This window comes from Hymenobacter sp. HD11105 (assembly GCF_054051685.1).
The window spans coordinates 57,332-113,333 of record NZ_JBSWBR010000012.1 but is presented as its reverse complement, the minus strand read 5'-3'; the positions used below and the strand labels follow the sequence as shown (position 1 = coordinate 113,333).

General features: G+C 54.0%; 55 protein-coding genes (1 of these 55 only partly in view). 22 read left to right on the top strand and 33 right to left on the bottom strand.

Annotated features, from left to right (window positions below; all coding sequences use genetic code 11):
* Position 1 precedes the first annotated feature (1 nt).
* The 5 genes from ACW9KT_RS21575 to ACW9KT_RS21555 all read right to left on the bottom strand — a co-directional run bounded on the left by ACW9KT_RS21575 (position 2) and on the right by ACW9KT_RS21555 (position 4,997).
* The gene (locus ACW9KT_RS21575; protein ID WP_457084324.1) at positions 2–1,039 is read right to left on the bottom strand and encodes a methyltransferase domain-containing protein; all 1,038 of its coding nucleotides are present in this window, start codon (positions 1,037–1,039) and stop codon (positions 2–4) included.
* Positions 1,040–1,093: 54 nt separating this feature from the next.
* A complete protein-coding gene (locus tag ACW9KT_RS21570) occupies positions 1,094–1,498 on the bottom strand; it encodes a hypothetical protein (protein WP_457084322.1) in 405 nt (134 codons plus the stop codon).
* Positions 1,499–1,746: 248 nt separating this feature from the next.
* Positions 1,747–2,166: a pyridoxamine 5'-phosphate oxidase family protein gene (locus ACW9KT_RS21565; RefSeq protein ID WP_457084320.1), complete on the bottom strand. Its 420-nt coding sequence runs from the start codon at positions 2,164–2,166 to the stop codon at positions 1,747–1,749.
* Between the two features lie 128 nt (positions 2,167–2,294).
* Positions 2,295–3,071, bottom strand: coding sequence for a DUF1349 domain-containing protein (locus ACW9KT_RS21560; protein WP_457084318.1), 777 nt, complete (start codon positions 3,069–3,071; stop codon positions 2,295–2,297).
* Positions 3,072–3,197: 126 nt separating this feature from the next.
* A complete protein-coding gene (locus ACW9KT_RS21555) occupies positions 3,198–4,997 on the bottom strand; it encodes a peptidoglycan D,D-transpeptidase FtsI family protein (protein WP_457084316.1) in 1,800 nt (599 codons plus the stop codon).
* A gap of 404 nt (positions 4,998–5,401) precedes the next feature.
* On the opposite strand from ACW9KT_RS21555, the gene ACW9KT_RS21550 reads away from it, so the two are divergent.
* The gene (locus ACW9KT_RS21550; protein WP_457084314.1) at positions 5,402–6,268 is read left to right on the top strand and encodes a helix-turn-helix transcriptional regulator; all 867 of its coding nucleotides are present in this window, start codon (positions 5,402–5,404) and stop codon (positions 6,266–6,268) included.
* 133 nt (positions 6,269–6,401) lie between these two features.
* On the top strand, positions 6,402–7,373 hold the full coding sequence (locus ACW9KT_RS21545) for an alpha/beta fold hydrolase (protein WP_457084312.1): 972 nt from the start codon (positions 6,402–6,404) through the stop codon (positions 7,371–7,373).
* A gap of 191 nt (positions 7,374–7,564) precedes the next feature.
* Here the strand turns inward: ACW9KT_RS21545 and ACW9KT_RS21540 are convergent, their stop codons facing one another.
* On the bottom strand, positions 7,565–8,758 hold the full coding sequence (locus tag ACW9KT_RS21540) for an MFS transporter (RefSeq protein ID WP_457084310.1): 1,194 nt from the start codon (positions 8,756–8,758) through the stop codon (positions 7,565–7,567).
* A gap of 113 nt (positions 8,759–8,871) precedes the next feature.
* On the opposite strand from ACW9KT_RS21540, the gene ACW9KT_RS21535 reads away from it, so the two are divergent.
* Complete coding sequence (locus ACW9KT_RS21535) at positions 8,872–9,378, top strand: hypothetical protein (protein WP_457084308.1); 507 nt, start codon at positions 8,872–8,874, stop codon at positions 9,376–9,378.
* 221 nt (positions 9,379–9,599) lie between these two features.
* On the opposite strand, the gene ACW9KT_RS21530 is transcribed toward ACW9KT_RS21535, so the two are convergent.
* The 5 genes from ACW9KT_RS21530 to ACW9KT_RS21510 all read right to left on the bottom strand — a co-directional run bounded on the left by ACW9KT_RS21530 (position 9,600) and on the right by ACW9KT_RS21510 (position 15,517).
* Positions 9,600–10,184 carry a hypothetical protein gene (locus tag ACW9KT_RS21530; protein WP_457084306.1) on the bottom strand — a complete coding sequence of 195 codons (585 nt, stop codon included), beginning with the start codon at positions 10,182–10,184 and terminating at the stop codon, positions 9,600–9,602.
* A gap of 83 nt (positions 10,185–10,267) precedes the next feature.
* A complete protein-coding gene (locus ACW9KT_RS21525; protein WP_457084304.1) occupies positions 10,268–13,765 on the bottom strand; it encodes a methylmalonyl-CoA mutase family protein in 3,498 nt (1,165 codons plus the stop codon).
* 156 nt (positions 13,766–13,921) lie between these two features.
* On the bottom strand, positions 13,922–14,779 hold the full coding sequence (locus ACW9KT_RS21520) for a carboxypeptidase-like regulatory domain-containing protein (RefSeq protein ID WP_457084302.1): 858 nt from the start codon (positions 14,777–14,779) through the stop codon (positions 13,922–13,924).
* 112 nt (positions 14,780–14,891) lie between these two features.
* Positions 14,892–15,197, bottom strand: coding sequence for a hypothetical protein (locus ACW9KT_RS21515; protein WP_457084300.1), 306 nt, complete (start codon positions 15,195–15,197; stop codon positions 14,892–14,894).
* A 110-nt stretch (positions 15,198–15,307) separates the two neighbouring features.
* Positions 15,308–15,517: a hypothetical protein gene (locus ACW9KT_RS21510; RefSeq protein ID WP_457084298.1), complete on the bottom strand. Its 210-nt coding sequence runs from the start codon at positions 15,515–15,517 to the stop codon at positions 15,308–15,310.
* Positions 15,518–15,813: 296 nt separating this feature from the next.
* On the opposite strand from ACW9KT_RS21510, the gene ACW9KT_RS21505 reads away from it, so the two are divergent.
* Positions 15,814–16,701: a DUF2279 domain-containing protein gene (locus ACW9KT_RS21505; RefSeq protein WP_457084296.1), complete on the top strand. Its 888-nt coding sequence runs from the start codon at positions 15,814–15,816 to the stop codon at positions 16,699–16,701.
* A 41-nt stretch (positions 16,702–16,742) separates the two neighbouring features.
* Here the strand turns inward: ACW9KT_RS21505 and ACW9KT_RS21500 are convergent, their stop codons facing one another.
* From ACW9KT_RS21500 to ACW9KT_RS21485, 4 genes are all read right to left on the bottom strand, one after another.
* Positions 16,743–17,096 (bottom strand): hypothetical protein, encoded by a 354-nt coding sequence (locus ACW9KT_RS21500; protein WP_457084294.1) that lies wholly within the window; start codon positions 17,094–17,096, stop codon positions 16,743–16,745.
* 92 nt (positions 17,097–17,188) lie between these two features.
* Positions 17,189–18,070, bottom strand: a complete 882-nt coding sequence (locus ACW9KT_RS21495) for a carboxypeptidase-like regulatory domain-containing protein (protein ID WP_457084292.1) — start codon at positions 18,068–18,070, stop codon at positions 17,189–17,191.
* 274 nt (positions 18,071–18,344) lie between these two features.
* Positions 18,345–19,538 (bottom strand): formaldehyde dehydrogenase, glutathione-independent, encoded by a 1,194-nt coding sequence (gene fdhA, locus ACW9KT_RS21490; RefSeq protein ID WP_457084290.1) that lies wholly within the window; start codon positions 19,536–19,538, stop codon positions 18,345–18,347.
* Between the two features lie 161 nt (positions 19,539–19,699).
* Positions 19,700–20,113 carry a GlcG/HbpS family heme-binding protein gene (locus ACW9KT_RS21485; protein ID WP_457084288.1) on the bottom strand — a complete coding sequence of 138 codons (414 nt, stop codon included), beginning with the start codon at positions 20,111–20,113 and terminating at the stop codon, positions 19,700–19,702.
* Between the two features lie 309 nt (positions 20,114–20,422).
* Here ACW9KT_RS21485 and lepA point away from each other — a divergent pair, with 309 nt between their 5' ends.
* From lepA to ACW9KT_RS21450, 7 genes are all read left to right on the top strand, one after another.
* Complete coding sequence (gene lepA, locus ACW9KT_RS21480; RefSeq protein ID WP_457084286.1) at positions 20,423–22,210, top strand: translation elongation factor 4; 1,788 nt, start codon at positions 20,423–20,425, stop codon at positions 22,208–22,210.
* A 104-nt stretch (positions 22,211–22,314) separates the two neighbouring features.
* A complete protein-coding gene (locus ACW9KT_RS21475; protein ID WP_457084284.1) occupies positions 22,315–22,503 on the top strand; it encodes a hypothetical protein in 189 nt (62 codons plus the stop codon).
* A gap of 16 nt (positions 22,504–22,519) precedes the next feature.
* Complete coding sequence (locus ACW9KT_RS21470; RefSeq protein WP_457084282.1) at positions 22,520–23,431, top strand: bifunctional 5,10-methylenetetrahydrofolate dehydrogenase/5,10-methenyltetrahydrofolate cyclohydrolase; 912 nt, start codon at positions 22,520–22,522, stop codon at positions 23,429–23,431.
* 172 nt (positions 23,432–23,603) lie between these two features.
* Positions 23,604–24,233 carry a 7-carboxy-7-deazaguanine synthase QueE gene (locus tag ACW9KT_RS21465; RefSeq protein ID WP_457084381.1) on the top strand — a complete coding sequence of 210 codons (630 nt, stop codon included), beginning with the start codon at positions 23,604–23,606 and terminating at the stop codon, positions 24,231–24,233.
* A 16-nt stretch (positions 24,234–24,249) separates the two neighbouring features.
* A complete protein-coding gene (locus ACW9KT_RS21460; protein WP_457084280.1) occupies positions 24,250–26,205 on the top strand; it encodes an OmpA family protein in 1,956 nt (651 codons plus the stop codon).
* Positions 26,206–26,499: 294 nt separating this feature from the next.
* Positions 26,500–26,868: a hypothetical protein gene (locus tag ACW9KT_RS21455; protein ID WP_457084278.1), complete on the top strand. Its 369-nt coding sequence runs from the start codon at positions 26,500–26,502 to the stop codon at positions 26,866–26,868.
* A 327-nt stretch (positions 26,869–27,195) separates the two neighbouring features.
* Complete coding sequence (locus tag ACW9KT_RS21450) at positions 27,196–27,558, top strand: hypothetical protein (RefSeq protein WP_457084276.1); 363 nt, start codon at positions 27,196–27,198, stop codon at positions 27,556–27,558.
* A gap of 92 nt (positions 27,559–27,650) precedes the next feature.
* Here ACW9KT_RS21450 and ACW9KT_RS21445 read toward each other — a convergent pair whose 3' ends face one another.
* The 6 genes from ACW9KT_RS21445 to ACW9KT_RS21420 form a co-directional block, all read right to left on the bottom strand.
* Complete coding sequence (locus tag ACW9KT_RS21445; protein ID WP_457084274.1) at positions 27,651–28,937, bottom strand: citrate synthase; 1,287 nt, start codon at positions 28,935–28,937, stop codon at positions 27,651–27,653.
* A gap of 192 nt (positions 28,938–29,129) precedes the next feature.
* A complete protein-coding gene (mnmE, locus tag ACW9KT_RS21440; RefSeq protein ID WP_457084272.1) occupies positions 29,130–30,518 on the bottom strand; it encodes a tRNA uridine-5-carboxymethylaminomethyl(34) synthesis GTPase MnmE in 1,389 nt (462 codons plus the stop codon).
* Positions 30,519–30,651: 133 nt separating this feature from the next.
* Positions 30,652–31,311, bottom strand: coding sequence for a metal-dependent transcriptional regulator (locus tag ACW9KT_RS21435; protein WP_457084270.1), 660 nt, complete (start codon positions 31,309–31,311; stop codon positions 30,652–30,654).
* A gap of 188 nt (positions 31,312–31,499) precedes the next feature.
* A complete protein-coding gene (locus ACW9KT_RS21430; protein ID WP_457084268.1) occupies positions 31,500–32,510 on the bottom strand; it encodes a 3-oxoacyl-ACP synthase III family protein in 1,011 nt (336 codons plus the stop codon).
* A 93-nt stretch (positions 32,511–32,603) separates the two neighbouring features.
* On the bottom strand, positions 32,604–33,767 hold the full coding sequence (locus ACW9KT_RS21425) for a glycosyltransferase (protein WP_457084266.1): 1,164 nt from the start codon (positions 33,765–33,767) through the stop codon (positions 32,604–32,606).
* Entirely contained in the window at positions 33,767–34,639 is an 873-nt protein-coding gene (locus tag ACW9KT_RS21420) for a glycerophosphodiester phosphodiesterase family protein (protein WP_457084264.1), read from the bottom strand. The genes ACW9KT_RS21425 and ACW9KT_RS21420 overlap by 1 nt, the downstream gene beginning before the upstream one ends.
* Positions 34,640–34,910: 271 nt before the next feature.
* Here ACW9KT_RS21420 and ACW9KT_RS21415 point away from each other — a divergent pair, with 271 nt between their 5' ends.
* Complete coding sequence (locus tag ACW9KT_RS21415) at positions 34,911–37,112, top strand: ATP-binding protein (protein ID WP_457084262.1); 2,202 nt, start codon at positions 34,911–34,913, stop codon at positions 37,110–37,112.
* 65 nt (positions 37,113–37,177) lie between these two features.
* Positions 37,178–37,996: a 2,3,4,5-tetrahydropyridine-2,6-dicarboxylate N-succinyltransferase gene (locus ACW9KT_RS21410; RefSeq protein ID WP_457084260.1), complete on the top strand. Its 819-nt coding sequence runs from the start codon at positions 37,178–37,180 to the stop codon at positions 37,994–37,996.
* Positions 37,997–38,116: 120 nt separating this feature from the next.
* Here the strand turns inward: ACW9KT_RS21410 and ACW9KT_RS21405 are convergent, their stop codons facing one another.
* A complete protein-coding gene (locus ACW9KT_RS21405) occupies positions 38,117–38,746 on the bottom strand; it encodes a DinB family protein (RefSeq protein WP_457084258.1) in 630 nt (209 codons plus the stop codon).
* 63 nt (positions 38,747–38,809) lie between these two features.
* On the bottom strand, positions 38,810–39,400 hold the full coding sequence (locus ACW9KT_RS21400; RefSeq protein ID WP_457084256.1) for a Crp/Fnr family transcriptional regulator: 591 nt from the start codon (positions 39,398–39,400) through the stop codon (positions 38,810–38,812).
* A gap of 261 nt (positions 39,401–39,661) precedes the next feature.
* On the opposite strand from ACW9KT_RS21400, the gene ACW9KT_RS21395 reads away from it, so the two are divergent.
* On the top strand, positions 39,662–40,246 hold the full coding sequence (locus ACW9KT_RS21395) for a nitroreductase family protein (protein WP_457084254.1): 585 nt from the start codon (positions 39,662–39,664) through the stop codon (positions 40,244–40,246).
* Complete coding sequence (locus tag ACW9KT_RS21390) at positions 40,243–40,953, top strand: pirin family protein (RefSeq protein ID WP_457084252.1); 711 nt, start codon at positions 40,243–40,245, stop codon at positions 40,951–40,953. Before ACW9KT_RS21395 ends, ACW9KT_RS21390 begins: the two co-directional genes overlap by 4 nt.
* A gap of 73 nt (positions 40,954–41,026) precedes the next feature.
* On the opposite strand, the gene ACW9KT_RS21385 is transcribed toward ACW9KT_RS21390, so the two are convergent.
* Positions 41,027–42,751 carry a tetratricopeptide repeat protein gene (locus ACW9KT_RS21385; RefSeq protein ID WP_457084250.1) on the bottom strand — a complete coding sequence of 575 codons (1,725 nt, stop codon included), beginning with the start codon at positions 42,749–42,751 and terminating at the stop codon, positions 41,027–41,029.
* A gap of 264 nt (positions 42,752–43,015) precedes the next feature.
* Here ACW9KT_RS21385 and ACW9KT_RS21380 point away from each other — a divergent pair, with 264 nt between their 5' ends.
* Positions 43,016–43,309, top strand: coding sequence for a hypothetical protein (locus ACW9KT_RS21380; protein WP_457084248.1), 294 nt, complete (start codon positions 43,016–43,018; stop codon positions 43,307–43,309).
* Positions 43,310–43,401: 92 nt separating this feature from the next.
* On the top strand, positions 43,402–44,421 hold the full coding sequence (locus ACW9KT_RS21375) for an alpha/beta hydrolase fold domain-containing protein (protein ID WP_457084246.1): 1,020 nt from the start codon (positions 43,402–43,404) through the stop codon (positions 44,419–44,421).
* Between the two features lie 12 nt (positions 44,422–44,433).
* On the opposite strand, the gene ACW9KT_RS21370 is transcribed toward ACW9KT_RS21375, so the two are convergent.
* The 4 genes from ACW9KT_RS21370 to ACW9KT_RS21355 all read right to left on the bottom strand — a co-directional run bounded on the left by ACW9KT_RS21370 (position 44,434) and on the right by ACW9KT_RS21355 (position 47,272).
* Entirely contained in the window at positions 44,434–44,886 is a 453-nt protein-coding gene (locus ACW9KT_RS21370) for a GNAT family N-acetyltransferase (protein ID WP_457084244.1), read from the bottom strand.
* 77 nt (positions 44,887–44,963) lie between these two features.
* A complete protein-coding gene (locus ACW9KT_RS21365; RefSeq protein ID WP_457084242.1) occupies positions 44,964–45,365 on the bottom strand; it encodes a DUF983 domain-containing protein in 402 nt (133 codons plus the stop codon).
* Positions 45,366–45,554: 189 nt separating this feature from the next.
* On the bottom strand, positions 45,555–46,091 hold the full coding sequence (gene msrA / locus ACW9KT_RS21360; RefSeq protein WP_457084240.1) for a peptide-methionine (S)-S-oxide reductase MsrA: 537 nt from the start codon (positions 46,089–46,091) through the stop codon (positions 45,555–45,557).
* A gap of 290 nt (positions 46,092–46,381) precedes the next feature.
* Positions 46,382–47,272 carry a 3-hydroxyacyl-CoA dehydrogenase family protein gene (locus ACW9KT_RS21355; RefSeq protein WP_457084238.1) on the bottom strand — a complete coding sequence of 297 codons (891 nt, stop codon included), beginning with the start codon at positions 47,270–47,272 and terminating at the stop codon, positions 46,382–46,384.
* Between the two features lie 376 nt (positions 47,273–47,648).
* Here ACW9KT_RS21355 and ACW9KT_RS21350 point away from each other — a divergent pair, with 376 nt between their 5' ends.
* Positions 47,649–47,810, top strand: coding sequence for a lmo0937 family membrane protein (locus tag ACW9KT_RS21350; protein ID WP_457084236.1), 162 nt, complete (start codon positions 47,649–47,651; stop codon positions 47,808–47,810).
* A 134-nt stretch (positions 47,811–47,944) separates the two neighbouring features.
* Here the strand turns inward: ACW9KT_RS21350 and ACW9KT_RS21345 are convergent, their stop codons facing one another.
* Together ACW9KT_RS21345 and ACW9KT_RS21340 are read right to left on the bottom strand one after the other, a co-directional pair.
* Entirely contained in the window at positions 47,945–48,739 is a 795-nt protein-coding gene (locus tag ACW9KT_RS21345; RefSeq protein ID WP_457084234.1) for a hypothetical protein, read from the bottom strand.
* Positions 48,740–48,756: 17 nt separating this feature from the next.
* Positions 48,757–50,379 carry an ABC-F family ATP-binding cassette domain-containing protein gene (locus ACW9KT_RS21340; RefSeq protein WP_457084232.1) on the bottom strand — a complete coding sequence of 541 codons (1,623 nt, stop codon included), beginning with the start codon at positions 50,377–50,379 and terminating at the stop codon, positions 48,757–48,759.
* Positions 50,380–50,734: 355 nt separating this feature from the next.
* Between ACW9KT_RS21340 and ACW9KT_RS21335 the strand changes: the two genes are divergently transcribed.
* Positions 50,735–51,202 (top strand): DUF4199 domain-containing protein, encoded by a 468-nt coding sequence (locus ACW9KT_RS21335; RefSeq protein WP_457084230.1) that lies wholly within the window; start codon positions 50,735–50,737, stop codon positions 51,200–51,202.
* 291 nt (positions 51,203–51,493) lie between these two features.
* Positions 51,494–51,895, top strand: coding sequence for a hypothetical protein (locus ACW9KT_RS21330; RefSeq protein ID WP_457084228.1), 402 nt, complete (start codon positions 51,494–51,496; stop codon positions 51,893–51,895).
* A gap of 129 nt (positions 51,896–52,024) precedes the next feature.
* On the opposite strand, the gene ACW9KT_RS21325 is transcribed toward ACW9KT_RS21330, so the two are convergent.
* The gene (locus tag ACW9KT_RS21325) at positions 52,025–52,432 is read right to left on the bottom strand and encodes a hypothetical protein (protein WP_457084226.1); all 408 of its coding nucleotides are present in this window, start codon (positions 52,430–52,432) and stop codon (positions 52,025–52,027) included.
* A gap of 107 nt (positions 52,433–52,539) precedes the next feature.
* Positions 52,540–52,857 (bottom strand): hypothetical protein, encoded by a 318-nt coding sequence (locus ACW9KT_RS21320; RefSeq protein WP_457084224.1) that lies wholly within the window; start codon positions 52,855–52,857, stop codon positions 52,540–52,542.
* Between the two features lie 1,289 nt (positions 52,858–54,146).
* Between ACW9KT_RS21320 and ACW9KT_RS21315 the strand changes: the two genes are divergently transcribed.
* Entirely contained in the window at positions 54,147–54,959 is an 813-nt protein-coding gene (locus ACW9KT_RS21315) for a murein L,D-transpeptidase catalytic domain family protein (protein WP_457084222.1), read from the top strand.
* Between the two features lie 84 nt (positions 54,960–55,043).
* Here the strand turns inward: ACW9KT_RS21315 and ACW9KT_RS21310 are convergent, their stop codons facing one another.
* A complete protein-coding gene (locus ACW9KT_RS21310; protein ID WP_457084220.1) occupies positions 55,044–55,238 on the bottom strand; it encodes a hypothetical protein in 195 nt (64 codons plus the stop codon).
* 184 nt (positions 55,239–55,422) lie between these two features.
* Between ACW9KT_RS21310 and ACW9KT_RS21305 the strand changes: the two genes are divergently transcribed.
* Positions 55,423–56,002: the 5' portion of a M48 family metalloprotease gene (locus ACW9KT_RS21305; RefSeq protein ID WP_457084218.1), read on the top strand. Its footprint extends 236 nt past the window's final position; only the first 580 of its 816 coding nucleotides appear in the window; the start codon lies at positions 55,423–55,425; its stop codon lies off the right edge, out of view.

The window sequence follows — 56,002 nt, the reverse complement described above, 5'->3', positions numbered from 1 at the left end:
TTCAGCAGCAGCTAGTGGCCGCAGCACCGACCGCAGCCGCTGGCGCGGGGCCACACGGGAACAAGCCAAAGTGCTGGTCTTTCGTGCCATCGATGCGGAAATGAGTGCCGTAGCGGGTGCGACTGAGCATATCGGCTGTGTTGCCACACACCAGCTGCGGACGACCAGTTTCGAACACATGGTGGTCATCGAGTACGAAGCGGTGCGGGTTGTCAGCGGTGCCCAAGTAGGTAGCTACTTGGCCATAATCTTCGCACTGATCTTCCATGTCGAGCTTGAAGGCCCGAATAGTAAGCGAATAGAAGACGATATTGCCCGTTTTCTGCTGTATTTCGGCGTTGTCAATAGTCAAGATGCGCTTTGCCGTGAGGCGGTAGTCGCGGATACCAAGCTGCACGAGCAGGCGGCGGAAGTCTTCGATATACATAGCTCCACTCAGGCATTCGCCGTACAGCATTGGGTCTTGACGCAAAGCCTCCGGAATGCGTCGGTCGGCAAACACATCGGCGATGTACAGTTCCCCGCCCGGCTTCAGCACCCGGAATATCTCACGGTAGGTGGCAGCCTTATCGGTGCTCAGGTTCAACACGCAGTTAGATACCACCAAATCGATGCTATTATCGGCGAGGCCAGCGCTAGTCAAGTCCTCGATATAGCCGTGGCGAAACTCCACGTTGGGCTGAGCATAGCCGAAACGGGCAGTTTGGGCTGCCACGTGCCGCCGGGCCACCGCCAGCTGCTCCTCCGTCATATCCACGCCAATAACGTGGCCTTGCTCGCCCACTAGGTACGAGAGCAAGAAGGCGTCGCGGCCACTACCCGAACCTAAATCGAGCACAGTACAGCCCTGTACAAACTCGGGCACGCACACCCCGCAACCATAATACTTCTCCAATACCTCCGACTCTAGGGTCGCCAGAATCTTTTTGTGGGCTACTGGTATATCGTTGGTGCAGCAGGCGTTAGTTTTTAAATCCTGATTTGTGCGTAACTGGGCGCCGTAATAGTCTTGAACCTGCTGCTGAATTTGTTGCTCCATGAGTAGCAATAAAATAAAATGTAAGTGGGCGACCAGCGCTCTGGGGGGCAAATACTACTGCGCGCGCAACCAATTCTGAGCCGCGTCCAGGTCATTAAACAAGTAAATGTCGAGTTGGTCGCCGATGCGGTGCTGAAGGTCTTCGATAGATAATTGGCCGAACACATCGGGCGACACGACCTGCCCGATAGAGCGCAGCCCGGCGGCCATGATGAGCGGTGTCCAGACCTGCTGAATCCAGTCGTTGGCTTCCGTGAAGGTGCCCACTAAGTCGCGGTGGTCGTTGAGCAGCTTGGGGCAGGGTTGTTGGCGCATCATGTCCAGGTATGTCAAGCCACCGTCCATCACAGTTCCGAGCGTCTGACGGCCAAACCATTGCGCATGAATCCAGTCTTCGGCCGGGTCATACCGAAACGTGAGGTAGGTGCTGCCGTCGCCACGGCGCAACGTAGTGCTCATAAATAGAAATAGGGTGGGGCGCTCCCAACTTGCGGAGCGGTGTGGGCTGCAAATAACGTAGGAATGAGTGAATTGTTCTGGGGGCTTTTTCGATGCTTAAAATACGTGTAGAGCCGCCGAAACATAAGTCCCTTCTGATACAGCTGAGCCAGCTATTCTGTCTTACACTTACCCATCAGGACCTCAACAAACGAAACTGCCCCGTTCAATAGGTTGAGCGGGGCGGTTTGCACAAGCGGTTCGAGGGGCTATTTTACGTGTAGCTCGCCTTCGTCTTCCTGCTGCCAGTATTTGATGCGTTTGGCCTCCACGCGTACCAGTACGATGCCGGGCGTATCAACTCCTTCCGGAAACCACTGTTTCAGGCTGGGTAGCCAGTGTTGTTGCAGAGTAGGTTTGTGCCGAATAAGATGCGCTTTGCCCACGATAGAAACATACAATCCCTTCGGGCCGCTAAAGCCAAGGTTTACGTGCGGATTCTCAGAGATGTCGCTTACCGTGCGCGACTGCTCGAAGGTAAAGTAGTACGAGTTGCCATCGTACTCCACGTCGCCGTTATTGCTCATGGGACGACTGCTGAGCTGGCCCCGACTAGTCTCGGTCGTGAGCATGGCAATATCGAGCTTCGCCATTTTGATGGCAATCTCCTTCAGAGTTCTATCGGCCATGAAAGTAGATGAATAGTTGAGCTTGTAGTACGCGCGGTGAGGGGGGTAGTTGTTAAAATGCCCCCCAACCGTGGCCTAATACTTCCCCCCGCAAGTCTGCCTAACCAACCGACAAGGGACTTCTAGTACTAAATGCCCAAGCGAAAATCCTTCACACTGTTTTCGGTGAGGCTGATTTCCTCAAAATGGCTCACCGTACCCGTATCCACTGGGCACTGCGCGCTCACGCCCATCCAGATTTCAGTGGGATAATTATTCTTGTAAAGCCGGACCAGTTGCCAATTTTTCTTGTCAAGCGAGTAGTAGCTGGCCACTGTGCGCGTGTCCGACGAGATTTTCATGTACGCCGAAGGGCCGCGCACCACGTCGTGATTGTTATCGTCGGAGGTGCCGATGGTGCGCACCGACACGATGCGATGGTTGCCGCGCTCATCCTGCTCGAAGCAGTGTTTTTGCCAAAAATTGTCGTTGACGTAGATATACAGCACTCCGGCATTATACAACCCCTTCTCCGTGAAGCCCGGAATGACTTTCGATACCAACGTGAAGGGTTTGGTATTATCCACCTTGGCCAGCAGAATGGGAGCCGTATTATTCGATAGCTTATTATCGTTGGGGTCGCTGAAAAAGTCTTTTTTCGCCCCGACCCGAAAAGCCATTATACCATTTGCGTCCACTCTCGCCAACGTATCGGCCCCGTTGACGGCTTTGGTAAAATGGATATTGGCCAGCTTAATATCGCAAGGCTCGCCACTCACCCGAGCAGAATCTCCCGCTGCAGCACTCGATGAAGCCGAGGCCAACTCAGTATTCGTGGCCGAAACAGCCGGCGTTTTATTTTCGGAGCAGCACACCAGCATAAGCATGCTTAGCATGGCTGGGAAAACGGAGAGGTTGTGTTTCATGTGCCCTAGTTAGCAAAAAGCTAGGTTGCTGAGCGCATTACTAACTCGCTATTGACATGGTGGTGCAGGCCCACAACTACTTACGAAGCAGGGGCTACTGCTATGTGCCCCATGCTGGAAGGGGACTTAATATCCGTTGCGCGCCCGTTGTTGGATGCGTGCTTCCCACTTTTTGCGCTTAGCGGCAATGCTGCCGCGCAGATATTTCTCCATCACCAGAACAGAGTAGGGGGCAGCAGCCGTGGCCCCAAAGCCCGCATTTTCGAGGTAAACAGCCACGACTATCTCAGGATTCTCAGCCGGCGCAAAGCCAACGAAGGCAGCATGGTCGTCGTCGCCGTCATTTTCTATGGTACCGGTTTTGCCGGCTACCGTAATGCCTACATCGGCCAGGCTGGAGGTTTCGGCAGTGCCGCCGCGCTCCATAACGGCAATCATACCCGGTATCAGTGCGGCGAAGTGTGCGCTGTCGATGAGGGTATAGCGCTTTTCGGTGAAGCGGGGTAGAGGCCCATTCTCGCCTATGCTACGCACCAAGTGGGGCGGGTAGTACCAGCCGTGGTTGGCAACAATGGCACCCATGTTAGCCATTTGCAGGCCCGTGAGGTTGATTTCACCCTGGCCGATGCTGAGTGAGTAGATAGAGCGGTACGTCCACTTGGTTGTGCTGCGGGCCTTATCATAGTAAGCAGGAGTAGGGAGGAAGCCAGGGGCCTCACGCGGCAAGTCAACGCCCAGCAAGGTGTCTAGCCCAAACGAGCGGACATAGCGGCGCCACACGGCCAGGTTTGCACGCGGGGCGGCCGCCGAGTCCTGCGCAAGACTATCGGGCACGTTGTTGATCAGGTTCCGCATTACCTGGTAGAAATAGGGGTTGCAGCTATATTTTAGGCCCATCGTCAGGTCTTTGGGCTGAGGGTGTTTGTGCACGCAGCTGAGCAGCGTCTGGTCGCATCGGAAGGCGGTAGCGGGGGTGATGGCGCCCAACTGCAACGCCACCGCGGCATTTACCAGCTTAAATACCGAGCCGGGCGGGTTAGCTAGCATCGCCGGTCGGTTGATCAGCGGCATTTTTTCGTGTTCCAGCAGCTTGGCGCGAATCAAGGCCTGATCGGGTGCGGTGATAGTCGCTGGCTTGTACACGGGCCCCGATACGTAGGATAGGATTTCACCGGTGCGCGGATCCAAGGCCACTAAGTAGCCTTTGCGGCGGCCCATCAATTGTTCGGCGTAGGCCTGCAGTTTTACGTCGATGGTCAGGTGCAGATCCTGGCCTTGCTGGAAAGCCGTATCGGGGGCCCAGCTGCCGTGCGTCTGGCCCAGCGAATCTACCAGGGGGTGCAGGTAGCCCCGGGTACCGTTGAGTAGGCCATTATAATAAGTTTCAATACCGCCGTTGCGCAGCTCGTAGAAGCGGCCGCGCCGGTAGCGCTTCGCTTGCTTGAAAAAGGCCTGCGCTTCGTCACTTTTATACCCCAAGAAGTGAGCACCCACGCTAGTTGTGTAAGCACGCTGGGGGCGCTCAGTCAGGGTTAGCTGGGGCCAGTCCTTGCTCTGACGGCGTACTCGCTTAGCTTCGCCTGCGGTGAGGCTGAGCTCGACTGGGTAGCCTGCCGGCATATCCTCATAGGGCAGGGCATCGGCAATGCGCTTGCGGGTAGCAACCGGCCCCCAGCCAAGCAGTTGGCCCAGCGCCAAGGTGTCGAGTGGGGGCTTGCGCGGCAGCTTTAACACGTATTGGGTACGGGTAGCTACCAGCACCGAGTCGTTGCGGTCGAGCACGCGGCCTCGTTGCGGCACCTCGGGTAATACCACCCGCTGCCGAATGTAGCGCACACTCGTGTCTGGCTCCTGGGTTAACACATTAGTTTGCTGTTCCGGTGATGAACAGGTGGCCAGCGCTAAAAGCACTATTAGTAAACTCATTTCCCAAATACAACTATTTAAAGCCTTGCGCATGTACGTATATCTACGCAGTGAGCTAGCGCATGGATGTGCTCTTCTATAAAGTAGACTGCTCGCCGCTCACCTTTCTCTTAATATAGCATTTTAGCCTGTTTCCACCTTAACACTCTATCCTCCAGTGCTTACTTTTACTTTTTACTACCAATTGCCGAGCTAGTCGCCAAGGGCCTCACCTCATTCACAACGTAAGCAGCTTACCCTGCTCCTCCAGTAGCAACAGGTGCGCGGAGTTTTGCTAAGCAGCACTAACGGACCCGCAAAACGTCGAGTAAAGCAAGGCAGTCGCATACTGATACCCACGCACAAAGCCCCCCAGAGCCGAACATGTAGCTACGGCACGGGTTATTTGACGCATATTTGCTCCAATGCGCTACTCCACCTACACCTCCGAACTCTACGACCGGCCGGCCGTGCAAACCAGCGCGGCGCAGGCGTGGCCGGGGCTGCGGGTGGAGCGCTTTCAGTTGTCGGCGGGCGGGGTGCCGGCCCACTTTCACGCCCAGCACCTGTTGCTTATTCACCAGGCCGAGCCAGGCGTGCGGGCCAGTCGTCCCAAGGGCAATCGGGTGGAGGAAGAGCTGTTCCGGAGTGGCGACGCGGGCCTGTACCCCGCCGGCGAGTATGGCCCCTCCGCCTGGGACGGCCCCGCTGATGTTATTCACCTGCACCTGGATCCGCAGTGGCTGGAAACCTGCGCTCGTCAAAGCTTGGACTTAGTGCATTTCAACCTGCGGGAGCGGTTTCGGTTCGAGGATGCGCTGCTGCCTCATTTGGGGCGGCAGCTGCTGGTGGCCGCCGGCAGTGAGCACGCGCTGGGACAGCTGTACGTGGAGGCGCTGGGGCACGCGCTGGGCTACCACCTTATCGAGTATCACGCCACCTACGAGCGGCGCATTGTGGGCACTGGGGCGCGGCTGTCGGGGGGCATTTTGGCGCGCATCGACTCATATCTGGAAGCCTCAGCGGAGCAGCCGATTACGCTGGCGGCGCTAGCCGACCTGGCCAATCTGAGCGTCTTTCACTTCGCCCGCCGCTTCAAGCTGACCACCGGCCGGTCGCCCTACCAGTACGTAATCGACTGGAAAATCAGGCGGGCCCGCCAGCTGCTGCGCGCCGGGGAGCTGCCCGTCGCTGCCATCAGCGATGCGCTGGGTTTCGCCTCGCCGGCCCACTTTTCGGCGGCCTTCAAGCGAGCAGTGGGCCAAAGCCCGCGGGAGTTTCAGCGCCGCTAGCTCGGCGGGGCAGGTAGCAAGAATCTGTAAGAAGTGAGCAACAATCGGGCACCCCGCCGGCGGGGCCGACGAGACCTTTGCAGCACGCAAATCGGCTGTCGCCCGTTGCGCTCACACTTCACTTACTATTCTTATGAACACCGCACCTCTAATAGATGCCAGCAGCCAACATGTCCAGGTCGCCTACGCCTCGCCTGAAGATTTAGGTATGTACTCGGATCAGGAATTGATTAAAAAGCTGCCCGGCTTCACCAATCATTACGTCACCGTCAATGGCATCCGGCTGCACTACGTGGAAGGCGGGAGCGGCCAACCGCTGATTTGCCTGCCGGGCTGGCCGCAAACCTGGTACTCTTTCCACCCCGTAGCAACTCAGCTGGCCCAGCACTACCGTGTGCTTATCCTGGATATCCGCGGGATGGGCACCTCCGACAAGCCCGCGGCCGGTTACAACAAAAAAACCATGGCCCAGGACGTGTACGCGCTGACTCAGCTGCTCGACCTGCCGAAGGTAACGCTGATGGGCCACGACATCGGGGGGATGGTAGCCATGAGCTTTGCCTTTAACTACCCCGAGGCCACCGCCAAGCTGATATTGCTGGACGGCAGCCACCCCAGCGAAGGTATGCGCCATATGACCATGTTGCCCGCTCCCGGCACCTTCGAGGCCAAGATGGACGGCAACAACCCGTACATGTGGTGGATGGCCTTCAACCAAATCAAGGAGCTGCCCGAACAGTTGCTGGCCGGCCGTTTCCGCTACCTGCTCGACTGGCTTTTCGGGTACGTGATGCTGGATGAGCGCCACATGACGGAGTTTGACCGCCAGGTATACGCCGCCGCCTACAACCATCCTGAAAGCATCCGGGCGGCCACGGCCTGGTACCAAACCTTTAACCAGGATATGGAAGATGCCGCCACTTATTCCCGCCTGACGATGCCCGTACTGGGCATTGCGAGCTACGTAGCTTACAACCACATGCGTATGGGCCTGCCCTACGTGGCCGACAACGTGGAGGTAATCGGGCTATCCGAGAGCGGCCATTATATGTTCGAGGAAAAGCCTGACCTGGTGCTTGAGGCCGTCCTGAACTTTCTGTCGTAGCCTGTGCTAAGCTGTTGTTTCTGATGCTGGTCTAGTATCCCGGGCAGTCAAGCAACGGCGTGATTCGTAACCAGCCTTGGCGGAGAAGCCTTGCCTCCCGCGCCAAAACAACCGCGCCGCCCGGATTTATCCAGGCGGCGCGGTTGTCGTTTAGGACTGTTGCGGCAACGTAAGCGGGAGAGCTTTACGAACTACAAACTCGCGCCATTTGGGGCCGGAGCTAGCTTCGGCCGGCCGCCTAGCTGGGCCAGCAAACCCAGCGCCGGGCCTACCGTCAGAATCAGATAAAGGTCATAAGCATTTACGAAGCCACTAAGCCAGCTCGTAAATTGAATGCTGGCAACGGTGATGGCGAAGCCTATGCAGTTCACGATAGTCAGGGCGGTGCCGCGTGAAGCGTCGGGCGCGCTTTGCGCCACTAGGCTGGAGAACATGGGCGAATCGGCGGCGACCACCATTCCCCAACCAAATAAAAAGCTCAGAAAAAAGCCCCCCGAATGGCTGCGCAACACCAGCGGCGACACCAGGCAGCACAGCCCCGACAAGGCCAGCGCCGAGCTGGCTACCGTGCGGGGGGCAATTATCCGCGAGAGCAGGCCGCTGCCCATGCAAGCCAGACCGCCGGCCCCAATCAGCAGAAACGACAAAAAGGATACCGGCAAATTGGCGTCGGGGTGCGTGCGGTTGTAGGTCGTCAGCATTAGGGGTAAAAAGGCCCAGAAGGTGTACAGCTCCCACATATGGCCGAAATACCCGAAGGCGGCGGCGCGGAAGCGCGGCAACCGAAAGCCGCTCAGAAAAGCGGTGAGTTGCAGGCGTTGCCCGGTGCGGCGGTATGGGCCGTCGGGGACTAGCAGGAGCATGGCCAGACCGCCCAGTACTGCCAGGCCCGAGGTAGCCAGCGCCACGTATTGCCACGGCAGCTGCGCCGTAACGCTCTTTAGCAGATGCGGAAATGCAGTGCCCAGCACCAGTGCCCCCACCAGGAAACCCAACCATTTGCCCAAGCCCGTCTGCGCGTAATCGGCGGCTATCTTCATGCCCACCGGGTAAATGCCAGCCAGGAAAAAGCCAGTCAAAAACCGGAAGGCGAGCAAACTGCTCGCTTCCACGCCGGGGAGGTTAATGCCTAGATTGCAGAGCGCGGCCGCCAAGGCGCTGAAGAAGAACACCCGCGACGGAGAAAAGCGGTCGGCAATGGCTAGCAAGGCAAATACCAGCGTGCCGGAAATAAACCCTAGCTGGACGGCGCTAGTAAGGTGGGCTACAAAGGTGGGTGGCTGCTGCAAGGTGGCCGCCAAATCCGCCGCTATGGCATTGCCCGCAAACCAGAGTGAGGTGCATAAGAACTGAGCCAGCACAATGACGGGTAGAATTCTGGGCATAGGGAAGTAGGAGAGATCTGGGGGGCTTTTTCAGTCAATTATAAGCTTTATTTGGCTTGACTTTAGTGCAGCCCTCTCTGCACCACCCTAATCTTTACTGCATAGTATTGAAAATGAAATACGCCTTGATTATTACAATATTTTTCTTCTCTATTTCCTGTTACGCGCAAGATGACTTCTCCTCTTGGGATGAAAAATATGCATCTAAGGGTTACAAAAATTTGATCGCAGAAGAGAAGGCTTACCTAGATAAAGTAAAGAGGGAGGAAAAGGAACCGCACGATTACTCGCGATTTGATACCTACAAGCTGCGCGGAAACTTTACTGGTAAATCAAGAATAATTGATCCTAAAGTGATGCAGTCAATGAAGGTTGTCTGCTGGGCATGGCCTAAGTATTTGCCTAAACCAGAATCATTAGAAAAGTTAATTAGTAAAGAATATTTGTTTATTATAGAAGGGATAGAAGTATGGATGCCAATTCAGAAAGTGTTAGAAAATCCGTTAAAAGCAGAAGTGAAGATAGGTGAAACGGCTACTCTTTATTGTGTGTTTTTCAATGAATTTCGATTAAATAGTAGACTGTATAATACTTTAATGATTTCCGAATTCAGGAAATAGCTTTTATTAACCTCCACTGGCGCGAGTTTAGCGGAGCGTAACTTGTGACCAGCCATGCCGGGAGGCTGCGCCTCCCCCGCCAGAACAACAACGCCGCCCAGATTACCCAGGCGGCGCGGTCAGAGTTTGCCGCTGCTGCGGCAGTGGAGGTTCAACCTCCCTTCAAAGCAAGTCACGAGCTACAAGCTCGCGCCAGTTGGAGATATAATTTAGCTCTTAAACTAAGACATAAGCTGCCCTAAATTAAGTAGGAGAGAACCTACACCAGCAACATTTGAAGCTAGCTCAACGAGGTGTTTGAAAGCAAACTTTGACTTTCTGCCAGCTTCAATATTTGCTTCAACTTCTTCTAGGCAATCAATAATATCTTGCTTTTCTACGCTGCTAATATTGCCGTCATTGTTAATAACTATTTTAAACTCCTTAATCTTATTCTCAATATCAACTTGGTTATTAGAAGCTATGCTGACATTATTAGATGATGAAATAATATTAGCATGAGAACTATTAATTATATTAAGATTATAGTTGTTGCTTATTAGTGGTTGTCCTTTATAGGCATATGAGTCCTCTTCGCAATACTCAATACCTGCACTTGTGAGTGAAGCATAAATTCCCGCTGATATACGGACGCATCTAATAAAGCCATCGTCTTCAAGCCTTTTTGCAATTAGATATAACTCATCATCTGATGTTAGAGGTATATGGTTTGAATCACATACTTCGCGTAGTAGCTGGTCTTTTTTATCTATTCCAAGAGTATAAAGAGTACGAAGAACAAGGTCTAATTTTTCTTTGTGTTTCATTTAGTTTAGCTATTGAGCATTATAATAAAAGCGCGCTACCTCAGCAAGGTAGCGCGCTTTTTTAATTAGGTTAATCAACAGACCTACATATTCCGCCGATATTGCCCCCCAACCTCAAACAGGGCATTTGTAATCTGCCCAAGGGAGCAGAATTTCACCGTTTCCATTAGCTCCTCGAACAGGTTGCCATTCTGCACGGCTACTTGTTGTAGCTGCTTCAGGCGCTGCTCCGTGGTGCCTTCGTTGCGGGCGTGGAGGTTGTTGAGCATAGCTATTTGGTACTGCTTTTCCTCTTCCGTGGCGCGGATTACCTCGGCGGGCAGCACCGTGGGCGAGCCTTTGGAGGAAAGGAAAGTGTTTACGCCGATGATGGGGTACTCGCCCGTGTGCTTGAGCATCTCGTAGTGCAGGCTTTCCTCCTGAATCTTGCCGCGCTGGTACATGGTTTCCATGGCGCCCAGCACGCCGCCGCGCTCCGTGATGCGGTCAAACTCCAGCAGCACCGCTTCTTCCACCAGGTCGGTTAGCTCCTCAATGATGAAGGAGCCTTGGAGCGGGTTCTCATTTTTGGCCAAGCCCAACTCCCGGTTAATGATGAGCTGAATAGCCATGGCCCGGCGCACCGATTCCTCGGTGGGCGTGGTGATGGCCTCATCGTAGGCGTTGGTGTGCAGGGAGTTGCAGTTGTCGTAGATGGCGTAGAGGGCCTGCAACGTAGTGCGGATATCGTTGAAGTCGATTTCCTGGGCGTGCAGGCTGCGGCCCGACGTCTGGATGTGATACTTCAACATCTGGCTTCGAGCGTTGGCGTTGTACTTCAGCTTCATCGCCTTGGCCCAGATGCGGCGCGCCACACGGCCAATAACCGCGTACTCGGGGTCGATGCCGTTGGAGAAGAAGAAGCTCAGGTTGGGCGCGAAGTCGTTCACGTCCATGCCGCGGCTCACGTAGTACTCCACGAAAGTGAAGCCGTTGCTCAGGGTGAGGGCCAGCTGGGTGATGGGGTTGGCACCGGCCTCGGCAATGTGGTAGCCCGAAATACTGACCGAGTAGAAGTTGCGAACCTTCTCCTTGATAAAGTACTCCTGCACGTCGCCCATGAGGCGCAGGGCAAACTCGGTGCTGAAGATGCAGGTGTTCTGGGCCTGATCTTCCTTCAGAATATCGGCCTGCACGGTGCCGCGCACCTGGCTCAGCGTGCGCGCTTTGATGGTAGCGTACACATCGGGGGGCAAAACCTGGTCGCCGGTCACACCGAGCAGCATCAGGCCGAGGCCGTCGTTGCCGGCGGGCAACTCGCCCTGGTAGCTAGGGCGCACTACGCCTTTTTCCTGATAAATCTGGTTGATCTTGGCTTCGATTTCCTGCTCCAGTCCGTGCTCCTTTATATAGAGTTCGCACTGCTGATCGATGGCGGCATTCATGAAGAAGGCAGCCAAGTGCGCGGCCGGACCATTGATGGTCATGGATACCGACGTGCTGGGGTTGGCCAGGTTGAAGCCGGAGTACAGCTTTTTGGCGTCGTCGAGGCAGCAGATGCTGACGCCGGCATTGCCAATTTTGCCGTAGATGTCGGGCCGGTGGTCGGGGTCTTCGCCGTAGAGCGTCACCGAGTCGAAGGCCGTGCTTAGGCGCTTAGCGGGCAGGCCCATGCTCACGTAGTGGAAGCGACGATTGGTGCGCTCGGGGCCGCCTTCGCCCGCAAACATACGGGTGGGGTCTTCGCCCTCGCGCTTAAATGGAAACACACCAGCCGTGTAAGGAAACTCGCCGGGCACGTTTTCCTGGAGCTGCCAGCGCAGCAAGTCGCCCCAGGCCGTGAAGCGGGGCATGCTCACTTTCGGAATCTGCTGACCCGATAGGCTTTGGGTATGTGTCTGGATGCGGATTTCCTTGTCGCGCACCTTAAAGACGAACTCAGGGGCCTTATAGGCGGCTACCTTCTGCGGCCAGGTCTCCAGGATTTTCCAGTTCTGACCATCGAGCCGGAGCTTGATTTCCTGGAATGTGCTCTCCAAGCCGGCCACGAGTGATCCGGGGTCGGTTCCATTGCTGCTGCTCCCGCTGCCGGCACCAGATCCGCCGGACTGGAGGCTTCTAACGGCGTTGAGGCTTTGGTCGAGGCCGTAAAGCTGCTGGGCCACTTCGGCTTGCTTCTGTACCCAAATATCATAGTTGCGGTTGGTTTCAGCGATTTCAGATAAGTAACGCGTGCGGTGGGGCGGAATGATGTAAATCTTCTCTGAGTCCTCCGTAGTGGTTTGAAGCTGGGAGGCAAATGTGGCCCCCGTCTTTTTCTCCAACATGCTCAGCACGGCCCGGTACAGGCGATTCATGCCAGGGTCGTTGAACTGCGAAGCGATGGTGCCAAACACGGGCAGCGAGTCCAGGGGTTGGTCCCAAAGGCCGTGGTTGCGCTGATACTGCTTGCGCACGTCGCGCAGGGCGTCGAGGGCACCGCGCTTGTCGAACTTGTTCAGGGCAATAACGTCGGCGAAGTCCAGCATGTCGATTTTCTCGAGCTGGGTGGCCGCGCCGTACTCCGGCGTCATCACGTAGAGGCTGGCGTCGGAGTGCTCGATGATTTCGGTATCGGACTGGCCAATGCCGCTGGTTTCGAGGATGATGAGGTCGTAGTTGGCAGCGCGCACCACGTCCACGGCGTCCTGCACGTACTTGCTCAGGGCGAGGTTGCTCTGGCGCGTGGCCAGGCTGCGCATGTACACCCGCGGCGAATTGATGGAGTTCATCCGAATCCGGTCGCCGAGCAGGGCGCCGCCGGTTTTTCTCTTGCTGGGGTCTACGGAAATAATAGCAATGGTCTTCTCGGGGAAGTCCATCAGAAAGCGCCGCACCAGCTCATCTACCAGGCTCGATTTGCCCGCGCCGCCCGTACCCGTGATGCCGAGAATGGGAGCGGTGCGTGTTGCTACTGCTGTGTCGCCGGTGGCAGCTTGCTGGGTGGCGCCGTTGCCGCTGTGGGGGGCTTTTTCCTGCTGCTGAAACTCTGCTACGAGCTGGCTTTTCACGCGCTCAAACTCCTCGGGGAAGTTCTCAGCGGCCGAAATCAGGCGACCAATGCTGCGGGCGTCTTTCTCTTTTACGTGGCTCACCTCGCCATTCAGATTCTGGCCGGTGGGGAAGTCGCAGCGCTGCAAGAGGTCATTGATCATGCCCTGCAAACCCATAGCGCGGCCGTCGTCGGGGGAGTAGAGACGCTCGATGCCGTAGGCTTGCAACTCAGCAATTTCGCTGGGCAGAATCACGCCGCCGCCGCCACCGAAGATGCGCACGTGGCCCGCGCCGCGCTCCTTCAGCAAGTCGTGCATGTACTTGAAGTACTCGTTGTGCCCGCCTTGGTAGGAGGTAATGGCAATAGCCTGCGCATCTTCCTGAATGGCGCAGTCCACGATTTCCTGCACGGAGCGGTTGTGGCCCAGGTGGATAACTTCGGCGCCGCTGCTCTGAATGATGCGGCGCATCACGTTGATGGCCGCGTCGTGGCCGTCGAACAGGGCCGCCGCCGTCACAATGCGGATATGATGCTGGGGTTTATAGGGAGCTACGGGAGCAACTTGCATAGCGGGTGGAATGGGGTGGGGTAAGAGGGGCTAAGGTACGAAAAAAGCCCCGGCGCGGTAGCGGGGGGCTTTTTACTACGTGTGCCTGTCAAACAAAGGTCGGAAGCTTGCCAAAGGTTTCACAGCCTGTACCTGCTCTAAGCGCACCGTCCAGCTTTAATCGTACTGCTGCACATTGAGGTGCATGCTGACATTGATGGGAAGAACCCGCCATTCCGCTTCGCTTTTGTCGCGCACTGCCACTCGGTGCCCGGCAGAAGGAAAAGCTCCCGGTCCGCCAAATAGCACAGCTTCCGCACTCGATTTTTCGCCTTGCAGCCACTGAATACCCGCCGCTACGGTTTGGCCTTTCCGCAGGTGAATATTGTAGCTGCTCAAATCGACTTTCACCCAACCAGTTTGCTGACTCGGGATGGTGAATTGAATGTCATCGGTGAGCAGCTGCCGCTGAGGCTTACCATCTTCCACGGAGTAGAGTATGAACCGCATGCGGATCGAGCTGAACTCGTTTTTTTTGATGTATACGTTAAAGTCATCTAAGTAACAGCTCTTGCGCATCGGCAGAATGGTGGCTATTTCCCAGCCGCGCTCATCACTGGCCACTGCGGCTACATCACGGAGGCTGGTGCTCCAGTGGGCGGAACCACCACTGGCCTCGCGGCCGAGAACGGCCGGCGTTAGCTTGCCATGCCGCACTTGCACCTCGTCGAGGGAGTGCACAGCAGGCTGCAAGGTCCACACGGCATCGGCCTTGCGCAAGTCGCCTAGCGTGAGACGCAATGAACGGAACCCGATACAAGAAATAATCACAGAATCTGTGGGCAACGTAGCGGGCGCGGCAAAAGAAAAGTGGCCCGCCTCATCGGTTGTGGTACCCATAGCTTTTCCCTTGACGCCGATAGTGGCAAATGCAATGGGTATACTGGAAGAAGCGGCTACTACGCGACCTATCAACTGTTGCGCTTGTATGGATAGCGCACTACATAAGCACAGTAAAAATAAAGGGAGGCGCATGGGCTGCTTTGTAATAATTGTTTTCCGATATAGAGCCCAACTATGTATAAACGGTTGCTTTGACCACTTATTAGTAAAAAGCCCCCCAGCTAATTAGCTGGGGGGCTTTTTACTAATATGGAATCTGTAAGTATTCTATCAGATCATTAAGCGTCTTTCCCACATAGATAGCATCATCAGGAAGATTGCCGATATAAGGAATTATATAAACGCTTCCGGTTTGCTTTTCAATCGCACAAGCTTCGCTACCTCCATCATTTCCTATTAGGAAAAAGCCAGGATAGCATTCATGAGCTTTATAGGCTAGATTTATTTCAAGCAGCTCAACGAGCGGCCACAGTTTTAAATACTTCCCTTCCTCATAATCGAAGACAAGCTCATAAGCCTTTGAAAGCTCGTTTATGTACCAATCTGGCAATCTAAAGTCTAGAGATTCTAATACGCGAGTAACAACCTCAGGCCTGGGAGCCGAATTTGGTTCATCTATCTATTTTATATTCTCCTTGAGAATTATGTGTTGATGGCTAACTAACGCAACTCCGCCAGCCGCAGCTGAAACCCCGGTAGCACTGCTTCACCGGAAAGCTCGTTGTCAAAGCCCTGCACAACGTTCGGCTCCGACTGATCGGGACGATAGATATAGGCAATTTCGGTTTGGGTACTATAAGACACGCTAGTTGCGCACCATTGCGTACGCAGTCGAGCATTTTCATGGAGAGTAGTTTCGTGGAGACGCATTATATCCTGAGTTAAAAAGAAGTACAACAAGCTATCAGGTATTTGCTAAGACACGAAACAATGGCGATTAACTATGATAAAGTAATGTCGGGCTAAAGCCGCTGAAGCTAATTAAATTCAAGATTCTGATTCTGAAAAGAAACGAATAGTTTTGATTAAGAGAAGGTTAAAAATAAATCAAGATTATCTGTTAGAAACTTATCCCCGTATAAAAGAGAACACCAATATTGAATGATTTGCATTTTTTTAATTATACATTAGGAGTTGATTTTTATAAGAGAGCAGTTATTAGTTGTTTGCTTTTACTTATTGGTGCCACGCTCCCGGCACATGCCCAACGGCTGCCGAGCGTAGTTGATACTTTATCGGCCGAGCAGAAGCGCCACCGGCAACTTGCGCTGGGTGCAGGCTTTGTGGTCGGCTACGGCATTTCACTCAAGCTATTAAACGACGCCTGGTATAAGGAGCATCCGCCCGCTAGGTTTCGCTTCTACGACGATAGAAACCACTGGCTTCAAATGGATAAGGCCGGCCATTTCTGGACCACTTTCCATGAAAGCCGCCTAGGTGTTGACGCGCTGCGCTGGGCTGGCGCATCCGAGAAGAAAGCCATCTGGCTGGGAAGTATGGTGGGTATGGTATTGCAAACGCCCATCGAAATAATGGACGGCGGCAGCGAGGAGTATGGCTTCTCAACCAGCGACATGCTAGCCAACGCAGCTGGTGCGGGGGCTGTGCTAAGTCAGCAGCTGATGTGGGGTGAAATTCGGCTTATGCCCAAGTTCTCGTTTCATCGTTCCGGATACGCTACCACTCGTCTTGAAAGCCTGGGTAACAACTACCTCAGCCAGATGCTCAAGGATTATAATGGCCAAACCTATTGGCTATCAACCGATGTTGCGCGCTTTCTACCTAGACGTTCGCGCTATCCAAAGTGGCTAAATGTGGCAGTGGGCTACGGGGCCGAAGGCATGGTGGTGGGTGACCCCGTGCTAAATCGGGAGCTGGGCTACCGGCCCTACCGCAAGTTCTACATCTCCCCCGACCTGAACCTGGCCGGCATTCCGACGCGGAGTAAAGTGCTCAAAAAGCTATTTTACGTGGTCAGTATTATTCGGCTGCCTGCCCCGGCCCTGGAGTACAACGCCAAGCAGGGTGTCGTTTTTCACCCGCTTTATTATTAGTGCTAGACTTCCTGGCAAAGAGTCAATGCCACGGGTTTACTTTAGCTCCCCGCTTTCTCCTCAAGTGTTTGTAGCAACTCGTCGGCAGCTTGTTCTATATCGGTGTAGCCTTGCTGGGCGGCGCGCTCCTTCGCGGCAATGAGCCCGTCGCGATGCACGGTTTTAAAGTCGCCGTAGGGAAAGTGGTAGCGGCCTTTAGTGTCTTCGGCCTTGCTCATATCGAGACCTAAGTGCCACTGGCCGTATTCCTCGATTTCGTGTTTACTGAGGTAGCTATTTTGGGCTGCTGTCTTAGGGTTATGCTCACTCCAATGGCCTTGGTCGTTCTTATACTGGCCATCCTCAATGAGGCGCTTGGCAAATTGAACTGCAGCTGGGTTTAAACTAAGACTCATAGCGAGAGGGAAGTTGAAGTAATAGGAGTGACCGGCCAGCAGGCCGCCTTATACCTGTATACCTACGCACCCAACTCTTTCAGGTTAGCCCATTAGCCCCTGGGGCTCAAGGCCGTTACATATAAACTCAAGTTGGCAGGCAGCGTAGTCCACCGGTCCTCCGACTTATCCCGGTACATGGCGCGATGCAAAGGCGACATCGGACCTGGAATAGTAAGCAAATACCAATCGCGCTGGGCATCTGGGGTGCCTTGGAGCCACTCCAGCGTTACGGCTACGCGCTCATGATTGCCTATTTGCACGTCGAAGGGTTTCAGGTCGATGTGTTGCCAGCCGGTGGCGCCATTGGCTACACTCACCAATACATCGCGAGTGAGCAGAGAGTGGGAGGGATGCCCTTTCGCATCAAGGGCACGCACATTGAGTCGAAAGAGCAGGTCGCGAAAATGATTATGCTGAATGTAGAAATGAGCATCTTCCAACTGGCTGTTTTCTTTGACCCGAAGCACTGTGCCCACTTCCCGCCCTAGCTTGTGGACTGGCTCTTTATCAGTGCGCAGATGGAAGTTATAGGAAGTAAGGCTAGCGCTGCCGTTGTTGCCGATGCGGCGGCGTTTCCAGTCGTTGGCGAGCACCTTTACCTCACCCAACTTGTGCGCTTGCGGCTCTAGCTTCACCTCAGCCGATTTGCCCAATTGAGCCATTGTTAATTTTTGGGCCCGAAACCCCACACAGGAAATAACAACGGTATCGTAAGGAGCAGCAGTGGCCAATGGTGCCAAGGAAAAAGTGCCCTCCTCATTAGCTACAGTACCGATTGGTTTGCCCAGCACACCTACTGAGGCATACGGCAAGGGCTCACCCGCAGAAGTAGTCACGCGGCCAGGCGTAGCGCTTTGAGCTGCTGCAATAGAAGTTGCTAGAAGCACTAACAATAGGGATGCAGCTAGCCGGAAGAAGGAGGGAAGTGACATACGCTTGGAGTATATAGGATTAACGTCAATACTCTAGATGCAAGCGGAGGATGATAGAGTTGCTTTACCTACTTCGTTAAGTAATAAAAAGCCCCCCAGATTATTCTGGAGGGCTTTTCTAATCCTTAGTTTATAATGTGCTTGTGTTTATAAAAAAGGCGGTCATGCCCAGTGGGAGCGAAGCATCTCGCGTGCAGTCGTGAGGTTAGTACTCCCGTTAAACACGCGAGATGCTTCGCTCCCGCTCGGCATGACCGCCTTAGTATCAGTTAACTTAGGCAGAAATCATATTGTGCGGGTTGATGACGAATTTCTTAGCTACGCCACTGTCAAACTCCGCGTAGCCTTCAGGGGCTTGGTCGAGGGTGATAATTTCAACGTTCACCGCTTTGGCAATCTGCACTTTGTCGTAGAGAATAGCCTGCATCAACTGCCGGTTGTAGCTCATTACGGGCGTCTGGCCGGTGTGAAAGGAGTGGCTTTTGGCCCAGCCTAAGCCAAAGCGAATAGAGAGGCTGCCTTTTTGAGCCGCTTGATCTGCTGCGCCGGGGTCCTCGGTTACATACAGACCCGGAATGCCAATGGAGCCGCCCGCACGGGTTATTTCCATGAGGGAGTTAAGCACGGCAGCTGGAACTTCCTTTTTAGAATCAGAGCCGTGGCCGCTGGCTTCGAAACCAACACAGTCGACGGCGCAGTCAATCTCGGGTACACCTAGAATTTGGGTGATTTGCTCGGTGAGTGTAGCGTCGAGCGTTAAGTCCACCGTTTCGCAGCCGAAGGAGCGGGCGTGAGCCAGACGGGCCTTGTTCATGTCACCTACAATAACCACGGCCGCGCCCAGCAACTGGGCCGAAGCGGCGGCGGCTAGGCCTACCGGGCCGGCGCCTGCTATGTATACTGTGGCACCTGGACCAACTCCAGCCTTTACCGCCCCGTGAAAACCTGTTGGGAAAATGTCGCTTAGCATGGTCAGGTCGCGGATTTTCTCCATAGCCTGATCCTTATTCGGAAACTTGAGCAGATTGAAATCGGCGTAGGGCACCATCACATACTCCGCCTGCCCGCCGACCCAGCCGCCCATATCCACGTAGCCATAGGCACCACCGGCGCGGCCTTCATTCACAGTTAGGCAGATGCCGGTTTTCATCTCTTTACAGGTACGGCACCGGCCGCAAGCCACATTAAAAGGTACCGATACTAAGTCGCCTTTCTTCAGAAATTCCACGTCGGCGCCGGCTTCAATTACCTCACCGGTGATTTCATGGCCCAGCACTAGGCCGGCGGGCGCTGTAGTCCGTCCGCGCACCATATGCTGGTCGGAGCCGCAAATATTGGTGGATACTACTTTGAGAATCACCCCGTGAGTGATGTTTCGTCCCTTAGGATTTTTCAGCTCGGGAAAGTCAATGCTTTGCACTTCGACTTTGCCCGGCCCTAGGTACACGACGCCGCGATTGTCTGCCATAGTAAAGATTGTTTGGTTTGGGAGGTAGGGTTTTGATACTGAGCGCCAAAAGCTCCGCGCCAGCTTGGAGTCACTAAACAATTAGTAAAAAAGCCCCCCAGAGTATGTATTTCTTACACTGGGGGGCTTTTTTACTGGTTTGTTAGGTCAAGTGCTGAGTGTTATTCCTTCACTGCCTGCACGGCGTCCGCGCCGGCCTGGGCTACGGTGTGGTCGTTTTCCACGGTGTCGCCGGATACGCCAATGGCACCAATGACCGCCCCTTTATTATTGCGAATCGGGATGCCACCTGGGAAGGTGATGAGGCCGTTGTTAGAATGCTCGATATTAAAAAGCGGCCCGCCAGGCTGGGAGAGTTTGCCGATTTCGCCGGTGTTCATATCGAAGAAACGAGCTGTTTTAGCTTTCTTAATCGAGATGTCCAAGGAGCCGAGCCAAGCGTCGTCCATCCGTAGGAAGGTCACGAGATTAGCGCCGCTATCCACGATGGCGATGTTCATTTTCACGTTGTGCTGCACGGCTGCCTCATGGGCGGCGTTGAGGGCTTGTTGGGCTTGCTTGAGGGTAATGCTCATGGGAGAGGTGTTGAGGTTAGATTGATTTGACTACCTCAACAACAGCATTTCTGGGCATTTGTCATACCTAATGAACTAGAATGAGATGATGCGGGTATGAAATGAGACGATACTAGGGGTGGATTCTGGTTGGGTGCCAGTAGGATTAGCACCAATGAAGCAAGCCTAGGGGCTTACGGCTAAATAGTCGAGCTTAGGTTAACTATTTGCCCCCCAGCCCGCTTACTAGCTTCCTTAGGGCCTACGGTGGCCTTTGGATAGCTTTTCCGCCCCTCGTTGCCTACCTTTGTAGTTGTAAAACCCTCGCCAGTGAAGCATATCCGCAATTTCTGCATCATCGCCCATATCGACCACGGTAAAAGCACCCTGGCCGACCGCCTGCTCGAGTTCACCAGCACGGTGTCGAAGCGCGATATGCAAGCTCAGCTACTCGACAACATGGACCTGGAGCGGGAGCGGGGCATCACCATCAAGAGCCACGCCATCCAGATGCAGTACCCCTACAAAGGGGAAGTGTACACGCTCAACCTGATTGATACCCCCGGCCACGTCGACTTTAGCTACGAAGTAAGCCGTTCTATTGCCGCCTGCGAAGGCGCGTTGCTCATCGTTGACTCTTCTCAAGGTATTGAGGCCCAAACGATTTCCAACTTGTACCTAGCTATTGGGGCCGATTTGGAAATCATTCCGGTGCTCAACAAGATTGACTTGCCTCACTCCATGCCCGAGGAGGTAAGCGACGAAATCGTAGACCTTATCGGCTGTAACCGAGCAGATATTATCCCAGCTTCCGGTAAATCCGGTATCGGTATTGAAGCTATCCTGAACGCCATATGCGAGCGTATTCCGGCGCCTAAAGGCGATCCAGAAGCCCCGCTGCAAGCCCTAATTTTTGACTCGGTGTTTAACTCCTATCGGGGCATTGAAGTACTGTTCCGCATCAAGAACGGCACCATGCGCAAGGGCGACAAGCTGCGTTTCATGGCAACTGGCAAGGAATACGGTGCCGACGAAATTGGTATTCTGGGTCTAAACCAGGAGCCGCGCCAGGAGATGGGTGCTGGCAACGTTGGCTATCTTATTTCGGGCATTAAAGAAGCGCGCGAAGTAAAAGTAGGCGACACCATTACTCACGTCGCCCGGCCCACGAAGGAAGCCATCCACGGCTTTGCCGATGTTAAGCCAATGGTATTCGCGGGTATTTATCCCGTGGATACTACGGAGTACGAAGAACTGCGTTCGTGCATGGAAAAGCTTCAGCTCAACGATGCGTCGCTGGTGTGGGAGCCCGAAACTTCGGCGGCTCTGGGCTTCGGTTTTCGCTGCGGCTTTCTAGGCATGCTCCACATGGAAATCGTGCAGGAGCGCCTGGAACGTGAGTTCAACATGACCGTGATCACCACTGTACCCAGCGTACAGTTTCACGCCACCGGTACCAAAGATCAGCGGCTAGTTATCAATGCTCCTTCCGAAATGCCGGAGCCGAACCTGATCAAGCACATTGAGGAGCCTTACATCAAAGCCCAAATTATCACGGCCTCAGACTATGTGGGGGCAATTATTACCCTGTGCATGGAAAAGCGCGGCATCATCAAGGGTCAAAGCTACCTGACTTCTGAGCGGGTGGAGATGAACTTTGAGCTGCCCCTGTCGGAAATCGTGTTCGACTTTTTCGACAAGCTTAAGACCATCAGCCGCGGCTACGCTTCGCTTGACTATGAACTGATTGGCTTCCGCGAGTCTGACATGGTGAAGCTCGACATCATGCTCAACGGTGAGAAGGTCGATGCGTTGTCGGCCATCGTGCACCGCTCCAAGAGCTATGAGTGGGGCAAGCGCATCTGCGAAAAGCTCCGCGAACTGCTCCCGCGCCAGATGTTCGACATCGCCATTCAAGCCAGTATTGGTCAGAAGATCATCGCCCGCGAAACGGTGAAAGCTTTGCGCAAGAACGTGATTGCCAAGTGCTACGGTGGCGACATTAGCCGTAAGCGCAAACTGCTCGAAAAGCAGAAGGAAGGTAAAAAGCGGATGCGCTCAGTGGGCTCCGTGGAAATACCCCAAGAAGCCTTCTTAGCAGTTTTGAAACTCGATTGATCAAAGATTGAAACGCGCCTCTTGGGGCGCGTTTTTTATGCTTGCCTAACTCATTTTTCACCCATACACTTCCTGACAAGCCGTTGTATGATACTTTCAAACCAATGGCTAACAAACTCACCGAGAACTGTACGACCGAAGTACAGCTAGACAAGATTATCAAAGGACAAGAGCGCAAGTTCCGGTGGCGCGACGATTGGCCCACGATGGAGAAAGAGCTTCAGGAGTCCGGTGCCGCTGCTATTGCTGCGCATAATGAGTCACGTAAGATTACTGCCACTTCTTCCGAATAACATCGCTAATACTCGCATGACCACTGCCCCCGAAGCTACGAGCTACCAACTCATCGACGGCAAGAAAACCGCCGAAGACATCAAAGTAGAAATTGCCGCCGAGGTTGAAAAAATAAAGGCCGTGGAGGGCAAAATTCCCCATTTGGCTGCTATTCTGGTCGGCCACGACGGCGGCTCCGAGACCTACGTGCGCAATAAGGTGCTAGCTTGCGAGCGGGTAGGCTTCGAGTCGACGCTCCTGCGCTATGAGGACGATATTACCGAAGCTGAGCTGCTTGCGAAGGTAGAGGAGCTAAACCAGGATGACCGCATCGACGGCTTCATTGTGCAGCTGCCGCTGCCAGCCCACATCTCGGCTGACAAGGTTATCGAAACCATTAAGCCCGAAAAGGACGTGGACGGTTTTCATCCAATGAACATCGGGCGTATGGTGGCTGGCTTGCCGTCGCTATTGCCGGCCACACCGTCGGGTATAGTGGAGCTACTGAGCCGCTACGGTATCGAAACTAGTGGACAGCATTGCGTCGTTATTGGCCGCAGCAACATTGTGGGTACGCCCGTTAGTATTCTGCTTGCTAAGAACTTAGATACCGGTAACTGCACGGTTACTTTATGTCACTCACGTACTCGTAATCTGGCCGAGATTGTTCGCACCGCTGACATCGTAGTAGCCGCTATTGGTCGGCCGGAGTTTGTAACAGGCGACATGGTACGACCCGGTGCTATTGTAATCGATGTAGGCACAACCCGCGTGGCCGACTCCACCAAAAAATCAGGGTATGCCTTAAAGGGTGACGTAGACTTTGCCAGCGTAGCTCCTAAGTCATCTTTCATTACTCCAGTACCGGGCGGCGTAGGTCCCATGACTATTGCCATGCTCTTACTCAATACATTAAGAGCGGCCAAAGGAGATATATACGCCCGGTAGAATCCTATTTGGCTTGGATAAAGCTTTCAAAGTTCGAGCGGTTGTATTACATTTAAAATAGGCTAACGGAACGGAAATGCTGCGCTTCAGCGTTGCATCTTCCGGACCGAGCCACGCTCGACGTATTTTTATTTTACCATAATCTACAGTTTTGCTGCACACGATTGCCGTTATGGCTGGCTCCGCGCCGGTAGCAAGTCCTGCTCCTGCCTTGCCGCTTATGGAGCAGTTTTATTCCATTCAGGGGGAGGGCTTTAACACGGGCCGGGCCGCTTACTTCATCCGGCTGGGCGGCTGTGATGTGGGCTGTCACTGGTGCGACGTGAAAGAATCATGGGATGCCAGTCAGCACCCGCGCGTGGCCTTGGCCGATATGGTAGCGGCCGTAGTGGAACACCCTGGCCGCAACGTGGTCATAACGGGTGGTGAGCCGCTCATGCACGATCTAACGCAGCTCACGGCTACCTTAAAAGCCGCCGATTGCCAAACTTGGCTTGAAACTTCGGGTGCGTACCCTCTTTCGGGCGATTGGGACTGGATTTGTGTATCGCCCAAAAAATTCAAGGCTCCACTGCCTTCTGTGCTACAATTGGCTCATGAATTGAAGGTAGTAGTGTTCAACAAAAGTGATTTTGCCTGGGCTGAGGAGCACGCTGCGCAAGTAGGCGCGCATACTCGCTTATACTTACAGCCTGAGTGGAGCCGCGCCGCGCAAATGACGCCTCTGATCGTGGACTATGTGAAGCAAAACCCACGTTGGCAGGTGTCTTTACAGACGCACAAGTACCTCGATATCCCGTAGCCTTCAGCTTCTACCTATGCGCCGTTCGCTACCTATTCTCGTGCTGTTGATGCTGTTAGTAGGGGCCTTGGCTCCGACACATGTGTTAGCACAAGCCAAGCTTACCACGCCTAATACCAAGGCTCGTAACTTGTTTGAGAAGGCTCAGGAGCAGGCCAAAGCACGCGAATTTGGCAAGGCCATTGAGACGCTGACCGTTCTGAATGAGAAGTTTCCTTCCCAAGGGGAGCCCTTCGTTCTAAAAGGCTCGCTATTGAAAGCTATGGGCGAAAACCAGGCAGCCTTCGAGGCGTACCGCACTGGCTTGCCCAAAATAACACCCAGCCCCACGCGGGTTACCGACTATTATACGCTGGGTGAGCTGGCTATGACTTTTGGCGACTATCAGACCGCCGCTACCAGCTACAAGACATACATCAAAATGGCCCCCAAGGGCCAGCGCAACATCACTAGAGCACAGCGCCAGCTTAAGAACTGTGAGTTCGCAGTGAAGGCAATGGCCAACCCCGTCGGAATGACTCCTGAACGGTTAGGTGAGCCCTTGAATACGTTTCGGTTTCAGTATTTCCCGGCTCTCACTGCCGATAACCGCTTCTTGCTTTATACCATCCGCCCGACTGCCGAAGAGGGCAGCGACGAGAACCTGTTCATTTCTAAGGTCAACGAGGACGGCTCGTTTGGGCAGCCAGTTTCCATCTCGCCTCTCATCAATACGCCCTATAACGAAGGCGCAAGTACCATATCCGGCGATGGTAAAACCTTGGTTTTTACTTCCTGTGACCGGCCAGGTTCGGTTGGTAGCTGTGACTTGTATATCTCACGGCGTACTGGCAACAACTGGAGTAAGCCGCAAAACCTTGGGCGCAATGTAAACTCACCGGAATGGGATTCGCAACCCACTTTGTCGGCCGATGGGCGCACGCTGTACTTTACTTCTACCCGCCGCGGAGGCAAAGGTCAGGAAGATATCTACATCACCACCCTGCAGCCCGACGATACCTGGAGCCCCGCCCGCAACTTAGGTGAGCCCGTGAATACTGCCGGCAAGGATATGGCTCCCTTTATTCACGCCAGCGGCACCACGCTGTATTACGTCACGGATGGCCTCGTAGGCATGGGAGGGCTTGACGTATACCGCTGCGAGTTACAGGGAAAGGATACCTGGGGTGAGCCCAGAAACCTGGGTTATCCGCTGAATACCTTCGAAAACGAAGCTTCCTTATTTATCACCTCTGACAACCGCCGAGGGTTCTGCTCTCGCTCGCGCGCCACCGAGTCGGGGGTAAAGCAGGAGCGTGACCGGCCAGTAGAGCTTTTTGGCTTTGAGGTGCCAGCTGAGGTGCGAGCACGCGAAACCAGTACCTACACCCAGGGGCGCGTGTTTGACGCAACCACAAAAAAGCCCCTGCGGGCCGACGTGCAACTCTATGACCTGCAAACTGACGAGCTAGTACAATACGTGACTTCGGATTCCGAGTCTGGTGATTATACGGTGGTATTGAATGAAGGCCGGCAGTATGCTATGTATGCTGTTGCTGATAAGTACCTAATGAAAAGCCTTAGTTTCGACTACACGGACAAACGCCGCTTCGATCCGCTAACGCTAGATATCTACCTGGAGCCTGTACGAGCCGGACGTAGCATTGTGCTCAACAACCTGTTCTTCGACACCAACAAGTACGATCTGAAGCCGAAATCACGGACTGAGCTGAATCGTTTGATTCAGTTTATGCATCAGTACAAAGACATCTCAGTAGAAATCTCGGGGCATACAGATGACGTGGGTGCTGATAGTGACAACATGGTTTTATCACAAAATAGAGCACGTGCAGTCTACGATTACTTAGTGGCCCACGAAGTCAAAGCTAGCCGCCTTCGATTTAAAGGATATGGCGAAACGCGCCCTTTACAGCCTAACGATTCAGAACTGCATCGTCAGCAGAATCGACGTATTGAGTTTCGGATCTTATAGGCTTTATAACGTAGAAATTGTTCAATAACGGCCCTAACTTATATAAAAGTTAGGGTTTTTTGTGTTGCAGTATTCCTTCATTTTTGCACTTTAAATTTATTGATATCGAGATAGTTAGATGTTAGTTATGAAAGCTTTGCGATAGAATAGTGCTAAAATTTCTGCTTTTTTTTAAATATTTCGTTATACATTTGAGTCGCAACAGGGGAGCTAGTCTACCTTTAACTTTCTCCAAACTGTTGTTCGTCTCAAGTTTAACCTTCTTTATTATTCCCATTTCAATCACTTACAATCATGAAAAAAGTCTATCTTTTTGTTTGTTTGGTGCTAAGCCTGCAAGGTGCCGCTTTGAGTGTATCAGCAGCCGACGAAGCAACCGGAGTTCAAGCTAGAGCTACCGCGCTCACTCGCGCAATTGCTAACAAGGCGCGCTTGGACGAAGGACAATACTTGAAAGTGAAAAAGCTAAACATTCAGATGCTTACCGAAGCCGATGCGCTAAAAGTGCGGCTTGCTGCTGACCCTGCAGCCCTTGACCAACAGATGGCTGTTGTGTTGGCCAACTATGAAGCAGCTTTAGGTCAGGTAATGCGCTCAAACCAACTAGCCATGTATCAGCAGTCACGCACAAGCATGACCGCTCTAAGCGGCACGACAGAGTAGTTAACCTATCAGGCTTTTGATGCAGAAAGCACCCTCGCTACAACAGGTTGCTTTCTGCCAAAGCTGAAATTAAAGTATTCCATGGTGGCTAACCGACTGGATTTGACAAATGTGGATTTGAACCCAGCAAAGGCTATATTTTATTGGTTTATCAATGTTATTTAAATATAAATGGTAATTAAGCAATAAAATCTATTGCTTTTAATTTCTAAAAGAGTATATTTAAGTGCTCTAATTAGTGTCAGCCAAGTCGCGGTTTTGGGGCAGCAGCGACGGTCTGGTTGAGTTTTACCCTTCATCTTTCTACATCCATAAACTACTGCTAGTATGAAAAAAATCTACATTCTTGCTTGTTTACTTGTCAGCATGACGTTTTCGCTGGCTCCCAGCGCCTCAGCTGACAACGGTACCTCACTAAGCAGCCGCGCTACTACGCTTACCCGTCAGATGGCCCAGAAAGTTCGTCTGGACGAAGGGCAGTATGTGAAAGTTAAGCGCTTGAACATGCAGATGCTCGCCGAAGTAGAGGAAGCCAAAGCTCGCCTAGCCTCCGACCCAGCGGCTCTAGATGTGCACTTAGCTGAAGTTCAGGCTCACTATGAGTGGGACCTGGCTGCTATCCTGTGGCCTCGTCAAATGGTAGCTTACAACCAGGCGAAAACCAACATGACTGCTGTGAAAGGTCAATAGACCTAGTTTTATTGCTTTTATCAAAAGCTATTACCATAAAAAAGCCCCCCAGATTGATCTGGTGGGCTTTTTTATTTGAACGTAAAACAGAGCTAGCGCTGCTCAATGCCTACATAGTCACGCTCCAACTCGCCGGTATAGATCTGGCGGGGACGGCCGATCGGCTCTTTATTCTCACGCATTTCTTTCCACTGGGCAATCCAACCGGGTAGACGGCCCATAGCGAAGAGCACCGTGAACATCTCCGTTGGGATGCCAATAGCCCGGTAAATAATGCCGGAGTAGAAGTCTACGTTTGGGTACAGCTTACGCTCCACGAAATATGGATCGGTGAGGGCAGCTTGCTCTAATTCCTGGGCAATTTTCAGAAGCGGATCATCAATACCTAAGGCTTTCAGCACATCGTCAGCGGCCTTCTTAATGATCTTAGCGCGCGGATCGAAGTTCTTGTATACGCGGTGACCAAAGCCCATCAGACGGAAAGAATCGTTTTTGTCTTTAGCTTTATCTACCCACTTTTGGGTATTGCCACCGTCGTTCTGAATGGCTTCCAACATCTCCATTACTTCCTGGTTGGCACCACCATGCAGCGGGCCCCACAAAGCGTTTACACCTGCCGAAACCGAGCCATATAAGCTGGCATTAGCTGAGCCTACGAGGCGCACAGTGGAGGTAGAGCAGTTCTGCTCGTGGTCAGCGTGCAGAATAAGCAGTTTGTTTAGAGCACTTACTACTACGGGGTTGATCTCGTACTTCTCCGTAGGGAAGGCAAACATCATGTACAAGAAGTTCGAGCAGTAATCGAGGTCGTTGCGGGGATAGTTCAGCGGGTGACCAACCGAGTTCTTATATGACCAAGCGGCGATTGTTGAGATCTTGGCAATCAGACGAATAATGTTCAGGTTCGTTTCCTCGGGGCTCTGATTGGGGTCAAGGCTTTTAGGGTAGAACGCAGTAAGCGAGCAAATCAGGCTAGATAGGATGCCCATGGGGTGAGCAGCCGAGGGAAAACCGTCAAATATTTTGCGCACATCTTCGTGCACTAGGGTATGGGTCGTGATCTGGTGAGCGAAAGTGTCTAGCTCAGTTTGAGTAGGCAATGAGCCATAGATCAGCAGATAAGCTACTTCCAGGAAGTTGGACTTCTCGGCTAGCTGCTCAATAGGATAGCCACGGTAGCGCAGAATGCCTTCTTCACCATCGAGGAAAGTGATGGCGCTCTTGGTGGCGCCGGTATTCTTGTAGCCCGAATCGAGGGTTACGTAACCGGTCTGGTCACGCAGTTTGCCAATATCAAATGCTTTTTCGTTCTCGGTGCCTTCAATGACGGGTAAAGAAATGGATTTACCGTCGAGGATAAGTTCAGCAGACTCTGCCATAAGCGTGGGTTAGAGGGTGGTTGCGGGGCGAAACTAAAGAATAACTAGCAAGCCGGAAAGGATAATCGATGTTTGAACACTATACTACAACTCGTCGGCTTATGTTATTAGTGCCAAAAGCGCCGAAATAAGTCATTCAAGCGGTTTTATCAGAAAATACCGGCCCACAATCCAATAAGGGATAAAAAGCGTCTATTTCCCAATACAGAATTGGGTAAAAATGCTGGTCAGTAAATCATCGGAGGAAATTTCGCCCGTTATTTCTCCCAAGGCTGCCAATGCCTGGCGCAGATCGGCGGCTACCAACTCGGTGCCGGCCCCGGTGGCCAAGCCTACCAGCACAGCGTCCAGGGCTGCATTGGTTTTTTCGAGGCTGCGAGCGTGGCGAAGGTTGGTAACGATAGCAGACGCACCCATATGGTCGAGGCCGGTGCCGCGGACGCGCTCCAGCAGGGCAGTCTGTAAGTCAGCAAGCCCGTCGCCGCGTCCGGCTGCAATCAGGATGGTAGCGGGCAGGGCCCGGAAGGCGGCCAGCTGAGCCTCCGAGGCCAAGTCGCGCTTGTTGCCAACGACTAGGGTCGGGATTTGCCCCCCAGGATTTAGAGCCTCAATTTCTGCTTGAATTTCGGCGGGAGTACTGGTCGTCAAATCAAAGAGATAAAGCAAAAGCGCCGCTTGCCGCACGCGTTGGCGTGTGCGCTCCACCCCAATCGATTCGACCTCATCAGTGGTTTCGCGCAGACCAGCTGTATCCACGAAACGGAAGCGGATACCTTCAATACTGACCTCATCTTCTATCAGGTCGCGGGTAGTGCCAGCCACCGCCGATACGATGGCACGTTCCTCGTTGAGCAGGGCGTTTAGCAACGTGGATTTGCCAGCATTGGGCCGGCCGGCAATGACAGTGATAACGCCGTTTTTTATAACATTGCCCAACTCAAACGAGCGCAGCAGGCGGCGCACCAAGGCTTGTACTTCTTCGAGTAAAGCGACCAAACCGGTGCGGTCGGCAAACTCTACGTCTTCTTCTCCAAAGTCCAGCTCCAACTCCAGTAGGGCGGCAAACTGCACTAGGCGGGCGCGTAGGTCTCGCAACTCCCGCGAAAAGCCCCCCCGCATTTGCTGCATGGCTACTTGGTGAGATAAGGCCGAGTCGGCGGCAATCAGGTCGGCTACGGCTTCGGCCTGGGCTAAGTCGAAAGCGCCGTGTAAGAAGGCGCGTTTCGTAAATTCGCCCGCTTCAGCCAGGCGGGCGCCGCGCCGCGTAAAGGCCGCCAGCACTTGTTGCACGATGTAGTCGGAGCCGTGACAGCTGATCTCTACTACGTCTTCGCGGGTATAGGAATTTGGCCCCCGGAATAGCGACACAACCACCTCATCCAGGATACGGCCGTTGGCTTCGCGAAGGGTACCATAGTGCAACGTGTGGCTAGGCTGGTCGGCGAGGATCTTACCCCGAAACAGCTCATCGGTAAGCGAGAAAGCTGCGGAACCGGAGAGCCGGATAACGGCAATGGCACCGGCGCCCGGGGGGGTGGACAACGCAATGATGGTATCGGAAAGGGCAGGAGGAAGGAGCATGCAATAGGAAGCTGGGGGGGCAAATTTAGGGCATCGCACAACCCAGTGGGCGGCGGTACAAGGCATGGACAATTGGTGTTAGAGCAAGTGCCCTAAGGAGCAACAGCAGCAACAGCCCCAATGAATCCCTTAACTAATCAGCCACAAATAAATTACAGCTTACCTCATTTGAAATAAGCGTAATTCTGTTTTTGTTTATTCTGATTTCTAATGAGTTGTCAAACGGTACTTTATCCAGTACTTCAATCTTAGCGCCTAAGCTCAAACCCGCCTTATCCAGATACTGAAGGAAGGGCACAGACGTATTTTTAACGGCCATAATGGTACCTTCTTCACCTGGCTTCAGGTCTGATACAAGGCGGTGCTGGGGGCGAGCGATGGCGCCATCTTCGGCAGGAATAGGGTCGCCATGAGGATCGAGCTGAGGGAAGCCCAGAAACTCATCGAGGCGGCGCATGAGCAAGGGCGATTGTAGATGCTCCATCTCCTCGGCTACATCGTGCACCTCGTCCCAATTAAAGCCGAGCTTATTTACTAGAAAAACTTCCCACAGCCGATGCTTGCGAATGGTAAGCAACGCCACGCGTCGCCCATCGTGGGTGAGCGACACGCCGCGGTAGCGTTCATAGTGCAGCAGACCTTTCTCGCCGAGGCGGCGCAGCATATCCGTCACCGAGGCCGGTCGTGTTTGAAGCACTTCGGCAATGCGGTTGGTGCTCACCTCCACGCCGGGTTGTGCTTCCGCCAGCTTATAGATAGCTTTCAAGTAATTTTCCTCGGTATGACTCGGCATTAGTTAGAAGTGAGAGTTGGACCTGAGAAGTGAAACTCACTTCGGTAAGAAGGTAACAGACCGACGCACGCAACCTGTAGCTGCTTTTCGTCCCGTAAACATATAAAGGAAATGAGACCTATGCCGGCCGTAGTAGCGCCCGACATAGATCTCACTTCTAAAGTCTCAACTCTTAGGTGCTGCAAAAGCTACCAGCGAATAAGCGCTGATGCCCAAGTAAAGCCGCTGCCAAAGGCCGCCAGACACACTAAGTCGCCGCGCTTGATCTTGCCGGCTTCTACGGCTTCGCTTAAGGCAATGGGCACCGAGGCTGCCGTAGTGTTGCCGTAGCGCTGAATGTTGCTGAAAACCTTGTCGTCGGAGAGCTGCATTTTCTGCTGCACAAACTGCGTGATGCGCAGGTTGGCTTGGTGCGGAATCAGCATGTCGATGTCGGAAGGCTGATAGTTATTCTGCGCCAGTGCCTCGTTGATGACCTGCGGGAAGCGGACCACGGCGTGCTTGAACACGTTGGTGCCGTTCATGTAGGGGTACATTTCCTCTTGATTTTCCATGGCTACCCGCACCCGGTCTTCGCGGTTCGAGCCAGGCTCTTTCACGATTAGCTCCTCGGCAAACTCGCCCTGGGCGTGAAGGTGGGTGCTCAGAATACCGTGCCCCTCGCGCGTGCAGGGCTGCAAAACCACGGCGCCGGCGCCATCACCGAAAATAACCGACACAGCACGGCCGCGGGTGCTTTTATCGAGGCCCGAAGAATGAATTTCGGAGCCTACCACCAGCACCGTATCATACATGCCGGTGCGGATAAACTGGTCGCCGACCGAGAGGGCATACACGAAGCCTGAGCACTGATTGCGCACGTCGAGGGCGGGAATATTGTCTTTGATGCCTAACTCGCGCTGCAAGAGCACGCCCGAGCCGGGGAAGATATAATCGGGGGAGAGCGTAGCAAATACGATGAGCTGCACGTCGTCGGGCTGGAGGCCGGCCTGCTCCAGGGCGCGGCGGGCGGCGTTGGCGCCCATGTTGGCGGTGGTGTCTTTGCCTTCCTCAAACCAGCGCCGCTCTTTGATGCCGGTCCGCTCCTGAATCCAGGCGTCGGTGGTGTCCATTAGCTGTTCGAGCTCAGCGTTGGGCACTATACGGTCGGGTACGTAGTGGCCGACGCCGGCAATTTCGGTTTGGCGGAGGGTAGTCATAGGAAGGGGAGTTTGGAGCGAGGAAGGGAGAAAAAGGGGCCGAAGTTAAAAAAGTTACTTCGACTTCTCTTAACGGGACCGAAAGGTCAGCAGTTACCGAATTGAATTTACTATCTGACTTAGCTTCTGCCCTTCGCTGGCCCAGAAAGCTTCCGCTGGAATGCCATTGGGATAAAAGGCGTGCCCACGCAACGCGTCCGCAACGGCCGCCACGCTGGAAGGAGTGAGGTGCTGAAAATCCAGCGCCAAGCCCGCGCCATACTTGTCGGCCAGCTCAGTCCACAGCAGATTGGGGGGCAAAAGTACGGGCAGCCCATGGGCAAGGTATTCGAAAAGCTTGGTCGGGCGGCAACGCCAGGTGCTGGGGTGAGGACGGTAGGGCAGCAGCCCAATGTGGCTGCGCTTAATTTCGGCTACGATGGCTGAGTGAGGCACCAGCGTATCACCGCCGGTCAGGGTTACGTAGTCGCCGACCGCCGCTACGGCTTCTTGCAGGCGGCGAAGCTGCTCCGGCTGCTGGCAAAAGCCAATGATAGTGAGGTGAGTGCGAGGCCAAACCGCCCGTATATGCCGTGCCAACTCTAAGGCCTCAAACACTCCATTCAACGCCGATATGGTACCCGAATACAGCAACCGCAGCTCTTGATCGGGCTGGGGCAACGGCTGGGGGGCAAATTTGGTGGCCTCCGCGTCAGCGGGCTGATATTTATTTTCCAGAATAACAGTATGATCCAGCTGCGCAAAAGGCAACTCCTCGGCGTAGCTGTGCTCAGCCAGAATGATGTGCGCCGCCTGCCGCCCCGCCCAGGTTTCGACTCGCCGCACCAGGCCCGCTAACCCATTCCGCAGCCAGGCCGGATATACCGCCTGGGTTCGAATGTTGAGCGCATAATTCTCGCGTACATCGTAGATAAATTGCCCCCCAGGAGTAGTTTTTTGCCACAGCATGGTAAGTGGCAACAACTCCGGCGCGTGCACGATAACCAGGTTGGGCCGCAGCCGATGCAGCAATTGCCAGTAGCGCCACTGCGCCAGCAAGCGCTGCCCGCTCAGGCGCGAGCCAGCCAGCAACTCATGCGTGTGCAGGTTGTGGGGGGTATTTTTTGGAGCAGAAGCCCGCCGGCCAGCTACGTGTACTTCGCTTTCAGGGAGGGCGGCAAGGGTGCGCGCAAACTTGCCCAGCATGCGGGTATCGTTCAGGGGCTTGAGCACCGAAGCTAGCAACACCACACGACCTGCCGACGAGCTGATGGACATCAACGAATGGCTTGGGCGGCTTCCAGCGGCCGGTCGGTGGCCAGGATATCGGCGCCGTTTTGCACGAAGGTGCGATACTGCTGGTCGCCGCGGGCCTCCGCTTGCTTGTCGAGGTTGCCGAGGGTGCCCAGAATGCAGGCAATGCCTTTGGTGTGGAGAAACTGATACAAGGCCGGATCGGGCTCGGTGGTGCCCACAAAGGCCAGCATATTCTGGTCGGGCACGCCGGCGGCGCGTAGTCGCTCGTAGTCTTCCTGGCCCCGGATGGAAACCGAAATCATCAGCTGCGGATCGAGCCGGTACACGGTACCCGCGTCGGGGGCATTGTAGGTGATAACGGCGGCGTAGCTGGCTGCGTCGGTCCGGTGAATCATATCTACCACCTTCGAAAAGGGGACGCCGCGCTTCACGTCTAGGGTAAACAGGCACTTGTCTTTGCCCCAGCGCAAAGCCTGCTCCAGGGTGGGGATGCGGTAGGTGGTAGCGGTGCCAAAGTTGTCTTCCAGGAAATACTGCTGAGATTCGGCAAAAGTCTTCTCAATGAGCGGCCCGGTGCCGGTGGTAGTGCGGTCCAGGGTTTTATCGTGCATGAGCACTAGCACACTGTCGCGGGTTAGATCGATGTCGCACTCAATAATGACATTGGGCAACTGGCCGGCAAGGAAGCCAAACGACTCCACTGCATTCTCGGGGTAGCCGGGGTAGTCGCCACCGCCCCGGTGGGCACTCACTCGGGCCGGTAGACCCGGCCGATACCGGAACGCCTGCGGGGTTTCGTTGGTGGTGAAGCGGCCGGCGAAGGTGTCGGCTTTGGGCTGACAGCCAGTTAGTAAAGCACTAATGCCGAAAAGAAGCAGGCTTATTTTTTTCATAATAACCAAAGGGGGCATTTATATAAGCATAAGCGGCCGGCTGAATAAGCTTAGCTACTAAACGCTGGCCCAAATATGGAGATTATGTGCCTCTTTGCTTTGATTCGGCTCACTTCACGATCTTTCCTCGCAGGCATCTGAGGGCTTTGAATAGGTATTTATTCTACTGATTAGCAGCAAGTAAATGCTTAGCTTGCTCCCTTAAAGCCCAACTATAACTTGGATTTATTCCAGCCACGAGAAGTAGCTCGCGCGTGGTTTATTCTCTACTATGCGCTTTCTTCTCTTACTGGTGGCCTGTGGGCTGCTGTTTCTCTCCGCCTCAGCCGCCGCCCCGCTGCCCGCCGCCGCTACCGTGCTACGCGTAAACAGCCTGTCTCCAAAAGGCTCCACGCAGAATGGATTGCTTCTCAAAAAAGGCTGGCGCTACCAAGTGGGCGACAACCCGGCCTGGGCGCGGCCCGACTTCGACGCGAGCGGCTGGGACACGCTCAACCCAGCCGGACCCCGGCAGCTGATGCCAGCGGGCCTGCGCACGGGCATCAGCTGGCTGCGGCTGCGCTTTCGCCTCGCCGACAGCCTGCGCCAACGGGCAGTGCTGCTGCAGGCGGACGGGTACGGGGCCTGGGAAATCTACCTCAACGGGCGGCTGGTGCAGCGCGCGGGCATTGTGCAGGCCATCCCCGCCCAGGTGCCCGACCCCCACAAGCTCCCGCCGGTCATCGTGCCCGCCGGTGGCCCTGCCGAGCAGGTGCTGGCTATCCGCTTCGCGCCCTCGCAGTCGCCGCTGTTGCGGCTGGGCTCCGAGCAGCAACTGCTGGAGGTGTTTCTGCGCAGCGAGGAGCAAGTCCAGAAGCAGACGGATGCGCAGGTGCGCGGGGCCATATCGGACGGCGTGATAATCGGGGTATTTGCCTTACTGACGCTGCTGCACCTAGCCTTCTTTCGCTACTACCCGGCCCAGCGAGCTAACCTTTATTTTGCCTTCTTCGCCCTAGGAATGGCTTTAAACCGATTATTGAGTCTTATGGAGTGGGCGCTGGCGTTCCCACCCCTGGAGGTGTTGCTGCTCCTGAAGTTTACATTGGGGTTATTGTTTTTCGCAGTTTACCTGTGGGCCGTGCGGGCGCTGTACGCCTTGTTCCATTTCCGGCCTGGCTGGGTTTACAAGGGGCTATGGATGGCCTTCTGGGTGATAATAGTCCTTAAGCTATACGCCCCAGCATACCAGAAATTTGTAACGTTACCCTTACTCCTCCTGACCTTTGTCGAGCTGCTGCGCCTGACTGGACGCGCCCTGCGCCAGCGCCAACGTGGGGCCTGGATGGTTGGGGCCGGATTTGCCGTTATTCTCCTGATAATAGTCGTATTCTTTGGGGGCCTGGCGGTCAGTGCGCTGCTTAAGGTTCCGAATCCGCTGAATCAGGTGTCGATCGGCTTGAATAAGCTCTTAGAATTGGTGATATACTTAGCGCCGGCGCTAGGCATCTCGCTCTACTTGGCCCGCGAGTTTGCCTTGGATAGCCAGTTGCTGCAAGTGCAGCTGGGCGAAGTCGAGCGCCTGTCGGCCCAAACCCTGGCGCAGGAGCAGGAAAAACAAGCCCTGCTGGCCCAGCAAAACGAGATGCTAGAGCAGCAGGTAACTCAGCGCACCGAGCAACTGCAACGCTCGCTGACGGAGCTCAAAACCACGCAGGCCCAGCTCATTCAGAAGGAGAAGATGGCCTCGCTGGGGGAGCTGACGGCTGGCATTGCCCACGAGATTCAAAACCCCTTGAACTTCGTCACCAACTTCTCGGACCTGAGCAGCGAACTCGTAGCGGAGCTGCGCGAGGAGCAGGCCAAAGGCCTAGCAGCAGATACGGCTTTACAGCAGGAGCTATTCGAGGACTTGACCCAGAACCTGGATAAAATCGGCCACCACGGGCGGCGGGCGGCGGGCATCGTCAAGGGCATGCTCGAGCACAGCCAAACCAGCGCCGGCGAGCGTCGGCCCACCAACCTGAACGGCTTGACCGAAGAATATCTGCGCCTCGCATACCAGGGGCTGCGGGCCAAAGACAAAGCCTTTAACGTGGAGCTGACTACGGACTTCGCGACCGAGCTGACGCCCGTAACCATGGTGGGCCCGGATGTGGGCCGGGTGTTGCTCAACCTATTTACCAATGCCTTCTACGCCGTGCGCCAACGCCAGCAACAGGGCGAGGCCGGCTACCAGCCCACCGTGCGGGTCTCGACTCAGCAGGTGAATGGACACGTGCACATTCGGATCCAGGACAACGGCACGGGTATGAGCGAAGCAGTGCGCGAGAAAATCTTCCAGCCCTTCTTCACCACAAAGCCCCCCGGCGAGGGTACGGGCCTGGGCTTGTCCTTGAGCTATGACATCATCGCCCAGGGTCACGGCGGTGGGCTGGCCGTAGAAAGCCAGGAAGGCCATGGATCTGAGTTCACCATTTCACTGCCTCACTAAGTTGTGTCTGGCAACACACCCTAATTATGTAGTTTTACCGGCTAGAATTCATCTTCTCTACTTTCATGACCGACCTGCAAGCTACCATCGAAGCCGCTTGGGACAACCGCGAGCTACTGCGCGAATCCATTACCACTGAGGCCATTCACGCCGTAATCGAAGAACTGGACAAAGGGCGCCTTCGCGTGGCCCAGCCCACCGCCGACGGACAATGGCAGGTAAACGACTGGGTGAAGAAAGCCGTCATTCTGTATTTCCCCATTCAGCAGATGGAAACCCTGGAGCTGAAGCCCTTCGAGTACCGCGACAAAATGCGCCTCAAAACTGGCTACGAAGCCCAAGGTGTGCGCGTAGTGCCGCCCGCCACAGCCCGCTACGGCAGCTTTTTGGCTTCCGGCGTTATCCTGATGCCCAGCTACGTGAACATCGGCGCCTGGGTAGGCGAGGGCACCATGGTGGATACTTGGGCTACGGTGGGTTCTTGTGCGCAAGTGGGTGCGCACGTGCATTTGAGTGGCGGCGTAGGTCTGGGGGGCGTTTTGGAGCCCGTGCAGGCAGCCCCAGTTATCATTGAAGATGGTGCCTTCATCGGCTCGCGCAGCATCTTGGTGGAAGGCTGCCACATCGGCAAGGAAGCCGTTATCGGCGCTGGGGTGACAATTACCGGCTCCACCAAGATCATCGACGTGACGGGTGCCGAGCCTAAGGAATACCGTGGCCACGTGCCGGCTCGCTCGGTGGTGATTCCGGGCTCGTACGCCAAGCAGTTTCCGGCCGGCGAGTTCCACGTGCCCTGCGCTCTGATTATCGGTCAGCGTAAGCCTAGCACGGATTTGAAAACGTCGCTGAATGACGCCTTGCGCGAGCACAACGTAGCCGTTTAATCACACCTTGTAAAATAAGAGGCCGCTTTCCTTACGAGGAGAGCGGCTTTTTTGGCTATTTAGTCAACCCTTTAAAAGCGGCAGCATGTCTGTGCGGGAGTATGCTGCTCTAAACGAAGGTTACAGACTTGCTTGCGCCACAACTCGACTCGGTTTTGCTAAGGAATTTTGCGCTGCATTAGCTGCGCCCGCTTCAGCTGGCCAACTTGCTTTCGCCCGCAACGCTTGCTGCACATGGCGCTGTTCATGAAGCACTACAAACTCAAAGGTTTCGCCCAGGCGCATTTTGAGGAGCTTGAAGAACTCTATGGGCACGGCTTTGCGGTTGAGGGCGGCGCGGTGAGCTTGGGTTAGTAGCTCCAGTAGCTGATGTTGATGATGAGCAAACTCCGCCAGCACTTCGCGGCCCAGATGGCTTCCGCTGGGGTTCATACGGTCCAGCGTCTTGGCTTTCTTGGTGTTGTCAGGCGCCATCATGCGGATAAATTTGCCCCCCAACCAGCTGTAGCCGACCTCTGCTTGCTTCGTATTAGCATAAGTGCCAGGCTGGGTCAGTGCCTTGGCGAGGCGTTCATTGTAGTAGCGGCTGTACCGATTCAGGTGCTCCAGACATTCGAGTATGCTCCAGGCGCCGGGCGCGGGCTGATGGTTGAGTTGGGCCAGGTCCAGGGGCTCCAGCTCGGTTTGCACGGTGGCGAGCAACTGGCGGGTAGCCTGATCCAGACGGGCAAGAAAAGCGGTGGCGTTCATAGCGTTTGTTTTTTGCCAAAGGTCTAGCCTGCACTTCTTCTGCGCCTTGATTTCAATCAATATTTAGCGGAGCCGGCTCAGGGTTTCGGGCGTCATGCGGAGGTAAGAGGCCAGGTATTTTTTCGGAACGGTCTGGAAAATATGGGGGCTGCGCTGGCGTAGCCTTTCTAGGCGCTGGGCGGGCTCGGGCAGCAGCAAGTCTATTTCGTGCTCCATGCGGCCAATCAGAGTGCGTTCGAGTTCCGCGCGCCAGAGTCGGGCTAGGGCCGGACTGTTGTCCAGGCAGGCTTGAAACTCGCTTCGGGCAATGGCGATTAAGCCGCTGGACTGTAGGGCTTGAATCGCATACTCCGAAGGTTTGCCCATCGCGAACGAAGGAAAGGAGCAAACCATGTCGCCCGGGTGCACAAAGCCCACGCAGATTTCTTCGTTCGCTGTCGGGTAGAAAATGCGCATTGTGCCATGATAGGTGAAATAGAGGTACTGCTCGGTTTGGCCCGGCGAAACCAAAAAATCGTTGCGTGGTACGTGTAGCTCTTTCGTCCAGTAGGCTACGAAGTCAGTTATAGCGGTGGGGGGCAAATAGGGAACCTTGCTCAAGGTGGCAGTGAGCATGGCGCGAGCAGCAGTGGCAAAGGCAGGCGCAGAGGCCATAGCGGGGAAATTTAAGCAAAGTGTTCAACCCGAAATACAGAAATTCTGCGCTGCCATCATACAGCGGCAAGGGAACTTCACCCCAGTGATAATTTGCTTTCGCATGAATTATGTACATACATTAAATGTATGTACATTTGTACAGGATTCGCTTGCTTACCTCACCTAGACACGCCGTCACGGATAGAGAGGGATGCCAGAAAATGAATCCAACTAGGGCTCAAATCCTAGTTAGCATGTTGACTTAACGCTGTATTTCATATGAAAACTGCCCCCACTTCGTACCCCGTCAGCGACCTTATTCGCAAGCGCTGGAGCCCACGTTCCTTCACCAGCCAGGAAGTATCTGCTGATACGCTGCACCATGTATTCGAGGCGGCTTCCTGGGCTGCTAGCGCCATGAATGAGCAGCCCTGGCGTTACATCTACGCTCATAAGTCCGATACGGAAGCGTTCAGCCGCTTATTGGAATGCCTGGTGCCCGCCAACCAAGCTTGGGCTAAGCACGCGCCGGTACTCATTCTGTCATTGGTTAAAACTCACTTCGACAACGGCAGCCTCAACCGCACCGCCATGCACGACGTGGGCGCGGCCAACACTACCATGATCCTCGAAGCTACGGCTCTCGGCCTATCGGCCCATATGATGGGTGGCTTTGATCAGGAGCGCACCCGCGAGCAGTTCAACCTCTCCGACGAGCTAGATTCAGTAGCCATTATTGCCCTCGGCTATGCTGGCCCCGCCGAGCAGCTCGACGAGCCGTTCCGCACCCGCGAAAATGCCCCCCGCCAACGCAAGCCGCTCGCTGAATTCGCTTTCGAACACCACTTACCCGTCGAAGCATGAACTACAGCATCACGCGCGCCGATGAGCGCGGCCGCAAAGACATTGGCTGGCTGAAAAGCAACTTTACCTTCAGCTTCAGTAGCTACGCTAATCCCCAGCGCAACGGCTTTGGCCTGCTGCGCGTGTTCAACGACGACTTCGTGCAGCCCGGCAACGGCTTCGGCATTCACCCGCACACCAACATGGAAATTATTTCCGTGATGCTGGCCGGCAGCATGAACCACAAAGACACGCTAGGCTACACCGAAGTGGTGCACAAAGACTGGGTGCAAATCATGAGCGCCGGCACCGGCCTGCGCCACGAGGAGCACAACGTGGGCGACGACGAGGTGAACTTCCTGCAAATCTGGATTGAGCCCAAGCTCCAGAATATTGCCCCCCGCTACCAGCGTCGGCAGTTTCCGGAAGCCAAGCGGGTAAATCAGCTAACCACCATCGTCAGCAACGAGGAAGGACAGGCCCACTGCTGGATCAACCAGAACGCGAAACTGTCCTTGGGCTACTACGATGCCCACCAGACGGTGGAATACCGCCTTAACCCGCTCAATAAGGCGGTATTTCTGTTCATCATCAGCGGCAGCGTGGCGCTAAACGGCCAGACCCTACAAGCCCGCGACAGCATTGGCATCTGGGAAGCCGACCACGTTAGTTTAGAATGCGCGGCAGACACACGATTCTTGCTTGTTGAAGCGCCTATTAATCATTAGGCTTAGATCATCACCTCTATAGGAAAGCCGGCGGTTAAACTACCGCCGGCTTTTTGCTTTAGCATCTGCCTTGCTATGGCTTAGAATAGACTGATGCAATATTCTTCTTCAAGCCATGCTTCCCTAAATAGCGTTGCACAACGGCTACTTCTGGCCTCGTGGAGTGGGGTGCGACTATAGAAAGCAGTTGCTGATAGTAGCGGCGAGCTTTGTCAGGGTTGCCGGCTCGCTCGGCCGATAATCCCGCGCCGTACAGGCTATTAAACCGGTTGGGATGCTGCCGCAGAGTAGCTTCATATGCAACCAGGGCATCGGCGGGGCGCTGCAGCTGCAAATACATATCGCCCAAAAGCTCCCGAGCCGGCAGTACTTCCCCCGGCGTGACCGGATGCTTTTCGGTGCTGTCTTCTATGGCGGCGGCGCGGTTCATAAGTGATAGGGCTTCCGTGGGCTTCCCTGCTTGCAAGCGCATCCAAGCCGTGCCGGCCGTCAGCTGTATCTGCACTTGATTGGCTTTGTAGGCGTCTTTTTGCTGGGTCAGTAGTGCTTGTAGTCGGGCCAGTTCTTGCCTTTCTGTTTCGGCCACTGCTCGGTTGCTGGTATGCGCGGCCCCTAGCAGGCGGGTGAAGTGCAGGATGGCTTTCTGCCAGGGAAATTTCTCCCACGGGAAAGCAGCGCTGTGGCTTTCTAGTTGAGAAGCCTGCTGCCACTGCTTGTTTTCGAGCACGTAGCGCGCCGGAATGGCGGCAAACGCATACGCTACTTTAAAGGAAATAGGCTCAACAGTAGAGATGGTATCCAGATACGCCCACTGCTGTTTGGCGAGCGTGTTGTCGCCTTGTTGTAGATACGCATACATGAGGTAGTCTAGGCCGTGCAGCTCCTCATCCCAATGACCCTTGATACCGGCTTGCTCGGCGTAGCATTGGGCGGCGGCCACCGAGGCCAGATTCGACGTGATATCTTCCTGCCACAGCCCCAAGCGGGTAAAAATATGCGAGGGCATGTGCAAGGCGTGCGCCGAGGAGGGCGCCACCGAGGCGTATTTGCGCGCCGCAGGCAAAGCTAAACTGGCCAGCTCCGGCACATCGTAGGTGTGAATGAGGTAGTGGACAATGCCCGGATGGTTGGGGTGGCCCGGATACAAAGAGGAGAGAAGGGCTCCAGCCTTTTTTTGCTTGCTAAATGACTTGTCGGCGGGGTCGGCGGCGGCCGTGAGCGCGAGGGCGTAGAAGATGGTGGCTTCTTTATCGTCAGGGTATTTGGCCGATAGTTTTTCCATGGCCTGCTCAAAGCGCAGACAACGGGTCCGGTGATCTACCGTGTCCCACTGCTTATAAAAGGCGGCTATTGCGGCCAGATAATCCGCTTCTTTAGAAGAAGGCGCGGGCAGAGCCTGCGCAATGCTGAGGGCAGCCGCGCCCTTCCGTAACTCAGACTCGGAGGGCGGCGTCCAGAGAGGATGAAAGTTGCTCATGGCCACACCCCAATAGGCCATGACGCACTCCGGCTGCTTGCCGATGATAGCGGCAAATACTTTCTCGGCCTCCTCGTACTCAAAGGAATGCAGCAGCTTTACGGCCAGCGTAAAGTCAGCCTGGGTTTCGGGGCGGCACGAAATGGGGAAGCTCACCGTGCCGAATTGCTGATCGGGTGGGCCGCAGAGTATGAGCTTGCCGGCCCTGAGATTCAGCTCGTTCAGAGCCTTCCGCGAGGGTGCGGTTTTCCGCTCGCTACAAGCCCACAGCAGCAGGAAAAGCGCTAGGTACGGGAACCACTGAAACCCTGATTTCTTCATCTTCTTCGCCAACGTTAAGTGCAAGAATTACTCACTATGGCTGATAAAGTCGGTCTGTAGTTTTTCAGAGCTAAAAGGCTCTTACTATTTGCGTTATCTATAAGTGAAAATACAAAAACCCTAGGGAGCAAACAGTAGAAACAGCTAGCCACACTGCAAAAGCTAGCGGGACTTTTTTAGCCTCATTCGTTGCTTTAGGGTTTGAGCTGTAGAAGTCAATGCTTGTGCGCATGGGGGCACGGCTGCCGGCTGTATCTTTGCACCATGAAGCCGCCTCTATTCCATCCTGGTCAGGAGGTCATCTGCACTAATGATGACTTCACCCTTTTGCTCGTACAAAACCCCAATATTCAAACCCCGAAGCGCGGGCCAATCTATACCGTGCGTGGCGTGTACAACACGCACCGCGGCTACGGCATCACCTTGGAGGAAATCAATAATGCGGAGGTAGCCCCTGGTTTTCCGGAGGCTAATTTCCATGAGAGCCGCTTTGCGCCAGTGCCGCCGTTGGAGGAAATTGACATTGCCGAAGCAGTGGAGGAAAGCATGACGGTGTAAGAGCACTAGCCAAAACTAGGTAAACAGGCCAAGCCAAAACAACAAAAAAGCCCCCTAGACCACTTTCCGCTATTCAATTTCGCTTTATAATTATGAGGAAGATTTTATTGGTGCCATTTCGGGCGTTGGCAATCGTCGGGGGGCTTTTTTTTAGTGCTGCGCTGTCGGTAGCGGCTCAGCAGCTGCCGCCCCGCGATACTTCCTTTACTGTGCATAGCGCGTATGTCAGCGTTAAGAAAAAGTATCCCGACGCTACCGTGGCCCGGCCGGCCATGCCCTCTACCATTGAAGCCAAACCAAACCTGACCTACTGCACCATTGAAGGTCGGGACCTGAAGCTGGATGTCTTTCGGCCGAGGGCCAAGCGCAAGCAAGGCTACCCGGCCGTGCTGTTTATTCACGGCGGCGGCTGGCGCTCCGGTGACCGCACCCACCACGTGCCCATGGCCCAGCAGTTCGCCGCCAAAGGCTACGTGACCGTCACGGCAGAGTATCGACTCTCGGCGGAAGCGCTGTACCCGGCTGCCGTTACGGATTTGAAAGCGGCCATCCGCTGGATGCGTGCCAACGCCCGCACCTACCAGATCGACACCACCAAGATTGCTGTGTGGGGCTTCTCGGCGGGCGGACAACTGGCTGCTTTGCTCGGCACCACCAACGGCGACCCGCAGCTGGAGGGCAATGCCTGCAACACCAGCCACTCCAGCCGCGTGCAAGCCATCGTGGATGTGGATGGGACGCTGGCCTTCATTCACCCCGAATCGGGGGAGGGCGATGATAGCAAAGGGCTGTCGGCGGCTACGCGCTGGTTTGGGGCGTCCAAAACGGAAAACCCCGAGCTGTGGCACCAGGCCGGCGCCCTCAACCACGTAACCGCCCAAATGCCGCCTATTCTGTTCATTAACAGCTCCGTGGACCGCATGCACGCCGGCCGCGACGATATGACCAAGAAGCTCGATGAGTTCGGTATCTACCACGAAGCCCACGCTTTCCCCGAAGCGCCGCACACGTTTCCGCTATTCAACCCCTGGTTTGAGCCGACGCTAAATTACACCGCAGCCTTCTTAAACAAGGTTTTTCAGCAACAACCCAAGCAGCGGAAAACCAAGTAACGGCAAGCCAAATCAGGCGAGCTGCTTTTGCATGCACACGCTGTTTTCTACGCCGATGTACTGCCCATAATTGGGTATGAATGCGTAGCCGCTTTTATGATAAAGCCTGATGGCTTCGGGCTGGCGCTTGCCGGTTTCCAACACGCAGCCGGTGTAGTTCAGCTCCTTCGCCCAGCGCTCTAGCTCGCTTAGCACTGCTTGGGCAATGCCTTTTCCGCGATAAGCGGGGTGCACAAACATGCGCTTTACTTCCATTAGGTCGGGGCTAAATTCTTTGATTGCCCCGCAGGCCACGGGCTCGGTGCCCTCGTAGGCCACTACGGCATGTTTGATATTGTCAAGCTTATTAAACTGCCCGTAAAATTCTTGCTCGGCCCCGTCGCGCACCAGCAAATCCTGGTCGAGCAGCCGGACCAAGCTTCTGAAATCGGGATTGTCGGAGGTGGTGCGGGTCAGGTGTGGCATGGAGAAGCTGAGGCGCGTGGCTGGTTTTGTCTGGCTCGCGAAAATAGTAGCTGGACTGATTACGCGAAGCGAGCTTGCTATTTCTTAAGAGCCCGCCCGGCGGCTTCAGGGTCGTAGTGGGTGCCGCCGAAGAAGTAGAGCATCACGGTACGCGAGTAGCGCAGCAGCACGGGCGTAAAAAGCAGCGTAGCCAATGCTACCGTCGTGATGTAAACCCAGGTGGCGGGGTCGCCGAAGAAGTTGTAAAGGATAAACCCGACGATAATGACAATGCCCGTGGAAAAGGCGTAGCTGATGTACATCGCGCCCCAGTAGAAGCCGGTTTCGGGCTCGTATTGCAAGTCGCAGACCGGGCAGCTGGCGGGCATGTCCGTAAACTTGGCCAGGTTGTAAGCCGAGTGGGTAAACAGGTCGCCCTGGTGGCAGCGCGGACATTTTTGCGCCAGTAAGGCCATCAGAGTAGAATCGACAGCGGCCATAAGCAGAAGGAAAAGTGAAACAGCAGGGCGTCGTCCGAAAGCCGGGCCACCCCACTCGCTAAAGGTAGCAGATGGCCGCCCGCGGCGCCGGGTGCTAAGCTAATGCGAATACGTTTACGCAAAAAAGGCCCCCCGGAGAACGTCTGGGGGGCCTTTTTTATGACAATCTATTAGCAGCATTGCCGACGCCTAAGCGACTTTCTTCAGCTTATCACCAAATACGGCTTTCACCTTGTCTACTTTGGGTTTCACCACAAACTGGCAATAAGGCTGGCTGCCGTTGAGGTTGAAGTAGTTCTGGTGGTAGTCTTCGGCGCGGTAAAACGTACCTAGAGGGAGAATTTCAGTCACAATGGGCTTGGGGAAGGCACCCGCGTCGTTGAGCTTCTGCTTGTACTCTTCGGCCAGGCGCTTCTGCTCCTCGTTGTGGTAGTAAATACCGGAGCGGTATTGGTCGCCCACGTCGTTGCCCTGGCGGTTGAGGGTGGTCGGGTCGTGGGTTTTCCAAAATACTTCCAGCAGTTCCTCGAAGCTGATTTTCTGCGGGTCGTAGGTAATTTGCGTTACCTCGTTGTGGCCTGTAAGGCCGCTGCATACTTCCTTATACGTAGGGTTGGCGATGCGCCCGCCAGTGTAGCCCGAAACGACTTTTTCTACGCCTTCAAGGTTCTGAAAAACGGCCTCTACGCACCAGAAGCAGCCGGCGCCGAATGTTGCTTGTTCCATTAGGATGGGGGTTGGTCTAGGTTAGGTGCTGATGGCTATTTGGACAATCAAAGCTCAACGGCCGCCAGCAGATTTACTCTACGCTAAAAAGGGAATTTGGGCCCGAAAAGTTTAAAACTGAACATTTGCAATGAGCAGCCTCTGCGAACCTCAGCGTTTCCCTCCGCGGTCCTCTGCGGAATCTGTCAACGTGATGTTCCCGCAGAGGGAAACGCAGAGATTTACAGTCCTCAGACGCAAAAAAGCTCCCCAGAACATTTCTGGGGAGCTTTTTTTAAGTACAAGGATGCTTATTTCTGAAAGCGCGAGGCTACTACTAGCTCCTTGTTGCCCGGCGTGTGGGTGTAGAAACCCTCGCCCGACTTCACGCCCAGGCGGCCGGCCATTACCATGTTCACTAGCAGCGGGCATGGCGCGTATTTAGGGTTACCAAGGCCTTCGTGGAGCACCCGCAAAATAGCCAGGCACACATCCAGACCAATAAAGTCGGCTAGTTGCAGCGGGCCCATGGGGTGAGCCATGCCTAGCTTCATCACAGTGTCAATTTCCTCCACGCCAGCCACGCCCTCAAACAGGCTGTAAATGGCCTCGTTGATCATCGGCATAAGGATGCGGTTGGCTACGAAGCCGGGGTAGTCGTTGACTTCGGTGGGCGTTTTGCCGAGCTGGCGCGAGATGTCCATTACCTGCTGGGTCACCGCGTCGGAGGTGGCGTAACCGCGAATTACTTCCACGAGCTTCATCACCGGCACTGGGTTCATGAAATGCATGCCAATGACCTGCTCGGCGCGCTTGGTGACGGCGGCAATGCGAGTGATGGAAATAGACGACGTATTGGAAGCCAAAATAGCCCCCTGAGGAGCGTATAAGTCCAGATCGCGGAAGATTTGCAGCTTTAGGTCTACGTTTTCGGTGGCGGCTTCTACCACGAGCTGGGCATCGGCGACGCCTTCGGCGATGCTGGTATGCGTTGTGATGCGGCCAAGAGTGGCGGCTTTGTCGTCTTCGCTCAGACCACCTTTAGCCACTTGGCGGTCCAGGTTTTTGCCGATGGTGCTCAGGGCTTTATCGAGCGCGGGCTGCGAAATGTCAATCAGGGTAACGGGGAATCCGTGCTGAGCAAAAACGTGGGCAATACCATTGCCCATAGTGCCCGAGCCAATAACGGCGACGTGGAGCATAGGAAAGAAAAGTGGGTGGGAAGATGGGGTGAAGGCCGGCTAGCCGGCGTGCAAAACTAATCTGAAAAGCAGGCTACCCCAACTATTAGCGCCTACAACCCCTACAGGGCCGGCTACTGAATGACCTAGAATAGCTCTTTATTTAATTGGATGAAAAAAATAAGCTCGACCTAAAAAGGCCTTTGAATACTCGCTAGAGCGCTTTTAGGTGACAAATAATAGTTGGAATAATTTAATTATACATTTCAGATATATCTTTTTTGAAAAGCTCCGCGTACAAATCCGCAAATCGTTTGCTGATTGATTCCTAAACCACAATCAACTGACTCACGAGCAATTTGTTTTTCCCTCACCCTACACCTCAACCCTAAACATCATGGGAAATCTCCTGTACATCATTGCCGTCATCCTCATCATCATTTGGCTGCTCGGCTTCCTGGGCTTCAATAGCTTTGGCCTTGGTAACCTGATCCATATTCTGTTGGTCATCGCTATCATTGCTGTAGTGCTGCGCCTAGTACGGGGCGGTACAGTTTAGCGCCCTAGGTGAGCAGCAGCTAGGTTGCTGCTCCCGACACCTAACGTCTTGAAACCATAAGAGCCGCTGTTCCTCCCGGGACAGCGGCTCTTTAGTGTTAAAAAGCCCCCAGAGATAGTCTAGGGGCTTTCTTATTATTTTAAGTCGAACAGGAAGCTAAAGCGGATAACCGGCTGCCCGTAAATATCATCGATGCCATCGTTGAAATTGTAGAGGACAACAATGTCAGCGGCGGCCCGGTCGCTAAAGCGGGTGCGGTAACCCGCACCTGCCAGGGGAGTATTCACCGTCCGCTTGCCGGGAAACAAAAAACCTTGCTGGTCTTGGTATAGGACTTCGGCTTTGGTTACCTCGTACTCGCCGTGCAGGAAAAAGTCTTTGTAGAAAATAAACTGAGCGAAGCCTTTCACCCCAAAGCTATTGGTGCGGATGCTGTTACCGCTGCCGCTACCGCGGAAGGAATAGCTGTTATAAGCATAAGAGATACCCGGCCCGATGGCAAAGCGCTCGGATATGCGGTAGCCCACAGCCGGAGCCGCGCTGATGCTGAATTGCGTGAGCCCGTAAATGCTGCTGAAGCCCAAACCAAAGTTGCTGTACAAGAAATACCGCCGCAACGGCTTTGGCTGCTCAGAGGCGCGGCTACCCGTCGGGAACTCTAGCCCCGAAGGGCTATTGGGGTTGCGCTGCTCCGGTAGCGGCTCATCTACGGGTGGGGGCGGCGGCACGGGCACGGAAGGGCGCGCCTCGTATTCCCGCTGCTGGGTGGGAGGCGGCGTGGCCGGTACCGGAGCAGCCGGCGGGGCTGTATTCAGCTGTGGCTTGGCTGGTGCCGGCCGAGCCGTACTATCCGTCTGAGCAAAGGCAGCGGCCGGAGCCAGCAGGAGGGCGGCCCCAGCTAGGGCCCAAGAGAGCAGGGTGCGTTTCATAGACAGCTACAACGAGCTTAGGAGACGAGTTGGTACATGCGCTGGCGTTGAGCCTTGATGGTCTCGTCGGCCAGGTATTCTTCGTAGCTCATGCGACGGTCGATGATGCCGTCGGGCGTAAGCTCGATAATGCGGTTGGCAATGGTTTCAATAAATTGTAAATCGTGCGATACGAAGAGCAGCGAGCCGGTGTAATCACGCAGACTGTTGTTGAGTGCCGTGATGCTTTCCAGGTCGAGGTGGTTCGTGGGATCGTCAAGCACAAGCACGTTGCCGCTCTCTAGCATCATCTTAGAAAGCATGCAGCGTACTTTTTCGCCTCCGCTCAGCACATTCGACTTCTTCAATGACTCTTCGCCCGAGAACAGCATACGACCCAGAAAGCCGCGAATAAAGCTCTCGTCCTTCTCCGTGGAGTATTGACGCAGCCAGTCTACCAGGTTCAGATCGGTATCGAAGAACTCGTGGTTTTCGCGGGGGAAATAGGAAGGCGTAATGGTGGTGCCCCACTTAAAGTTGCCAGTATCAGGCCGGATTTGCTCGAACAGGATATCAAATAGGAGGGAGGGCGCCCGGTCATCGCGGCTGATGATAGCCACCTTGTCCTTTTTATCCAGCGAGAAGGTAACGTTGCGGAACACCGTCTGCCCATCTACCTTCTTGCTCAGGTTTTCGACCGTTAGCAGCTGGTTTCCGGCTTCGCGCTCGGCTTTGAAGGCTATATAAGGATAGCGACGTGAGCTGGGCTTGATATCTTCCAGCGTCAGCTTTTGTAGCAATTTCTGGCGGGAGGTAGCCTGCTTGCTCTTACTGGCATTGGCCGAGAAGCGGCGCACGAACTCTTCGAGCTCTTTGCGCTTTTCGTCGGTCTTCTTATTGGCGTCCTGCTTCTGCTTCATGGCCAACTGCGAGCTTTCGTACCAGAAAGTGTAGTTGCCAGGGTACATAGTTATTTTGGAGAAGTCCAGGTCAGCCATGTAGTTACACACCGCATCGAGGAAGTGACGGTCGTGGCTTACCACAATCACCGTATTCTGAAACGAATCGAGGAAGTTCTCCAACCACAGCACGGTTTCGGCATCAAGGCCGTTGGTAGGCTCGTCAAGCAGTAGCACGTCGGGATTGCCGAACAATGCCTGAGCTAGCAGCACGCGCACCTTATCCGAGCCGCCAAGGTCAGCCATCATGGTGTAGTGCTTGTCTTCGCCAATACCCAGACCCGAAAGCAGCTCGGCTGCTTCGTACTCGGCATTCCAGCCTTCGAGGTCCGCAAATTCGCCTTCCAGCTGCGCCGCCCGCTCGCCATCGGCATCCGAGAAGTCAGCCTTGGCATATAGAGTGTCTTTCTCCTCCATCACCTTCCACAGGCGCGTATGGCCCATGATTACGGTTTGAAGAACAGGGTATTGGTCATAAGCAAACTGATCCTGGCGCAGCACCGAGAGGCGGGCACCGGCGGGCATATTCACCGAGCCAGTGTTTGGCTCAATTTCGCCCGATAATATTTTTAGAAAAGTAGATTTGCCGGCACCGTTAGCCCCAATAAGGCCATACACGTTACCAGGCATGAACTTGATGGTGACATCTTCAAACAATATGCGCTTTCCGTAGCGCAGACTTACATTGGAAGTACTAATCATAGAGGTGTAAATGCTGAAAGCGAAAATCGTGGGTGCCTACCTTAGAAAAAGGACAATTCGGCGCGCAAAAGTACGCAAAATGCCCCGCGCCATTGCTGTTGTGTACGGTACTTCGACTATATACGCTGCTTAAGCTATTATGAAGGGCTGCTCATACTCAACCATTTGGCTACTAAAAAAGCCCTCTGCGGCATCGCAAACCAAAAAAATAGATGGCTTGCACAACATCCCGTCGAGTAAAAGAGTATAAAAACCAAATGGAAATGCCAATATTGGTCGGCTTGCTAACAGCCTTCCCTACCCGGGCAGTTCCTCCGTCTTACTGATTCACCTCTAACACTTTCCCCTTACCTGTATGGGTGCCGTTCGAATTACTGCCGAGAACAATGGATTTCGCATAGGCGTGCTAACTGGCGTGGCCATGATAGCGTATTTCTTGATTGCCAATTTATTGGGCTTTATTCGCATCGAGTATAGCTTCCTAAATGCTGGTATTCTAGCCATTGGCTCTTGCCTAGCTATTGCCCGGCTCAAGCGGCAAAAGGGTGATAAGCTACCTTATTTGCAAGGTTTTGGAACAGGTATCGTCACGGCGCTAGTGGCGTCTGTCACGTTTGGCTTATTCTTTATTGCCTACTCAGCCGTCAATCGCGACTTTATGGAGCAAACACGTGTACAAGACCTTTTTGGCTTCGATCTGTCCGTAACAATTGCTTTCCTAGCCATCGTGCTGCAAGGCGCTATGGCCGGCATGATTGTTTCGCTGATTGCCATGCAGTACTTCAAGAGTACTGATCATAAGCCGATGCAAGGCATAGAGTAAGTTTTATTGCTTCACAGCATAACCATAAAAAGCCCCCCAGAATTGATTCTGGGGGGCTTTTTATGGTTCTAATATTAAGTTAGAACACACTATTTGATTGAGTACGAAGGAGCAGATTTAGTGCTGAGCTTAAGATTTTTTAATTCTTTTGTTAGTTATACTTAAAGCATATATATTTGCATTATCCGAAAGGGCAGAGAAAGAAAACCTTTTTATTGTCCAGTCGTTACAGCGCACAGCTCACCACTTACTTTTGATTATCGACTCCACTTCTCCTCCCTGCGTAACTTTATGAAATCCTTACTTTTAACACTACTATTATTAGGTTGCCTAACTGGCTCGGCTACTGCTCAGAAGAAAGACTGCTATGCGGAGCGTGCTGGTACTGTGGTGCCTTCATTAGCCCGAGTAGATGGACTCACGCGTCAGATGAGTAGCCAACTGCGCCTTAATGAAGCTCAGTACATCCGCCTACGGGCTGTGAACCAAATCAAGCTCGCTCGCCTCGATGAGATAGAGTATGAGTTCTCCGACGCTGATCTGCGCCGTCAGAAAGCCATAGAGTTGGAGGCCCAGTACGAGGAAGAATGCAGCCGCATATTGAGCCCTAGTCAGCTAAGCGTGCTCCGCGCCGAGAAGCAGCCCGCAACTCAGCCCACCACTGTTGATCCAAATGAGGGCGGCTTAGGCTAGTAAGCCTCACCTGTTTTTAACGCTACACAAAAAAAGCCCCCCGAAGACGTCTTCGGGGGGCTTTTTTTGTGTAGGCTAGCTATTGAATAAACATACTATTGTAAGCAAATCGGCATCTGTGTCAGTTACTTAAGGTGCCGTCGTAGAAACACCAAGCGGACGCTCATAGAGCACTTCAGTTACCACACCCAAGGGGCCGAAACGTAGAGCCAGCTTATTCGCGGTCGAGCGCTGGTGCGCCGGCGTGCACTGCGTGCCCGGCTCGATATAATAGTAGTATGTTTTTTCCGTCTGTGCGCTGAGTTCTTCCTCATCGGGCCGGCCAAACAGGGCGTCGATGTCGGCAATACGGGCGCCGTAGAGTTGTTCCCAATAGCGGTTTATAATGGGCAGCTGACGAGCCCGCTGGTTTTGACAGGCGTAAGTATCGCGGCGCCAAGCGGCACTATCAAACCCTTCGAACTCGGGCAGGGCATGCCCGCAAGCACTGACTAATAAAGTCGCGGCACTAGCAGCGAAAAAACGAAAGAAATGCATAAGGTGACAAGGGCGACGGTAGAGCAGGACCCATGCACCAACTGAACACGGGCCAGCAACACCACTAAATTACTCCTTCAGAACCGAACGCGGCGGAATAGGTTGTGCTAAAACAGATCGGTAGGAGGGTGCGAAGGCCTGAAATCGGCAATAGCCATTTCCTGCTGCCAATAAATGTATTGATCGGGCGTGAGGCGGGCGGCCATAAACTCATGGAGAAAGATACCGCGACGCTCCAGGCAGAAGCGTTGAAACTGAGGGAGTAAGCAGGTCATATCCAAGCCCTGGAGCTTATAACGCCGACGATTCTCAGGATCGAGCGTAGCTAGCCATTGGCTAAAATCAGTTTCCGTAGGATAAAGCTCTCGGGCCTGCCTATAATAGGCAGCCGTAGCACGCGCGATTAAGTGCGGCAAAGAAGACATGGTAACAGGAATGCAAAGGCGGAAGCAGGGAGCGGGGCGTGGTACTGGGTAAGCTAAGCGTAATCTTTGTCCGTGTCCGGACCAACTCAATGGTACTAAGGTACTGGAAGGATAAGGTACGAAACTATAATTGCAAAAGCGACTTAGAAGCTGAAACTAGCTACTTAAGTGATAAGCAGACATACAAGACAACATAAGGATTTGCCGAGACTGTAGGGTACTCAACGAGACGCGATACTCCGGTTTAACTTACTATTATTCGCTAAACAAGCTTGGTAAAAGATAATTCCATGCCTAAAATTAAGGATAATTTCTTTATAAACAATAATTATTAGCCTCTGCATATACGTTGTATTATAAATATAGCAATTCAAGGTCAAATTGAATTTAGTGGAGTATAAGTAAACATATACGGAAAGCAACCACATGCTTCCTCCATTCACGTACACAAACCGTGAATACTAGTTTTTCCGAGCTTTTAAAGCAATAAGATAGCTATGTCCAAGCTGAGCAATTACAATACGTATGCACCACTCGACCTATCTCCCAGCTGAAGCATGCTTTTTGCACTAATTGCTGACCCCGCTGCTGTAAAGTTACCATTGTATCATATAAGCGGTCGTTGTTCGATGAAAGGGCTCGGATGTGACGGGTGAGCAGCGTAATCTGTCGAGCATTCCCAAAGTATAGAGTTAATTCAGCTCCTTCCAGTGGTTGCGGTACCCTTACACTCAGGGTTAAGGGAGGCTTATGAGAAGTGAAAAGCAGGAACAATGTTAGACGGGCTAACAAGGCCTGCTGAATAGTTGGACAGATATCGGCATCGCGCATCAAGGGCCGCAGATCATCCTGCAGCTGTTGAGCCAAGTGATTAAACGTTGTCATAATAAGGTGGATATGACAATAGTGAATTCTCAACCTGCTTACTTAAGTAGGTCGCGATGCAATAGGTGGGGTAGGAACAGGACAGAAAATTTTATAACACTCGGATAATTATATTGTATTATACTCAGAAAAAAAATCAAGGTTATATTTGATCTTAGCAAAGATTATCGTAAAGTAGATTAGCTGATGATAAAGCTATCACAGCTAACTTGCTATTATACAAGCACAAGGAGCGTACAATTAGTCCCTTAGAAATGCTAAAAAGCAGCGTGTTTTAACCCACTTAGGTGGCTTTTTAGTAGGCTAAAGCAATAAATTTCTTTTAAGTGTGTTAGTTTTAGGCGGCCCGACTTTTGTCAGACCTCGTATTCAGTATGATTCAGCAACGATAGCTACAGCCGAAAATGCATAAGCCGACTGCCTTCGCCAGCTTGTTCTTAACCTTGTTATCCATTATTTGCCCCCTAGAAGGCAGCACCGCTGCCAAAGCGAATGGTGGATCTAGCAGCACAGCCAACAGCACATCTAAGTCAACATTAAGCGCCTCTCGGCGAGGAATATATTTAGCTGCTTTCGAGCAGCATACCTTACATACGTACGCACTATCGGGCTTGGCCATATCTGGGCTGCCCCTTGACGTGTATCGGGAGGCGCTGTTGGGATTCTACCAACTCAAGCAGCGGGGTATGGCCAGCGCCGCCAAGCAGACGCTAACTATTATCGACTTTAATCGCTCCAGCACCCAAAAGCGTTTGTGGGTTATTGATGTGCGCAACTCAAAAGTGCTGCACCATACCTTGGTAGCCCATGGCAAAAATACTGGGGATGAGTTTGCTCAAGCCTTCTCCAATCGCTTAGGCTCCGAAATGAGTAGCTTGGGTTTTTACGTAACGACGCACACATACTCGGGTAAGCACGGCTTGTCGCTGCGCCTGCGGGGCGTGGATCCGAGCTACAACACCAACGCCGATAACCGGGATGTGGTGGTACACGGCGCCGACTACGTATGCGAGGAGTTTGTGCAGCGTCACGGCCGGCTGGGCCGCAGCCAAGGCTGCCCAGCATTGCCCATGAAAGAGAGCAGCAACATTATCCGCACAATTAAGGATGGAACCGTGATTTATGCCCATGCGCCAGACGGTGTGCGGTACGAATCAAATTGGTTGAAGCTAGATCCAGCGTTAGTTGCCTTCGCACAGTTAAAAGGACTAAATTAAAAAACGGAACGAATCACAAAAAAGCCCCCCAGATGTTCTCTGGGGGGCTTTTTTGTCACATATGCCGATAAGAAGTAAAAGCGGTTAAGCTCGGTCGCTGGTCGTTTTGACTAGGTTGATACCGGCAAAGAAGAAAATAAGCCCTACAATGAAGGGAACCAAGGAGTTGATTTTGCTGAGATTGACACCGGCAATTCCCAGGAAGCCCAAGGCGGCGTAAATAATGCCGATAATACCCAAGATGGTAAGTAGGGCTCCAAAAGTGCGTTTCTGATTCATTGGGAGAGAAATATGGTGTGCAGTTAGACAAGAGCAACCGGCAACGGACCGGCTTCTCGCCTGATACGAGAACTGGTATATATTGGGTGCATAATGTACAAGCAACCCTGCCGACGAGTGCGCGTTAGAAGCCCGGCGGCTGACTTATAGGCCGCATTTTATCCGCCCTTAATTCCCTACTGCTATGAGAGGAGGCCTTCGTTTTATCATTGCCCTGGCTGTCGCGGCCTTTTCCTTCGTGACCTATTACTGCAACCGCCAAACCAACCCGGTAACCGGTGAAGTGCAGCACGTGAACATGACCACCGAGCAGGAAATTGCGCTCGGCTTGCAGGCCGCCCCGCAGATGGCCCAGCAGTACGGTGGGCTGCACCCGGATCAGCAGGCAAGTGCAGCCATAAAGCGGATTGGGGCCGAGCTTGTGCAAGCTTCCAAGGCTAGCCAGTCGCCTTACAAGTTCGACTTTCATCTGCTGGCTGATGAGCAAACTATAAATGCCTTTGCCTTGCCCGGTGGGCAGGTGTTTATCACGGCTGGCTTGCTGAAAAATATGAAATCGGAGGGGCAGGTGGCCGGCGTACTCGCCCACGAGATAGGCCACGTAATTGGCCGTCATTCCGCTGAGCAGCTGGCCAAGTCGCAGCTCACGCAGGGCTTGGCCGGCGCCGCCACCATTGCCGCCTACGACCCCGATAGCCCTGGTAGCTCCATTGGCAAAGCTGCTGTGGCTGCGGCCATTGCCAAAGTGGTGTCTCTGCGCTTTG

Coding starts and splice junctions, on each gene's coding strand:
- ACW9KT_RS21575 (WP_457084324.1), bottom strand. CDS start 1,039: ATGGAGCAACAAATTCAGCAGCAGGTTCAAGACTATTACGGCGCCCAG.
- ACW9KT_RS21570 (WP_457084322.1), bottom strand. CDS start 1,498: ATGAGCACTACGTTGCGCCGTGGCGACGGCAGCACCTACCTCACGTTT.
- ACW9KT_RS21565 (WP_457084320.1), bottom strand. CDS start 2,166: ATGGCCGATAGAACTCTGAAGGAGATTGCCATCAAAATGGCGAAGCTC.
- ACW9KT_RS21560 (WP_457084318.1), bottom strand. CDS start 3,071: ATGAAACACAACCTCTCCGTTTTCCCAGCCATGCTAAGCATGCTTATG.
- ACW9KT_RS21555 (WP_457084316.1), bottom strand. CDS start 4,997: ATGAGTTTACTAATAGTGCTTTTAGCGCTGGCCACCTGTTCATCACCG.
- ACW9KT_RS21550 (WP_457084314.1), top strand. CDS start 5,402: ATGCGCTACTCCACCTACACCTCCGAACTCTACGACCGGCCGGCCGTG.
- ACW9KT_RS21545 (WP_457084312.1), top strand. CDS start 6,402: ATGAACACCGCACCTCTAATAGATGCCAGCAGCCAACATGTCCAGGTC.
- ACW9KT_RS21540 (WP_457084310.1), bottom strand. CDS start 8,758: ATGCCCAGAATTCTACCCGTCATTGTGCTGGCTCAGTTCTTATGCACC.
- ACW9KT_RS21535 (WP_457084308.1), top strand. CDS start 8,872: ATGAAATACGCCTTGATTATTACAATATTTTTCTTCTCTATTTCCTGT.
- ACW9KT_RS21530 (WP_457084306.1), bottom strand. CDS start 10,184: ATGAAACACAAAGAAAAATTAGACCTTGTTCTTCGTACTCTTTATACT.
- ACW9KT_RS21525 (WP_457084304.1), bottom strand. CDS start 13,765: ATGCAAGTTGCTCCCGTAGCTCCCTATAAACCCCAGCATCATATCCGC.
- ACW9KT_RS21520 (WP_457084302.1), bottom strand. CDS start 14,779: ATGCGCCTCCCTTTATTTTTACTGTGCTTATGTAGTGCGCTATCCATA.
- ACW9KT_RS21510 (WP_457084298.1), bottom strand. CDS start 15,517: ATGCGTCTCCACGAAACTACTCTCCATGAAAATGCTCGACTGCGTACG.
- ACW9KT_RS21500 (WP_457084294.1), bottom strand. CDS start 17,096: ATGAGTCTTAGTTTAAACCCAGCTGCAGTTCAATTTGCCAAGCGCCTC.
- ACW9KT_RS21495 (WP_457084292.1), bottom strand. CDS start 18,070: ATGTCACTTCCCTCCTTCTTCCGGCTAGCTGCATCCCTATTGTTAGTG.
- fdhA (WP_457084290.1), bottom strand. CDS start 19,538: ATGGCAGACAATCGCGGCGTCGTGTACCTAGGGCCGGGCAAAGTCGAA.
- ACW9KT_RS21485 (WP_457084288.1), bottom strand. CDS start 20,113: ATGAGCATTACCCTCAAGCAAGCCCAACAAGCCCTCAACGCCGCCCAT.
- ACW9KT_RS21475 (WP_457084284.1), top strand. CDS start 22,315: ATGGCTAACAAACTCACCGAGAACTGTACGACCGAAGTACAGCTAGAC.
- ACW9KT_RS21470 (WP_457084282.1), top strand. CDS start 22,520: ATGACCACTGCCCCCGAAGCTACGAGCTACCAACTCATCGACGGCAAG.
- ACW9KT_RS21465 (WP_457084381.1), top strand. CDS start 23,604: ATGGCTGGCTCCGCGCCGGTAGCAAGTCCTGCTCCTGCCTTGCCGCTT.
- ACW9KT_RS21460 (WP_457084280.1), top strand. CDS start 24,250: ATGCGCCGTTCGCTACCTATTCTCGTGCTGTTGATGCTGTTAGTAGGG.
- ACW9KT_RS21455 (WP_457084278.1), top strand. CDS start 26,500: ATGAAAAAAGTCTATCTTTTTGTTTGTTTGGTGCTAAGCCTGCAAGGT.
- ACW9KT_RS21450 (WP_457084276.1), top strand. CDS start 27,196: ATGAAAAAAATCTACATTCTTGCTTGTTTACTTGTCAGCATGACGTTT.
- ACW9KT_RS21445 (WP_457084274.1), bottom strand. CDS start 28,937: ATGGCAGAGTCTGCTGAACTTATCCTCGACGGTAAATCCATTTCTTTA.
- mnmE (WP_457084272.1), bottom strand. CDS start 30,518: ATGCTCCTTCCTCCTGCCCTTTCCGATACCATCATTGCGTTGTCCACC.
- ACW9KT_RS21435 (WP_457084270.1), bottom strand. CDS start 31,311: ATGCCGAGTCATACCGAGGAAAATTACTTGAAAGCTATCTATAAGCTG.
- ACW9KT_RS21430 (WP_457084268.1), bottom strand. CDS start 32,510: ATGACTACCCTCCGCCAAACCGAAATTGCCGGCGTCGGCCACTACGTA.
- ACW9KT_RS21425 (WP_457084266.1), bottom strand. CDS start 33,767: ATGTCCATCAGCTCGTCGGCAGGTCGTGTGGTGTTGCTAGCTTCGGTG.
- ACW9KT_RS21420 (WP_457084264.1), bottom strand. CDS start 34,639: ATGAAAAAAATAAGCCTGCTTCTTTTCGGCATTAGTGCTTTACTAACT.
- ACW9KT_RS21415 (WP_457084262.1), top strand. CDS start 34,911: ATGCGCTTTCTTCTCTTACTGGTGGCCTGTGGGCTGCTGTTTCTCTCC.
- ACW9KT_RS21410 (WP_457084260.1), top strand. CDS start 37,178: ATGACCGACCTGCAAGCTACCATCGAAGCCGCTTGGGACAACCGCGAG.
- ACW9KT_RS21405 (WP_457084258.1), bottom strand. CDS start 38,746: ATGAACGCCACCGCTTTTCTTGCCCGTCTGGATCAGGCTACCCGCCAG.
- ACW9KT_RS21400 (WP_457084256.1), bottom strand. CDS start 39,400: ATGGCCTCTGCGCCTGCCTTTGCCACTGCTGCTCGCGCCATGCTCACT.
- ACW9KT_RS21395 (WP_457084254.1), top strand. CDS start 39,662: ATGAAAACTGCCCCCACTTCGTACCCCGTCAGCGACCTTATTCGCAAG.
- ACW9KT_RS21390 (WP_457084252.1), top strand. CDS start 40,243: ATGAACTACAGCATCACGCGCGCCGATGAGCGCGGCCGCAAAGACATT.
- ACW9KT_RS21385 (WP_457084250.1), bottom strand. CDS start 42,751: ATGAAGAAATCAGGGTTTCAGTGGTTCCCGTACCTAGCGCTTTTCCTG.
- ACW9KT_RS21380 (WP_457084248.1), top strand. CDS start 43,016: ATGAAGCCGCCTCTATTCCATCCTGGTCAGGAGGTCATCTGCACTAAT.
- ACW9KT_RS21375 (WP_457084246.1), top strand. CDS start 43,402: ATGAGGAAGATTTTATTGGTGCCATTTCGGGCGTTGGCAATCGTCGGG.
- ACW9KT_RS21370 (WP_457084244.1), bottom strand. CDS start 44,886: ATGCCACACCTGACCCGCACCACCTCCGACAATCCCGATTTCAGAAGC.
- ACW9KT_RS21365 (WP_457084242.1), bottom strand. CDS start 45,365: ATGGCCGCTGTCGATTCTACTCTGATGGCCTTACTGGCGCAAAAATGT.
- msrA (WP_457084240.1), bottom strand. CDS start 46,091: ATGGAACAAGCAACATTCGGCGCCGGCTGCTTCTGGTGCGTAGAGGCC.
- ACW9KT_RS21355 (WP_457084238.1), bottom strand. CDS start 47,272: ATGCTCCACGTCGCCGTTATTGGCTCGGGCACTATGGGCAATGGTATT.
- ACW9KT_RS21350 (WP_457084236.1), top strand. CDS start 47,649: ATGGGAAATCTCCTGTACATCATTGCCGTCATCCTCATCATCATTTGG.
- ACW9KT_RS21345 (WP_457084234.1), bottom strand. CDS start 48,739: ATGAAACGCACCCTGCTCTCTTGGGCCCTAGCTGGGGCCGCCCTCCTG.
- ACW9KT_RS21340 (WP_457084232.1), bottom strand. CDS start 50,379: ATGATTAGTACTTCCAATGTAAGTCTGCGCTACGGAAAGCGCATATTG.
- ACW9KT_RS21335 (WP_457084230.1), top strand. CDS start 50,735: ATGGGTGCCGTTCGAATTACTGCCGAGAACAATGGATTTCGCATAGGC.
- ACW9KT_RS21330 (WP_457084228.1), top strand. CDS start 51,494: ATGAAATCCTTACTTTTAACACTACTATTATTAGGTTGCCTAACTGGC.
- ACW9KT_RS21325 (WP_457084226.1), bottom strand. CDS start 52,432: ATGCATTTCTTTCGTTTTTTCGCTGCTAGTGCCGCGACTTTATTAGTC.
- ACW9KT_RS21320 (WP_457084224.1), bottom strand. CDS start 52,857: ATGTCTTCTTTGCCGCACTTAATCGCGCGTGCTACGGCTGCCTATTAT.
- ACW9KT_RS21315 (WP_457084222.1), top strand. CDS start 54,147: ATGCATAAGCCGACTGCCTTCGCCAGCTTGTTCTTAACCTTGTTATCC.
- ACW9KT_RS21310 (WP_457084220.1), bottom strand. CDS start 55,238: ATGAATCAGAAACGCACTTTTGGAGCCCTACTTACCATCTTGGGTATT.